Genomic DNA, 57,671 nt, shown 5'->3' with positions numbered 1-57,671 from the left:
GGCAAAAGGAACGTTAGTGCTTAACTGGGATCAATTTGCATGGGGAAAAGATTCACCTAACACGGTAGTGGCTGCAAGCCAGAAGTTCTTGGATAAAAAGGGGCTCGCTGCTTCCTATTTGAAAGCGCATGAAAAAGCGGTGAAATTTATTCAAGACAATCCTGAAGAAAGCCAAGAACTGGTTATTAAGCATTTAAAGGAACTGACTGGTAAAGAATTAAGTAAAGAAGAAGTGGCTTCAGCATTTTCACGCCTTGAAGTGACAACGGAAGTTAATGAGCAAGTCATACAAGAAATGGCAGACATTAGCAAAGAAGCTGGTTATATCCCAAGCAGTGATATAAAAGGCTTGATCGATTTATCAATTCTTGAAGAAGTGTCCAAATAAATTGAAATAAAGCGCCACAGCCATCCTGGCTTGGGCGCTTTTTTTTGTAATCAGGTAAAGCCCTACATATAAACCCGGCATGGAATGGATTGCTGTCATGGTAAAGAGATCATGTACATCCTGTTATGGACAGACTTGATCCAGTGCTTGGATAACTTGATCAACCTCTTCCCAGGAATGGATGGCTGCGCCTGAAGCCAGTGGATGTCCTCCTCCATTGAATTGACGTGCGATTGAAGCGATGGGAATATTCCGTGAACGTATCCTGACACGGATTTCAGAAGGATATTCGATGAAGAAAGCCCAGATTTTATTGCTCCTTACACTTGATAGCGTATTGACTAAATTCGAAGCTTCTAGTCGATCCACACCATACATTTTTAAAATATCCTCCGTAATAATGAAGTAAGCCACCCCTTTATCGGTTACCTTGAAGCTCATGAGAATGTCTTTTTGAAGTCGGGAAGCGTTTTTCGCCTTTACATTAAGGCTGTTGTGGATTCTTTCTGGCTGAATATTATAAGTTCTTAAGTGCGAAACCATTTTTAAAGTTCTGGGAGTGGCATTCCCATTCATGAAGTTTCCTGTATCACTAATTATCCCTGCGTAAAAGGATATAGCCGCTTCTTTATTCATGATAAAGCCTTCTGGAAATTCCAAGAATAAATCAACAAGCATTTCACTTGCAGAGCTATAAGAAGGGTCAACCCAAGAAAGATCACCAAATTGTTCATATTCGGGATGGTGGTCAATTTTGATAAGCATGTCCCCATGATCATAGCGGGAATCACTGATCCGTGAAATGTTGGCAGTATCACAAACAATCACTAAGGCACCATCGTATTTTTTATCGGAAATGACATCCATTTCACCAATGAATAGAAGCTTATCGATTTCCTCGCCTACCGCAAAGACTTCTTTAGAAGGGAAGGAGTGCTTCAATAGCTTCTTTAATCCGAGTTGTGATCCCAATGCATCCGGGTCTGGATTAACATGGCGATGAATGATGATTTTTTGGAATTTCTTAATTGCTTCGATTATTTCGTTTTTTTTATTGTCCATATCGCCATCTCCCTTTTAATCTCTCCTTGTTTTTCGACCGATGATTGAAAGTATGATAAATTCATTTTAATAGTGTCAGCTATGCATATTCAATCATCACATGCCAAAAGAATAAAGGCAATTCCGATTACTATGGATTGAGGGAGTCCTGGATGTATTTTTTCGAAATGGTTATGAAACGGGAATATGCCAAAGTATATTTGAAAGGAAGTAATAAAAACATCCAAAAAAAATATTGCAAAATTCAAACAATAGTACTATACTTAATTTACCAAACCGATGACAGCAAGTTACCTTGTTGCATGGCCGGCTTGTCATAAAACTGGAATCCATAAAAATTGACTTGGTTCACTTGATCTTCCTTTGCAGGAAGACAGTTCGTGGATAAGGGTCAGTGAAACATTCAATGTAATGACATTGTTGGTTTTACTGGCTCTTTTTGTGTATCCCGACAGTTTGAAAGGGGTGATGATATGAATGGAGCTTTGGAAGGTGTCAGGATTATCGATGTATCCCGTGTTTTGGCAGGGCCCTTTTGTTCAATGATCCTCGGTGATTTGGGTGCCGATGTAATTAAAATCGAGCATCATGAGTCAGGGGATGAAACGAGAGGATGGGGTCCGCCATTCGCCCAAGGAGAAAGCGCTTACTATCTATGTGCCAATCGAAATAAGCAAAGCATGACCTTAAATTTAAAGTCGGATCAAGGGAAAGAGATTTTCCGGAAGTTAGTGGCTTCAGGGGATATAGTGATTCAAAATTTCAAGACGGGTACATTGGAAAAAATGGGGTTAGGTTATGAAAATTTAAAGGAATGCAACCCTAAACTGATCATGGCCTCGATTACGGGATTTGGTTTAACCGGTCCTTATAAAGATTTACCGGGCTATGATTATATCATTCAAGCGATGAGTGGTTTGATGAGCGTCACAGGAGAAAAAGATGGGGGACCGGTGAAAGTCGGGGTGGCCATAGCTGACATATTGACTGGCTTGTATACGTGCATTGGCATTTTATCCGCTTTACATCATAGGGATAAAGCGGGGGATGGACAGGAAATTGATATTTCTTTAATGGATTGTCAGGTTTCTTCATTGGTGAATGTCGCCAGTAACTTTTTATTCAGTGGCTTGACCCCTGAACGGATGGGAAACCAACATCCCAATATCGTTCCATACCAGACGTTTCGGACAAGCGATGGAGAGCTTGTTGTGGCAGTAGGAAATGATGAGCAGTTCAGGAGATTTTCAGCCGTTATAGGCCGACCTGATTTAGCTGAGCTGGAACAGTTTAAGCATAATGAAAAACGTTTGCTCAACAAGGAAGAATTAATACCGATAATAGAGGATTCATTGAGCGGAAAGACAAAGAAACAATGGAAAAGGCTGTTTGATGATGCAGGGATACCCAATGGTCCGATTAATGATATCGCAGAGATGTTCGAGGATCCACAAATTATCGCAAGAGGCATGTTGGTGAACATGGAACATCCCACAATCGAAGATCTTAGAGTGACGGGATCGCCCCTGAACCTTTCGAAAACGCCAGTTACGATGAGAAAGCATCCGCCGCTGTATGGTGAGCATACCGACTTTATTTTAGCGGAAATTGGATATAGCCCGGACCAAATAAGCAAATTCAAGGAAAATAAAATTATTTAGGAGGAATTTTAATGATGAATTTCGAATTAACAGAAGAGCAGCAAAGTGTGAAGAAAGTGGTAAGAAAATTTGTGGATAAGGAAATTATCCCATATATTCAAGAGTGGGATAGGCAAGGTCAATTCCAGCCACATATTTTAAAAAGGTTAGCGGAATTGCAGTTGATGGGCGTTTGTATACCGGAAGAGTATGGCGGGGTCGGAATGGATTATAATACCCTGGCCATCGTCTGTGAAGAGCTGGAGCGAGGCGATACGGCTTACCGAACTGCTGTTTCTGTACATACAGGATTGAATAGCATGACCTTGCTGCAATGGGGGACGGAGAAACAAAAACAGAAATATTTAGTTCCGCAGGCTAAAGGGACCAAAATCGGGGCTTTTGGACTGACTGAACCGAATGCAGGATCTGACGTTGCGGCAATGAAATCAACGGCAAAACGTGTTGGGGACCATTATATCCTGAACGGATCTAAAACATGGATTTCCCTCTGTGATTATGCCGATCACTTCCTCATTTTCGCCAAGACTGATCATGATGCCGGTTCAAGGGGAATCACTGCCTTTATTGTGGAACGGACTTTTGAGGGAGTGGAGTCGAAAGCCATTAAAGGGAAATTAGGTATTCGCGCCGGGAATACCGGTGAAATCTTTTTAACGGATGTAAAAGTTCCTGTGGAGAATAGGCTAGGCGAAGAGGGTGAAGGCTTTAAAATTTCCATGTCGGCATTGGACAGCGGCCGGTTTACAGTGGCCGCAGGCGCTGTAGGGTTAATAGAAGCAAGTCTGGAAGCAAGCTTGAAGTATTGCCATGAACGAAGTACCTTCGGAAAAGAGATTGGCAGGCATCAGCTCGTTCAACAGATGATTGCCAAGATGACAGCAAATTTAGAGATTTCAAGATTGCTGGTCTTTAAAGCGGGTACCTTAAAAAATCAAGGAAAAAGGAATACGAAGGAAACATCACTTGCCAAGTGGATATCATGTAATGCTGCTAACGAAGCGGCCAATGATGCCGTTCAAATTCATGGCGCCTATGGCTACTCGGATGAATATCCAGTCGAACGTTTTCTGCGGAATTCAAAGGCACCGGTCATTTACGAAGGAACCCGTGAGATTCATACTGTAATGCAGGGTGAATACGCACTTGGCTACAGACAAGATAAAGAGCTTCGTAAGCAATTGCCTGCATGGCCCTTCGAGCAAGTTTCCGTACATTAACTATAGATAGAGGAGATCAGATGATGAACACATACTTTATTGCAGGGCATGCAAAGCTTCCACAAGGGATGGCGGCGAGAAATATATATGATTCCATCACGATCACGGTAGAGCTTGACTTTAAATATGGAGTAATAGTCGAGGCTTCCTGTACACTTGCTACAGATCATGGCAGGGAATTCATTCGTCAACTGCTGCGCGGTTATTGCGTGAAAGATGGTATCGAAGAATTGATTGATCGTGTGCAAATGTATTATCGTGGGAAGGCTGGTCAAGCCATTCAAGCAGGGCTGAAGGATGTGTATGCACAGTTCGAATTGGTCTCCGTGAAATAAGCGAAACTGGAAGGATCCTACCTTATGTATGAGGGGAAGGTCCTTTTTTATAGAATCGGGTACATGGCATATAAATGATGGAACTGCGGATTTAGTGAAAGTATTAGTGGAACTGATTTTAACCTGCAGCTGGCTTGGTTCAACAGGATTATACTACAGTTGGTCTAACAGTAGTAGGTAAGTTTGATATATTCGACCAATTGGCTAGTATTTCTCAATCGTTAGCAAATTTAATTGAACAGTAAATCATCTAGGTAATAATGTTTCCGATACTAAATTGTCCACTCTCATTATAAATGGCAATGTTTTTTATGGTTTAAGAAAGGGACATTTGGATGGATATGACCAATCGTGATAATTATAAAAACACAAAACTCGCCATCATACGGCGAGTTTTTGTGTTTTTATATAGACGTTGGACTTTAAAGCAATGCTTAATAACCAGTAAAAATATGAATTGTACATTAAAACGGATCCATGTAGCTAGAAGCACCATTTCCGTTTATTGCGAAAGTTATTGCAGCAGAGCCACCTGCAGTTGTTGGAGGAGCACCGGTTTCTGCTGGTGCGCCTTTGTCTGCTGCATGTGGATCTCCGTTTCCAGCAAGAGCCTCTTTGAATGCCGGAAGTGGATCGTTTCCAGCAAGAACCCCTATGAGTGCCGCAAGCGGACCGATTCCTGCTGGTGCGCCTTTGCGTACTGCAAGTGGACCTACTCGTGCGCCTATGAGTACCACGAGTGGACCGATTCCTGCCCATGCAACGTTTTGTGCTGGAAGTAGAGCGCTTTTTTTTGTTGCTTGAACGTGAAGATCGACCTTTTGAATGTGGGTCCTTAAACATGAAATCGCTTAATCCCATGGAATTGGCTCTATCCACTGCATTTTGTATGTCACGAATGATGTCTGACATATATAATCCCCCTTTCTATACATTAAACTATGTTGCTTGTACGTGATGTGCTAAAGATAATTCCTAATCTTTCTAAAAAAAGTGTTTTTTTGGTGACATCCTTCGCTTTTTTTCCATAATTTAATAGGAAAGTGAAAGGGAAGGATTATATGAATTCTGACAAGAAGCTACCTGTGTACCAGCTTTTTATTCCACCAGTTAATTTAATGGAACTTCGCAGGGATATATGGTGCAATGATCCTTTGCCGGCAAAGTTAACGCTTAACAGAAAAAAACTTGATATTGATATTGTTTACCGTGGCTCACATATCCGCGGTTTTCGCAAAAAATCCTATAATGTAGTCTTTTATAAACCTAATACATTTAAGAATGCCAAGGAAGTTCATTTAAATGCCGAATATAAAGATAAATCCTTGCTAAGAAATAAATTATCTTTAGACTTTTTTGCGGATATAGGCATCTTATCACCAACCTCCCAGTTCGTTTTCCTGAATCTGAATGGAAAGGACGAAGGGATATACCTGGAATTGGAATCGGTTGATGAATATTATTTGAAGAAAAGGGGGTTGCCCAAAGGGTCCATTTTCTATGCTGTAGATGGTGATGCCAATTTCTCATTGATGAGCGATCTGGATAAAGGAATCAAAAAATCATTGGAGAAGGGCTATCAAAAAAAATGCGGGGCAGCAAAGGATGAATTATATTTACAAGAGTTAATCATTCAAATCAATACTATTTCAAGGGTGGATTTTGAAAAGGAAATCGTAAAATATGTCGATGTGGAAAAGTATCTCCGCTGGCTGGCAGGTGTCATATTCACGCAAAACTACGATGGGTTCGTTCATAACTATGCCTTGTATCGAAATGGAGATACTGGACTCTTTGAAATGATTCCATGGGATTATGATGCGACATGGGGCAGGGATGTTAACGGGAAAGTGATGGAAGAGGATTATGTGGGAATCGAGGGGTTTAATACGTTGACTGCTAGAATCCTTGATGTAAGGGGATTTCGTGTTAGATACCAAGAACTTCTTAAGGAGATTTTGAACAATCATTTTAACGTTGGCTATATGAAACCTATCATTCAGGATATGCATGATCAAATAAGGCCTTATGTTTCAAAAGATCCATATATCAAGGGAAACAAGGCGGAATTTGATAATGAGCCCGAATTCATCCTGAAATTCATTGAGGCCCGTGCAGAGTATATAAATAGCCGGCTGCATAAATTGGATTGATAGTTCCCTTCGAATAGTGATGGAACATTGAAAAAATAACAGCAGGAGTGTTGAAAGAAAAGCATTCCTGGTTTTTTCTGCACGATTCCATTTGCTTTTCTATACTATTACAGCTATGTTTGATAGAAAGATATAATCTAAAGTAATGAAGGATGGGAATGGATTGACTAATCATAGCCGCATACCGGCATATATATATACGTTTACATGCAGCCCTGACGAACGCTCATTATCTAAAATGGAGATGCGCTCGTTCTTCGGCTTTGAAACTTCAGGAAATATTTTGAAAAGTGATATAGCTATTGAACCGAGCAGGAGCCCTTTTATAAAAGGACGGGTCGACGTCATGTTTGAAGGGGAAAGCGTATCCGAAATCGTTGAGCAAGTGAAGGGAATTCATTTGCCTGATTCGACATTCAAAGTATTATTCGTGAAAATTAATGATCTGAATAAAGACGCAAAAATAGATTATGATGGACAGCGTGAAATTGAACGGGAGATTGGCTGGCACATTCAGGGGAATGCTGATGTCCGTAATCCTGATCAGGTCTTTGGAATCGTGACCCTGGGCGGACGTTGGTATTTTGGGAAGTATATCAAACCTGAAGCGGTTTGGTTAAAACATATGAAGAAACCCCGTGAATATTCAACAGCGCTTAGCACAAGAGTGGCGAGGGCTATTGCCAACATAGCCGTTCCACATCCGGATGGAGTGAAGGCAATTGACCCATGTTGCGGAATTGGAACGGTATTGGTAGAAGCCCTGTCGATGGGGATCAATATTGTTGGCCGGGATATCAACCCGCTTGTTACGGACGGTTCTAGGGAGAACATTGCCTATTTCGGACTCGAAGGTGATGTAACTACAGGTCCCATTTCGGAGGTCACCAGTAAATATGATGTAGCGATTATCGATATGCCTTACAATTTATATACACATGCGACGCCGGAAGATCAGCTATCGATCCTTAAACATGCCAGGAGCTTTGCTGACAAGGTCGTCGTCGTAACGATCGACACGATGGATCATATGATTAAAGAAGCAGGATTTGAAATTGCTGATCGCTGTGTGGCCAGGAAAGGCATTTTTTCCCGAGAGGTTGTAGTATGTGTGTGAGTTAATCAGCAAGAAAAGAGGCTGGGACATAAGTATTTTAGTCAACGATAAACCCGAACGATAAGCGGAATTTCCGGCTAATAGATCGGGTCTTTCTTTGTTCTTTTCCATAGATTTTGTTGCTTTTAGCATCCTATTTTTAAAAATCTAGTGTAATGGGGCGGAAGACAATCGACTACTAAGGGAAATAGAGGAAAGACTGAGACCCCGCAGGCTTGCCGAGGAGGCTCCGCTTCCTCCCTGCAGAAAGCGAGTGTCTGTAGCGCAATGGAATGAACTTGTCCTTACAGCTTGAATGGATGAATAAAAACAATATATACGAAAATAGCATTATATTAAATAGAATGATTCGTCTTTGGGGATGTCCCAATCTCTTTTTTGATGTCATTTAGCTTGATAATGAACAACATTTTCAACGAGCTGTTTCTTGACCTTCCCCTGATATTCTAAATAATCCAAATGGCCGATGATTTCTGACATGACGAGCGGGAATTCTGCTATATACTTTTGTTTGTAAAATTCCTTTGCCAGTTCATTTCCTGTAGAAATTCCGGATCCTATCAAGGTCAGGATTTTTTGTGATTTTCTCTCTATGCTGTTGAGTCTTTTTTCAATCAGATGAAAAGGTTGTTCTATGATGTTCCCATGACCAGGGAAGAGGAGATCCACCTGTAATGCTAAACATCGTTTTAATGAATCGATATGATCTACAAGAGTCAGCATTCTATTACCGTTTTCATCTGGTTCGATCAAGGCATTGCTTGATATATGTTCAATCAATAAATCACCGGCAAGAAGCCGTTTCCCTTCTTGGTCAAGGAAAGCAATTTGATCCGGGGCATGCCCGGGAAATTCGATCACCTCAAAATTCAGCCATTGTTTTTCCGTGATCGGGATGATGTCACCATTCAATTTTTGATCTTTATTATTATCGACCGCGTTGAATAGGTAAGCCACTTGTTTATCACCAAGTTCACCACAGCCCATCTCAAGGTAAAGCTGCTTATAAAATTCAATTCTCATACTTAGGAAGCCAGGGTCCCTTTTTAAACGGGGAATGGATTTAGAATGGGCATAAACGGGAATCGGATGGAGTTCGGTAATCCGGTTGACCAAACCAACATGGTCCCCATGGTGATGGGTTAACAAAATTCCCGTGATATCTCCAACCGTAAATCCATTTTCCTTTAATGTTTGCTGCAGTGCATTCCAGCAGACGTCATCATTCATACCTGCATCGACTAATGTTAATGATCCATCCTGTTTAACTAAATAAAAGTTTATACTTTTTAAAGATAGAGCGCTTGGAGCTATAATTGGATAAATTTTAAATGTTGTATTCGTTTTCATGAACGTCCCATATCCTCCTAAATCGAGATAAACTTCATCTGCAAAATTGCGATATTACTAATGACCGAATAGAATTTAAAGGGTTATTATTCTATGATTAGGTGAATGAACTGAAACTGTCAAGCGGAAGCTTCCAACCAATCGAGAAATTTAATGGTAAGATTGAATGGAAATGGATGGTCTATTTATCTAGTTTATTTTAAAATTGAATAAAAAAGCCAGTAATTTAGCCAATATTCTTAATAATTAATTAGTATGTAATGAAATCTGAAGGCCACGAATGGTGCAAGAATGCGTTCCATGGAACGAAACGGTATAGGAGGTTATGGTTTGAAGCCGAAAATTTATATTACAAGGAAATTGCCAGAACAAATCATCGAAGGTCTTAGCCGGAAATATGATGTCAGGATGTGGGGTCAAGAGGATATACCGGTCCCTAGAGTAGTCCTTGAAGAAGAAATGAAAGAAGTCGAGGGGCTGCTTTGCTTATTGACGGAACAAATCGATGAGTCACTAATAGAACAGGCACCTAATCTGAAAATCATCGCGAATATGGCAGTGGGCCATAATAATATTGATGTTCAAAGTGCAACAAAAAGAGGCATCTTGGTAACGAACACACCAGGGGTTTTAACGGAAACGACAGCTGATTTAACCTTCGGCTTACTGCTTGCAACGGCAAGAAGGATGATGGAGGCAGAAGATTATTTAAGGAGTGGAAGGTGGGAAACATGGTCGCCGATGCAGCTGACCGGACAAGATGTACACGGTGCAACGCTGGGTATCATTGGATTAGGCCGGATTGGGGAGGCCCTTGCAAAAAGAGCTAAGGGATTTGATATGAACTTGATTTATTTTAATCGAAGCCGTAAATATGAACAGGAAAAAGAATTAGGAATCGAATATCAGCCCCTTGAAAAATTGCTCCAAATCTCGGATTTCGTTTGTGTCATGCTGCCGCTGACACCGGAAACCGCTTATATGATTGGCAAGGAGCAGCTGGAATTAATGAAGGGGACGGCTGTGCTGATAAATACCGCAAGAGGCGGGATTATCGATGAAAAGGCGTTGTACAAAGCGCTGGAAAATCGAGAGATATGGGCGGCTGGATTAGATGTATTCGAAGAAGAGCCCGTCCCTGTGGACCACCCGCTGCTAACATTGCCCAATGTGGTTACATTACCGCATATCGGAAGTGCTAGTATTGCCACAAGATTGAAAATGGCAACTCTTGCCGTACAAAACTTGATGGAGGGATTATCTGGTGACACTCCCCGTAATTTAGTATTGTTGAATAAATCAAAATGACCCTATAAGGAGGTTCGGAATGGAAAACAACTGAAACGCTTTTTTGAGGGTCTGTAAAATTTGAATGTTGCCTCCAGGCACTCACTTTTCGCGGGCGGTAGCCCCGGCGCTCTTTGCACCTGTGGGGTCCCCTACGAACATCGACTCCAATCAACTTGGTTTAGAAATTTAGATAGAAAACCCGCATTTGACAAAAGGATAATCTATTCTTGTTTTTTACTATAATCATTATTGGATTGAAGAAATTTGCGACACCCCTGCCGAATAACAGGCTAGCCGGGACCCCACAGGCGCTTGCTTTGATGAGGCTTGGCACAGTTGGCGGAAAGGGAGGGGAGTTCTAATGCAACTGGAACGTTCTTTAAAAATAAAGAAATGTAGGCAATTGGCTTTCTTCGAATTTGTCTACAGTCTGAAATGACTCCAAAATGGGGTCATTTTTTATGGGGAATTGTTCATACCTTTAAGAGTTTTTCTGTGGTTCGAAGTATCCTCAAGTATATTTCCTGTACTATGCTTTGTCCTTTATAGAAGATTTCTGAGTTTTGAAGCATTACTTACTTGCGTGCTGGAGGGAAGAATCCAATTCAAGGAAGCATACTTATCGTAAATTGTTCGGATCTTTTGTAAAATGAAGAAAGTCGAGTTTTATTTAGGAAAAACAATTAGTTGAAAGGGATCGGGATAATAATGATAGAAATGAAGGAAACGATAGCATCAGGCAACGAAATGACTAAATCCAAAAGACTGTTGATGGCTCTTATGCTGGGATCTTTTGCAGCGATTGGACCACTGTCACTTGATATGTATTTACCGGGTCTCCCTACACTGGCCGAGGATCTGAAAAGCAGTACGTCTTTAGCGCAGCTGAGCTTGACTGCCTGCTTGCTGGGATTGGCTTTAGGCCAAATTTATTTAGGGCCGCTAAGTGATGCAAAAGGAAGGCGGACGCCGTTAATCATATCTTTATCCATTTATTGCCTTTCATCTCTATTATGCGCTTTTGCTCCAACCATTGAATTGCTTTTATTATTACGTTTTATCCAAGGTATTGCGGGAGCTGGAGGCATTGTCATTTCAAGGGCGATAGTTCGTGACCTTTTTTCAGGAACGGATTTGACCAAGTTTTTCTCCATGTTAATGCTGGTGAACGGGGCGGCCCCGATATTGGCTCCGGTTTTTGGTGGTCAACTTTTGCAGTTCACTTCTTGGCGGGGAGTTTTCATCGTTATTTCAGTATTAAGTATCATTATGGTTGCAGCTGCATTTTTTGGGATAAAGGAAACGTTACCTTCTAATCTAAGGAGTGCCGGTGGGGTAAATGACACTATCAGGACATTTGGAAACTTATTGAAGGATCGTGTGTTTATGGGCTATGCTTTTTCACAAGGATTCATAAGTGCCGCTATGTTCGCTTATATTTCCGGGTCGCCTTTTGTCCTTCAGAACATTTATGGGGTTTCCCCACAGGCCTTCAGCCTGATTTTTGCAATCAATGGAATTGGGATCATCATCGCTTCACAAGTTGCCGGGAAACTGGCAGGGAAGGTTAAAGAAGAAAAATTGCTTCAAATGGGATTACTTCTAGCTTTGTTTGGGGGAATATTACTTCTTACCTCAGTCCTTCTCGAAATTGGGTTGGCAGGAATCTTGTTCGCTTTATTCCTCTCCGTCTCAAGCGTCGGTATCGTCGGTACAACGAGTTTTTCTTTAGCGATGCAAAACCAGAAAAAAACTGCAGGCAGTGCTTCGGCATTAATTGGCCTGCTTCCCTTCATATTGGGATCATTAATGGCTCCCCTGGTGGGATTAGGTTCAGGTGAGTCACCCATGCCGATGGGTATTGTGATGGTAAGTTGTCACGTCATTGCCATGTTCGCTTATTTACTCCTTGCCCGTCGTGGGTTAAGTCAAGTTGCTTAATAAGGAAAAGCTGAAATCCTGATGTGGATTTCAGCTTTTCCTTTAAGGGGGTAAGCATGAATCATAATAGTGATTCTGCTCCATCGATATAAACTTCCGTGCCCGTAACATGGGAAGACATGTCTGATGCTAGAAACAATACGAGATCACCGGCTTGTTCGGTAGTACCCGCTTTCTTCGCCAGGGGCTGAGAGCCTTGCGGATATTCAATTGGAATCCTGATTTTTTTCAAGTTTTCATCTTCTGGGAATGTGTTATCGTGAATGTTCGTATCGATGGAGCCGGGACAAATGGTATTTACCCTGATTTTATATCTTGCCAATTCGAGTGCAGCCATTTTTCCGAAAGCGACTTGACCAGCTTTGGATGAACTATAAGCGGAAAAACCAAAATTCTTAAAATATCGATTTCCATTGATGGAGCTGTTTATTACGATGCTGCCACCCGTTTCCTTCATGTAGGGAATGGCATATTTGATGGTGAGAAAGGTGCCTTTGAGGTTGATGGTATGTGTCTGATCCCAATCTTCTGGCTTTATATCTTCTATAGGGGCAATCACTCCGTTGATGCCTGCGTTTGCAAATACAAAATCAATTTTCCCAAAACGTTCATAGGCTGACTTGTAGGCATGTTCAACCTGCTCAGCCTTGGAAACATCCGTTTTAATGATTAAAGCCTCTCGACCAAGGTTTTCCACTTCTGCCTTCACTTTTTCGGCATTTTCGACTGTTCGGTCAAAAAAGATGATGTTCGCGCCGTTTTCAGCTAATTTGAGTGCTGCGCCCCGGCCAATTCCCGAACCTCCACCGGTAATGATGGCAACTTTGTTTTTCATTAATTCTGTCATAAACTTCACACGCTCCTTTTAAGTCTTCTTTTCCCATTTAGGGAGTATGTAGAAACATCATGGCAGTGGTATTATAAAAAAATTATAAACGAATATTGCCTGAAAAATCCAATTTAAACAGTTGCGAGTGTTCATTATACTTTGTTTTTTATTGAATTGTCTGTATATTGAGGACATAATTAAGTTTGCTTGAAAGGAGATAGGATGTTGATAAGATTTGGAGTGATAGGTACAAATTGGATCACGGAACGATTTTTGGAGGCTGCAAAGCATGTAGAGGAATTATCATTAACCGCCGTGTATTCACGTGCAGAAGAGAAAGCAAAAGAATTTGCCAATAAATACGAAGTACATACGATTTTTACGAATTTAGAAGCTATGGCCGCCAGCGATGAAATCGACGCTGTATATATAGCAAGCCCTAACTCTCATCATTGCAGGCAAGCGGTGTTGTTTTTAAAAAATAAAAAACATGTATTATGTGAAAAACCAATGGCATCAAATGCGGCAGAAGTCATGGAAATGATTGAGGCAGCAAAACAAAATGATGTGCTATTGATGGAAGCGATGAAATCGACCATCATGCCGAATTTCGAAAGTATAAAGGGGAATCTGGATAAAATCGGGAAGGTGCGACGTTTTTCGGGAAGCTTTTGTCAATATTCATCACGATATGATTCGTATAAACAAGGTACTGTGCTGAATGCATTCAATCCTGAATTCTCCAGCGGCTCTTTAATGGATCTGGGTATTTACGTCCTCTATCCACTTGTAGTTCTGTTCGGTAAACCCAATAAGGTGCAGGCATCTGGAACGATGCTTGAATCAGGAGTCGATGGGCAGGGGACGATTCTGCTTTCCTATGATGAAATGGAGGCAGTCGTCATGTTTTCCAAGATTACTGAATCCAATTTGCCATCGGAAATTCAAGGTGAACTTGGAAGCATCATCATTCAAAAAATTTCAGGACCGCAAGCGGTGGAAATCCAGTATCGCGATGGTACCACTGAAAATATTTCAGTTAATCAGGATAGCCCTACCATGTATTATGAAGCGAAAGAATTTGTTGAATTGATACAGCAGGGGAAAATGGAGTCTGACATAAATTCATTTTCGAACTCACTGTTGACTATGGAAATCATGGATGAAGCAAGAAAGCAAATCGGCATCGTCTTTCCTTCAGATCGGGGAATGCCCAATCATGAAGGGTGAAAATGGATGTTATTGATAGCCTTTAATTGGGTAGAATTCAGTATAGGGATAATTTTATTGTTGGGGGAATGGACATGAATTGCAAAATAAATCGTCACGCATCAAAGGTCTTACATAAAATGCTGAGCACTGAAGAAGCCAAAGGGAAAATGATTCGTGTATATATTACCCATATGCATGGCAATCATGCCCATTATGACATGAAACTAGATACACCGACGGAGCATGATGAAATCGTCAAAACAGATAAAGATATCGATATTTTGCTTGATTCACGAGAAGAATTTCTGGATGGTGTTTGGATTAAATATTTTTATGTACCTGAAGAAGGTTTTGAAATCACGAACCCTTCTAAAGAACCGCACGGACATCATCACCACTAAGAGTAAAGGGGGAGGATTGGCATGAATCAAAAATACGAAAAGATCTTTCAACCATTTATATTTCCTTCAGGGGTAGAAGTTAAAAATCGTATCATGATGGCTCCTATGACCACTTATTCTTCGGATGATCAAGGTGTTGTAACCGATGATGAACTGGCCTATTACGCTGAACGCTCGGCTGGTGTAGGTGCTGTGGTCACGGCATGTGCCTATGTATCTGCTGGTGGCAAGGGATTCCCGGGCCAACTTAGTGCAGATGACGATTTCTTTATCCCATCCTTGAGAAAACTAGCTGAAACGATTCAGTCCAACGGGTCAAAAGCGGTTCTGCAAATATATCATGGAGGCCGGCAGAGTCCGCCGGAATTATTGCCTGATAACCAACCTGTATCTGCAAGTGGCATTGCTTCCAGTGAGGAAGCACCTGTACCGCGGGAAATGAGTGAAGATGAAATACTAGATGTCATTAAGGCATTTGGCGAAGCAACAAGAAGGGCCATCGAAGCAGGCTTCGATGGTGTGGAAATCCATGGTGCCAATACGTACTTGCTTCAACAATTCTTCTCGCCACACTCCAACCGGCGTACGGATAAATGGGGTGGAACACTGGGAAAACGATTGATTTTCCCGCTTACCATTGTGAATGAAGTTGAGAAAACGGTTGCTGAACATGCGAAAAAGCCGTTTATCATCGGCTATCGCCTTTCTCCTGAAGAAGGTAGCAATCCTGGAATCACTTTAGATGAAACGATTCAATTCGTTGATAGATTGGCGAATCAAAATCTGGATTATCTACATATATCGGTAGGTCACTTCTGGAATGGCTCATTCCGTGAGAGTGATAGGACAAAGTCGCGCATCGTTAAAATTTACGATAAAGTAGGTAATCGTATCCCGGTGGTCGGTGTAGGATCACTGCATACACCCGATGAAGTTGCAGAAGCTATGGAAACGGGTGTCCCTTTTATCGCCCTTGGCCGTGAACTTCTTATGGAACCGCATTGGATTGAAAAAATCAGGTCTGGAAAAGAAGCGGAAATCCGGACTACCCTCTCAAAAAAAGATCAGGATGAATTGATCATTCCAGATCAGCTTTGGGAAAAGTTGATTCAGATAGAAGGTTGGCTCCCGGTTGTGGAGTGATTAGTAACATCTTGAATATGTGTAACCCGTCCCCCAAAGGTGGACGGGTCAGACTGTAGACAAACTCAATGGAAATCAAGTTTGTCTATTTTTATGAGTTGTACAATGTAGCCGTTGATTGGAACGAAAGGCACTCGCTTTCCGCGGTGAAGTGCACCTCCTATTGTTAGATATGTGTCCAACAAAGGGGGTGCACTTCACAATCCTGCGGGGTCTCAGCCTTTCCTCTATTTCCCTCAGAGTCGATTGTCTTCCGCTCCATTACACTAGATGTTTAAAAATAGGATTCAAAAAGCAACAAAATCTATGGAAAAGAACAAAGAAAGACCCGATCTATTCGCCGGGAAATTCCGCTTATAGATCGGGTTTATCGTTGACTAAAATTCTTATGTCCCAGCCTCTTTCTGTATATAGAGTCCTGAATTTTTATCAGAGCATGTTTTGAGCAATCCTTCCTTCTCAAAACATGCTTTTTCTATTGGTCATTAATCAAGGTTTCCGGTATGGGGAATTAGTCCAAAGTTCAAACCTCCTGATTCGTAGTCTAAATCTCCGGATTCAAATTAACCAGACTGGAAGTATGGTCCTGAATTGTAACACAAATGTAAAAAGATGCAAAAAGTTGTAAACAAATGTTAACGTTGCTAACAATGTACAGTTTTACGTTTTACTGTATAATGTTGAAGCGTGGTCGAGAACCATGTCAAATAACCTTACAAAAGGAGAGTGCATATGACGATTATTTCTCAGTTTTGAAGAGTCCCCCGAATGGTTTGTCCCATTGAAAAAAACTACAATAGTTAGATTAATTTCGATCAAGCAACTCCCTCTAAAAAGAAAGTATGTCATTTTTCCTGATGATGGTAGATTCCAATCTTACAAAACGAATAAGGATGTGAGTTTGAAAAAGATGATAAAAGATTCTAGATTTCAAGGATATAACATGAAGGGTTTTCAAAAAGACGTAACGGCAGGATTGCTTGTAGGTGTTGTAGCGATTCCATTAGGGCTGGCTTTTGCAATTGCATCAGGCGTCGAACCGATTTACGGATTATATACGACAATCATCGCTGGAATCCTCATATCGATTTTGGGTGGATCCAAGTATCAAATTGGAGGACCGACCGGCGCGTTTGTTCCTTTATTATTTGGAATCGTCATGCAATATGGGTATGAAAGTCTGCTTATTGCCGGGTTTTTAGCGGGAATGATATTAGTCTTGATGGGTCTTCTTAAGTTAGGTAATTTGATGAAGTTCATTCCCCGTCCAGTCATCATTGGATTTACAACAGGAATTGCGATAATAATCTTTTCAGGGCAAATTGCCAACTTCTTTGGTATGAAAGTGGAAAAACATGAAGCGTTCATGGATAACATGAAGGAACTGGTGATTAAAGCTGATACGATCAATATATATAGTGTGATTGTTGCAATTATATGTTTTGTCGTCATACTGCTGGCACCTAGACTTCTGCCACGAGTGCCAGGACCGCTGCTGGGCCTGTTAATATCAACAATGGCAGCTTACTTTTTATTTCCCGATAAGGTGGCTACGATTGGCTCCACGTATGGAGCGATTCCAAGAGGATTTCCGGAATTCCAAGTACCGGAGCTTTCATTGGAACTCATTATCACACTCCTTCCCGTTGCTTTTACAATTGCCTTGTTAGGCGGTGTCGAGTCATTGTTATCCGCTACCGTGGCTGATAACATGGGGGGAACCAAGCATGATAGTAATAAGGAATTGGTGGGGCAAGGAATCGCGAACATCGCGACCCCATTTTTTGGCGGGATACCTGCAACGGGGGCTATTGCCAGGACAGCTACCAATATAAAAAGCGGGGCAGTCTCCCCGATGTCCGGAGTCATTCACGGAGTTGTCGTTTTACTGGTTTTGCTAGTCCTTTCTCCATATGCAGAGCATATACCTTTGGCTAGCATGGCGCCCATACTGATGTTTGTTGCCTGGAATATGAGTGAAAGAAAGGAATTCGCACATGTATTGAAAACGAAGACGGCAGATTCTGCGGTTTTGCTAGTCACCTTCCTCGTCACTGTCTTCACTGATTTAATCATGGGAGTGGGAATCGGCTTATTGATTGCATTCATCACCTTCATTGCAAAAATGAGCCACACATTAAAGGTTAGGGAAAGAAGTCATGAGATTACTGAGATTGTCCCAATTGATAATTCGGATTCAAAGATCAATGTCTATAACTTGGAAGGTCCCCTCTTCTTTGGTTCGATAGATGTCCTGGAGTCATCGATATTGGCAAACTTGGATGATAATACGAAAGTGTTGGTATTAAGCATGCGCCGGGTAACATATATGGACACTTCAGCAGAGGCTGCACTATTGGCGATTGTTAATCGCATCGGAAACTATAAGGGGAAGTTAATCATTTCCGGAATCCAGCAGCAACCAAAGGAATTGTTACTCAGCACTGGCTTGTATCATAAGATAGAAAAACAGCACTTTTTTAAATCGAAGGAAGATGCCCTGTATTTTGCCAAGAATCAGTTGAAGGGTCATTCGGATAAAGTAGTATAATAGATTCATCTTAGAGGTCACCATAGTAGGATAGTTATGTTATAGTATCGTTAACAGTAGATTTTAAAAGAAGGTGACTATCTGGGTGAATATATATCGGATTGGCCAGCTTGCTGAACTTGCGAATGTTTCAAGAAGAACCATTGACTATTACACACAATTAGGAATGCTGAACTATGAAAAAACTGGGTCAAGATATCGATATTACACAGAAGATGCTTTAAATCGTCTTCAAGTGATTAATCGGTATAAAGAACAGAATATGCCGTTGACTGAAATCAAGGAACGGTTACAAGTCTTGTATGAAGCCACTGTTGATTCTGAGCAAGTGCTCTTGATGGTGGACAAGATATCTACAGACCTTAAAGGACTGGAAAATGAATTGCTTGAATTAAAGCCGTTACTGGAACAGCTCGATGAACAGCAATTAACATATGCTGCACAACAGCTTTCCGTTCGGGGCAGCTCTTTACTGAGCATCATTGCCATGCTCACCTAAGCTTTTTTGCCGACTTCAACAAAAAAGACCTGATTGGGTCTTTTTTTTGTTGAACTGGTCACTTGAAAATCTATATCCAATTACGATTCAAATTTAACCTGAGCTTTATATACGATAGCGGCACTTTATTTTGGCTGAACTGACCATATAGATCTTTTTTCGATAAGATGAAGGATATAAGGGAATGGAAAAAGAAGAACTTAAGTATCTACTACTATATGAAGAGGTGAAAAGGAATGATTGGATCAATAGTAACGACGGCAAAAGGACATCTCCAAGGTACAATGGAAAACGATATATGCGTTTGGCGGGGAGTCAGGTATGCGAAAGCGCCGATTGAGGCTCTGCGTTTCCGCTCACCGGAACCAGTTGATAATTGGGGCGGTGTCATGGATGCAGTGGATTTTGGTCCCATTCCCCCGCAGCCGATGGATCGGGCGGTAAGAACAGGAATGGCAGGGATTGAAAAAATGGATGAGGATTGCCTGTTCCTGAATATTTGGTCACCTAGAGCTGATGATAAAAAACGCCCGGTCATGGTCTGGATTCCTGGAGGAGCATATATAACGGGAGCTGGATCCCTTGATATGTACAATGGACATTTACTGGCTAAGAATGGTGATGTAGTCGTAGTAAGCATCAATTATAGGCTGGGGGCACTGGGGTATCTGGATTTTACCGAGTTGGCAGGTGATGGGGAGATATTTGAAACCAATTTAGGTTTACGTGATCAAGTTGCGTCTCTGAAATGGGTGAAAGAGAATATAGATGCGTTTGGAGGCGACCCTGAAAATGTTACGATATTTGGAGAATCAGCTGGAGGTAATGCGGTGACGACTTTACTTACTGTTCCTTCAGCGAGAGGTCTTTTTAAGCAGGCCATTGCAGAAAGTCCTGCTCCGACATCTGTTTACGGAAAAGGATTTGCGCGCCAATTCAGTGAAAGGTTCCTTGGCATATTGGGCATTGGAAAGAATGAAATCCACCGGTTAAAAACACTTCCAGTTCAAGAGATTGTCGCAGCCTCCTACCAACTTTTACGGGAAAATTCACAAGCACTGCCGGGCTCACTATCATTTGGGCCTGTCGTAGATGGTGACTTCCTGCCCGATTATCCACTAGATTCGATTCGATCCGGAAAAGAAAAGGGTATCTCTTTGCTTATAGGAACAAATAGGGACGAAGCGACATTATTCGACCAGATGGAACCCCCGTTAATCCCAACTAATGCGACGATGATTCATAAAATGTTCGAAAATACTGATCCAGAGGCGAAAGAGCGAATTACGAATGCTTATACAAACTTCCCAGAAAAGGAAGCAGTGCTTGGCATTGGCCGTGATGCGACTTTCCATATTCCCTCGGTCTGGTATGCGGAGGCATACAGCCGCTTTGAAAAAACTTGGATGTACCGTTTTGATTATAAAACGGTGGCAATGCGCATAAGTAAATTAGGGGCGACGCATGGTATGGAAATCCCTTTTACCTTCCAAACTTTCGACTCGGCATTTGGGAAACGGATTACTTCATATGGTTCAAGGCCAGCTGCCCTAAAGGTATCCCATAGAATGCAGGGGCATTGGGTCAACTTCGCGAAACATGGAAACCCCAATCCCCCGGAAGGTGAAATTTGGCCGAAATATGATGAAACCAACCACTACACAATGATTTTTGATAAAAAGGATTATATTGAAAAAGATCCTGACAGAATGATAAGGTTGGCATGGGAAGGGGTAGGGATTTACAAGTGAATAATAGTGGATTGGAAGAAAGCGGGGAGAACGTGGATATCAATAATTTCATGTCAACGAAAGAGTATGCGAAAACTTTGGATCAGGAAGATCCATTAGTTTCTTACAGAGAGGAGTTCTACTTGAACCACGGGATAATTTATATGGATGGAAACTCATTGGGACTTTTATCGAAGCGGGCTGAGGAAAGTTTAATGAAGTCATTGGAAGATTGGAAAAAGTATGGGATAGATGGCTGGACGAAGGGTGCCGAGCCCTGGTTTTACTTTTCTGAGAGATTGGGTGAATTGAGTGCTCCATTGGTAGGTGCTGTTGGGGATGAAGTGATAATGGGTGGGTCAACTACAGCTAATCTGCATCAGCTTGCCGCCACTTTTTTTGAACCGAGAGCTGGCAGGAATAAGATTTTGGCGGATGAACTAACCTTCCCGAGTGATATCTATGCACTTCAAAGCCAGCTCCAATTGCATGGGCTTGATCCTTCGGGACACTTGGTTCAGGTGAAAAGCCGAGATGGTAAATTCCTTGAAGAAGATGACATCATTGCTGAGATGAACGAGGAAATAGCTTTGATTGTACTTCCGACGGTTTTATATCGAAGCGGTCAGATCCTTGATATGGAGAGGTTAACAAAGGAAGCGCATGCGCGTGGAATCATGATAGGATTCGATGCCTGTCATTCCGTGGGTGCTGTTCCGCATTGGTTTGACAACTGGGAAGTGGATTTCGCATTTTGGTGTAATTATAAGCATTTGAATGGCGGACCGGGGTGTGTAGCGGGGTTGTATGTGAACCGTAAGCATTTTGCAAGGCTGCCCGGGTTGGCTGGGTGGTTTGGCTCGAGGAAAGATAAGCAGTTCGGTATGGAACATTCCTTTAAGCAGGCAAATTCGGCAGGGGCCTTCCAAATAGGAACTCCCCATATATTAAGCATGGCTCCCCTTTTAGGCTCGCTTGAAATGTTTGCGGAAGCGGGGATAGAACAAGTTCGGAAGAAATCATTGAGGCTGACTCAATACCTTATGGATTTATTAGAAACGGAATTGACGGGATATGGATTTGAAATTGGGAGCCCAAGGCATGAATCAAGAAGGGGCGGCCATATCATCCTTGAACATCCAGAAGCTGCGAGAATATGTAAAGCATTGAAACAAGAGGGCATCATACCCGATTATCGTGAACCGAATATGATTCGTTTAGCACCTGTTGCCCTTTATACCTCTTTTCAGGAAGTCTATGAAGCGGTAGAGGTACTCAAAAAGATCATGGACGGCAGATTATATGAAAACTATGAAAATAAAAGGGGAATCATTGCCTAGAAAGGGAGCAACATATGGAGAAAAATAAGCTGCATCGTGAATTATCATCGAATCAAATCACAATGATTGCCATGGGATGTGCAATTGGAACCGGATTATTTTTGGGCAGCGGCCTTGCAATTTCTACGGCAGGTCCAAGTGTACTTATCAGCTATGCAATTGGTGCATTCATTGTCCTTCTACTGATGGGTTGTTTGGCGGAAATGACTGTAGCCTATCCAACATCGGGATCCTTTGGGACCATTGCTGAAAAATATATAAGTCCATTTGCGGGTTTTGTTGTGAGGTATTCATATTGGATAGCGAATGTCCTTGCCATTGGTGTCGAAGTGAGTGCCATCGCTGTATATATGAAATATTGGTTCCCGGATGTACCTGGAAGCGTTTGGATTTTCCTTTTTGCTGCACTGCTAATCTATGTAAATGCGACGAGTGTCAATACATTCGGGAATTTTGAGTATGTATTTTCAATGATTAAAATCAGCGCCATTGTCATATTCCTTCTACTGGGCGCCTACGTGGTGATTGGCGCCGAACCTTCAAGCGGGATCGGTGTGGAGAACTATGCCAATGATGGAGGGTTTATGCCTTTCGGATTTTGGGGGCTCTGGGTCGCCATATTCATTTCGCTCTTCAGCTTTTTAGGGACTGAGTTGATTGCTGTGACGGCGGGGGAAGCGAAGGACCCGGATATAGCAGTCCCTAAAGCTTTGAAGGCTACTGTCTTCAGGCTTGCCACTTTTTATGTATTGACAATCGGGATCATGTTAATGATTGTTCCCTGGCAATCGGCTGGTATTGATAAAAGCCCATTTGTTAGGGTAATGGAAACCCTGAATATACCCGGGGCATCAGGGATAATGAATTTCATTATTCTAACCGCTGCTTTATCTGCAATGAATAGTCAATTATATGCCTCCACCAGAATGATCTATTCATTATCAGAGCAACAGCAGGCCCCAGCCCTATTTCAAAAATTGAGCAGGAAAGGAGTCCCGGTAAGAGCCCTTCTCATATCCACTTTGGGCATTTTTCTTGCTGCGGGAGTAAAGGTCCTGCTTCCTGATACTTCATATGCATTCATGATGGGAATATCGATGTTCGGAGCCATTTTAACCTGGTTCATGGTGTTCATTTCCCATTTATATTTCAGGAAGAGGTGGGAGAAATCAGGTGGCCGCAAATTACCGGTTAAAATGTATGGATTTCCATATCTAACGATTCTTGGTGCCTTTCTTTTGTTAGCTTTGACGGTATCTACCTGGTTCACTGGCCCGTTTAAAATCGTGCTCCATTTCGGTGTTCCTTGGCTGATCTTTCTTTGCATCGTTTATTTATTGATGTCGAAAATCAAAAGAATGTAAAGGGAAAGAGGGATAGTATGGATAAGGGACCAAGAGATGGACATCGTTTGGAAGAAAGTATGGTAACTGATTTTGAAAAAGATATGTCTTATGGGGACTACCTGCATTTAAATCAAATATTATCAAGTCAGCATCGGCTTTCAGGCCATCACGATGAAATGCTGTTCATAATCATTCACCAAACTAGTGAATTATGGATGAAATTGATCCTCCATGAATTGACTGCGGCAACAGATCATATTGAGGCAGGACGTTTGGAGCCTTCCTTTAAGATGCTATCCAGAGTGGCCAGGATCCAACAGCAACTTATTCAATCCTGGAATGTGCTATCGACCTTAACGCCATCCGATTATATGGAATTCCGGGAGAAACTAGGAAACTCTTCAGGGTTTCAATCATTTCAGAACAGGTTGATAGAATTTGCAATGGGTCAAAAGAATTCGCAAATATTGGCCGTTTTCCGTCATCAGCCCGTGCTTTATGAGTCGATGATGGCAGCCTTGAATAAACCTAGTATTTATGATGCGGCTATAGGGGCTATGGCTGCAAGAGGGCTTCCCATTGATCAATCGGTCTTGAACAGGGATTGGTCTGTCATTTATCAGGAAAATGCAAGTGTTGAAAACGCGTGGCTGACAGTTTACCGTGATGTGCATAAATACTGGGATTTGTATGAGTTGGCCGAAAAACTCGTTGATATTGGGAGTCAACAACAATTATGGAGATTCAATCATATGAGCGCCGTAGAACGGATCATCGGTAATAAAAAGGGAACTGGCGGATCGTCCGGTGTAAGTTATTTGAAGAAAGTGGTCGAACAGCCATTTTTTCCTGAGCTTTGGACATTAAGGACCAAACTCTAAGCTTTGACTGAAGGAGTGAATACCATGAATCAATGGTTGGATATTTCTTAGCGCATAATGAAAATGCGTCATGTTGCCCAGGAGATGCGCAATCGCTGAATTCATCAATGGCCGAGGGGTCATCTGTCCATGTAGGGAAATCCGGATGAGTACCATTTAGGAACTCATATCGATTCTCCCTATCATTTTGAAGGAAATCGAAAAAATCATCGAACTTGATCTTGATGTATATTAGGGCACTTCTACTGTAGTAAAGGTGGAAGAAGTTGGAAGGAACGGCATTAAGGTTTTTGAAGGCATCTTATTGATAGGGGTCCGGTGGCTGTTGCCGGCAACAGGTCAATGGAAGGACCTCAGTTGTTTTCCTGAATGGATTCCACCGGTTGCACCAATTTAGCACCTTCCTTGAAATAAAGGGGTGGTTGGTCCCGATTTACCTTCCGTTGACTATCTCGGCAGAAAAGAATTGCCTGACCGATAGGCACTGTCAGGCTGTGTGATTCATGTCCTCGAAGGGCTGGTTCTTGGGAGCCTCGGCTGTACGATTTGGCTGCATTGCCGCTTGCATTAGAAGATGGGGAGAGGAGTCGGACAGGGCGTTTTGAAAAAGATGGGCTGATGAGGGGGACAAAAGGATGGGCAAAATTGGAGTTTATGGATCTTCCTTCGATCCGGTCACGAATGTGCATTTATGGACAGCATCCACCATTGCACATCGTGCTAAGCTAGATAAGGTGATTTTTTTGCCTTGCGCAAATGGCCGTATCGATAAACAGATGAAAACGAGCAATGAACACCGTTGGGAAATGCTCAAGCTGGCAATTGGGGGAAACCCGTTATTCGAAGTTAGTGATTATGAAATTAATGAGCGCGCCGGAACGAGTAAACAATATACTTGGTATACGATGGAATATTTTAAAGCACGATTTCCAAGGGACGAAGTTTATTTCATAATGGGTGCAGATTTACTTGAAGATATTGATAATCAGGAGTTACCGGTACACTTGCGATGGAAATTCAGGGAAAAATTGATTGCCAATCATAAATTCATCATCATGGCACGGGATGGGATAGATATGCTGAAAATCATATCCAAAAGTCCGTTGTTAAGGAATTATGATGATGGCAATACATTTCACCTTATTGATAAAGGCCTATCCATGGAAATCAGTTCTACATATATAAGGGATGAATTCGCGATGGGCGGGGAACCAAGATATTTACTGCCTGATCAGTGTTATCAGTATATCGTGGACAAAGAGCTGTATAAAAAAGGACCAAATTCGTAAGTGTTGGGCTCGATCCCACCGTTGGATCGAGTTCTTTCGTTTAGGAAATTCTTTAATCTGCTTTTCGTGAATGAGTTTAAAAAAAGGATCTGTTTATTAACAAAACGCAGTTGACAACTTGGTATACTTTGCTTTATGTTAATGATACGTAAATTCAGAATATTTGCTGATCAGAGAACTGAAGGCATACTATCTCCTTGAAAAAAATCAAAAGGGAAGTAGTGTGCTTTTTTTGTTGAAAAAAACAGGGGGGATTCCATGAAAAAGTTGATGATCTTGACAAGTTTGACATTAGCATTCGGTTTACTCGCAGGATGCAACTCGGAAAAAACGGAAGGGGACGAAAAATCAAAATCAGTCGAGCTATTGAATGTGTCATATGACCCGACACGCGAATTGTACCAGGAATTCAATGAAGCGTTCGTGAAGCACTGGAAAGAAGAATCGGGTCAGGATGTAAAGATTCAACAATCCCATGGCGGATCTGGTAAACAGGGCAGGGCAGTCATTGATGGATTGGAGGCGGATGTCGTTACATTGGCATTGGCTTATGATATAGATGCCATATATGAAGCTAGTAACCTGTTGGCGAAGGATTGGCAGAAACGGTTACCGGAAAACTCGACACCATACACATCAACCATTGTGTTTTTGGTAAAAAAAGATAACCCTAAAGGCATTAAAGATTGGAATGATCTCATTAAAAAGGATGTATCCGTCATTACACCAAATCCAAAGACAAGCGGAGGGGCAAGGTGGAATTACCTGGCTGCCTGGGCTTATGCAGAGAAGAATTTCGATAATGATGAAACAAAAGTGAAGGATTTCATGAAAAAACTTTATCAGAATGTTGAGGTCCTGGACTCAGGGGCACGCGGTGCAACCACCACTTTTGTAGAAAGGGGAATTGGTGACGTACTTATCGCTTGGGAGAATGAAGCCTATTTAACTCTAGAAGAATTCGGTGATGACAAATATGAAATCGTCAATCCTTCAATCAGTATATTAGCAGAGCCACCAGTAGCTGTTGTCGATGAAGTGGTCGCGAAAAAAGGAACAAAGGAAGTGGCTGAAGCCTACCTGGAATACCTATATACGGATGCCGGTCAGGAAATTGCCGCGAAAAACTTCTATCGTCCAAGGGATGAAAAGGTTCTCGCTGAATATGAAGACCAATTTGCCAATATCGATATGGTGACGGTTGATGATACGTTTGGTGGATGGAAAAAAGCCCAAGAAAAGCATTTTAATGATGGTGGTACATTTGACGAAATTTATCAACCGCAATAATCATGAAAGGGAAGGTGGCTTTAACATCTTCTCCTTCATAAAACAGAAAAAGGGCTGAGGCGAAGCGATGAATACAGTGACAGAAGGTAAACAGACGAAAAAGAGGACCATACCCGGTTTTGGGTTGACGATGGGTTTTACGCTGCTGTATCTCTCCATCATCGTTTTGATCCCGTTATCCATGGTTTTTCTAAACACATTTTCAATGGGGTTCCAGGATTTTTGGGCGACCATAACTGAACCAAGGGTTCTCGCTTCTTATAAATTGAGTTTTATGACAGCGTTAACTGCGGCCTTCGTGAACGCAGTTTTTGGTGTGTTAATTGCCTGGGTGCTTACTCGTTATGAGTTTCCCGGCAAACGGGTCATCGATGGATTGGTCGATTTGCCTTTTGCCCTCCCGACTGCTGTGGCAGGTATTACTTTGACCACTTTGTACTCACCGAATGGATGGATCGGGCAATTTTTCAGCTTTAAAGTCGCTTTCACTCCTGTGGGGATCATCATCGCCCTAATATTTATAGGGCTTCCATTCGTGGTACGGATGGTTCAACCGGTACTTGAAAATATCGAAAAAGGAATGGAAGAAGCATCAGCCTCTTTAGGGGCGAATCGAATGCAGACATTCATAAAAATTATTTTCCCGGAATTGATTCCAGCGATATTGACGGGTTTTGCACTTTCTTTTGCTAGGGCACTTGGAGAGTATGGATCCGTTGTCTTCATTGCCGGGAATATGCCATTTAAAACGGAGATTTCCCCGCTGATCATCATGACAAAACTCGAACAGTATGATTATGAGGGTGCAACAGCTGTTGCAGCCGTCATGCTCATTTTTACATTTATAATTTTGTTCACCATCAATATCTTACAATGGTGGACCGGCAAAAGATATTCAGGGAAGTAGGAGGGGACATGATGGAAAATGATAATTCAGTGGTTGCTAATAAAATGAATCACCCCGTCATTCTTACGAGAAACGCAACAAAAGAGCCTAAATCCATACAGTGGGTTCTTATTTCCATTGTATTGCTATTTCTGACTTTATTTTTAGTTGTCCCATTAATCGCTATCTTTGTAAAGGCCTTTGAAAAAGGTACCGAAGCTTATTTTGCGGCCATTACACATCCTGATGCCTTGGCTGCAATTAAATTAACATTGATCGTTGTCCTCATCACTTTGCCACTTAATGCCATATTTGGGATAGTTGCTGCGTGGACCATCACTAAATATGATTTTAAGGGAAAAAACTTCTTGATAACTTTGATAGATTTGCCTTTTTCCGTTTCACCTGTCATTGCTGGATTGATTTTCGTCCTTCTGTTTGGCTTACATGGAACACTTGGTCCACTGCTGCAATCCTTTGACATTAAAGTGATTTTTTCAATACCGGGGATTGTCATCGCCTCCATTTTCATAACCTTCCCATTCATTGCGCGCGAATTGATCCCGCTCATGCAAAGCCAGGGAACGTCTGAAGAAGAGGCGTCACTCACGCTGGGTGCGGGAGGGTTTAAGACATTTTGGTATGTTACGCTTCCCAATATAAAATGGGGACTTCTATATGGGGTCATCCTTTGCAGTGCAAGGACAATCGGTGAGTTTGGAGCTGTATCGGTCGTATCTGGCCATATACGGGGCATGACCAATACGATGCCGCTTCATATTGAAATCTTATACAATGAATATCAATTTTCAGCAGCTTTTGCCGTTGCATCCCTGATGTCCATTTTTGCAATCATAACCTTGATCATTAAAAGTTTCATAGAATGGAAAACGGACTTTAAATCAGCCAAAGCGAGTTAGGAGGAATGAAATGAGTATCATCATTGAAAATGTTACAAAATATTACGGGTCTTATCAAGCACTCCAAAACATCGATTTGGAAATAAAGAGCGGTGAACTGGTAGCCCTTCTTGGCCCTTCTGGATCGGGAAAAACGTCATTATTGCGTATCATTGCGGGCCTTGAACAAGCAGAGAACGGAAAGATCCTTTTCAATGAGGAGAATTACACGCATAAGCATGTAAAAGATCGAAATGTGGGTTTCGTCTTTCAGCATTATGCCCTTTTTCGTAATATGACCATTTTTGATAATATCGCCTATGGGTTAAAGGTCCGTCCTAGAAAAATTAGGCCAAGTAAAGAAGTTATTGAACAAAAGGTTACCGAATTGCTTCAGCTCGTCAAGCTGGAAGGATATAAAGGCCGTTATCCATCCCAATTATCTGGCGGCCAGCGTCAGCGCGTCGCATTGGCAAGGGCGCTTGCCGTTGAACCGAATATCCTTTTGCTTGATGAACCATTCGGGGCATTGGATGCCAAGGTTCGCAAAGAACTTCGGCGTTGGCTAAGAAGGCTTCATGATGAATTCAATGTTACAAGTGTGTTCGTGACGCATGATCAGGAAGAGGCGATGGATGTTGCTGATCGGGTCGTAATCATGAATGAAGGGAAAATTGAACAGATTGGAACACCGGAAGAAGTATATGATCAACCGGAAAACCCCTTTGTTTATGATTTTCTTGGCAGTGTCAATCTTTTCAAAGGCAATGTTCATCAAGGTAAATTGGTAACTGGGAATGTGGAAATGAATGCCCCGGGCAGCGAAGATGGTAGGGGTACCGGTTATGTAAGGGCCCATAACTTTATCATAGAAAGAGTACCATCAGAAAAGGATTCGATTTCATCCATAATTGATCATATCCATTCAATTGGCCCTATTGTCCGAATAGAAGTCATTCGTCAGGATACAAACGAACCGCTGGAAATCGAACTGACGAAAGAACAATATTTGAATCTGAAAATAAGCAAGGGCGAAAGGGTATTCGTCCGACCAAAAGAAATGAAGGTTTTTGTCGACTATATGGCTGGAATTTAAGAATGGGTCGAATATTGACGGAAAAACCGCTGATGAGCGGTTTTTTTTGTTTTTTTATGGGGATGCCAGCAGAGCTTCCATGTAATGTAAGGGAAATAAACGGCAATTTGTTTCAAAAGGGCTTCCATGCATTCGAAATGGTCTGTTTGAATCTGCCAATGGTCTGTGGTTCCATGGTGCTAAACACTAGATAGAAAGTCTTGCATCTAAATAAGAAGGTTTTTGTGTAAAATATTGGTTGTTTTATCACAGGGAAAAGTCGAATTTTTATGTTTAATGTTAAAATTGAAATATAAATGTAATATTGTTATTACGCATTTGACAAAATCTGATGATATACTACGAATTAGATGGAAACATAGTAGAGTTAAAGAAATGTATTTAATATAATTACAATCTTAGAAAATTACATAAAGAGTAAAAAAAATAGAGAAGAGTTCCCAGCAATTTATTTTGACTAATGATTTTTCATAGAGAAAAAGAAGTGGGTCGATGGAAATGCAAGGGGAGGAAAGCAGGGGAAATGAGTTTGAAGAAAAAACTTATCGTATTGAACACGACAATTATGCTTGGATTAGGAAGCGCTTTTGCCATACCGTCTGTAAAGGCTGAATCTATCTCGGATATTCAATCGCAACGCACAGGAATACAATCAGATATTTCAGAGGCAGAACAAGTTATTCAGGAATTGAAAAAAGAACAAACGAAAATGAATTCCCAAATTGCCCAGATAGAATCGGCAATGAAAGAAAATGACCAAAAAATCAAAGAGACTAAACAAGAAATTAAAGACACCGAAAAAGATATAGATTCTTTAAAGAAAGAAATTAAAGCCTTGGAAGAAAGAATCGCAAAACGCGAGGAAGTCTTGAAAGAGCGCGCCCTTTCATTCCAAGAGAGCGGCGGGGACGTTGAGTACCTAGAAGTTGTTTTGGGTTCTAAAAGCTTTGGTGAATTCGTTAATCGTGTTGGGGCGGTAGCCGCTATCGTGGAAGCTGACCAACAGATTCTTAGCGAGCAGGAAGCGGATAAAGCTGACTTAGAAAAAAAACAAGCGACCGTTGAGAAAAAGTTGCAAAGCCTTAAGGATATGGAAGTAGAGCTTAAAGGCATGCAATCTCAAATTGAAGATCAAAAAGCTGAAACTGTCAATATGAAGGCAAAGATTGAAAAGAAAGAATCGGAAACAGAGGCACTTAAACAATCTTTAGAAAATAAAGATGCCGGTTTAGAAGCACAAATAGCTTCCATTCGTGAAAATATCAAAAAAGAGGAAGAACGTAAGGCATCAGAGAAAGCTGATCTTGACCGTGCTGCTGAAGAAGTGAATTCTTCAAATGCTTCTAGTAAAGAATCATCAAGTGAAGAATCATCAAGTTCTTCTAAAGCTGAATCGTCAGTATCTGGGTCGTCTAAAGGTGAATCATCTTCAACTTCATCTAAAAACACTTCTGCTGATAAAGCTGCAGCAGCTAGTAAACCTGAGGCTAGTAAGCCTGCAGCTAGTAAACCTGAAACTTCAAGTAAGCCAAGCAGTGCAAATACTGGCTCTGCAATTACAGCAGGTTATAAATATATCGGTAACTCCACATATAAATTTGGTGGCGGAAGAACGGCATCCGATATTGCTAACGGTTTATTCGATTGTTCAGGATTCGTTGCATGGGCTTATAAGCAAGCTGGTGTGAACCTTCCAGCCAGTACGGGTGCATTGACAAGTGCAGGACGTCAAGTTTCTAAGAGTCAAATACAACCTGGAGATTTAGTGTTTTTCAATACCTATAAAACGGATGGGCATGTCGGTATTTATGTCGGTGGCGGTAAATTTATCGGTTCCCAAAGTTCAACAGGTGTTGCAATCGCGAATATGGAAAGTGGATATTGGGCAGGTAAATTCAACGGCCGTGTGGTTCGTGTAAACTAATAGTTTTTTAATAAGCAGGGAGAAAATTCCCCCTGCTTATTTTTTTTGAAAAAAATCGAAAAAAGTGAAACTTATTTTGAAATTCAACGTAAATACTATAAGATAAAACAAGGATAGGTGATGTGGACTTTCAGTTAATCTGGGAAAAGATATAATGAAACAACATTCCATACTATTAAACGGAGGCAAAAAAACATGATGAAAAAATTTATGGCTGCATTACTTACAATTACACTAGCATTCTCGCCAGTCGGAACTTATGTATTCCAGGATCATTCGGAGTCAGTCGATGCAAGGGGTTACAAGTCTGGAAAAAGAAGTTTTAACAGCAACAACAATAATAATTCGAATTTCCAAAATAAAGAGACGAAGAAGTCCGATGCTACCACTACTAATAAAGCGAAGACTGATACAAAAAGTGGAAACTCATTCACAAAGGGCGGCTTAATGAAAGGAATTATGCTAGGTGGACTGGCAGGTTTACTTTTTGGTAGCCTATTCGCCAATATGGGAGCGCTTGGTTCTATACTAGGACTATTAATCAACGTGTTAGCAGTTGTTGCATTAATCGTTGTAATCCGTAAAATATTCACATATTTCAAAGATAAGAAGAAGAAAGAGGATCCAAACCCATGGAGAGGCTAAAGATTTCCGAACAAGATATCATTAACGCGGTTTGTGTTTATATTGGCCGTAAAAAGCAGGTTCAACCCAATGAGGTAGAAGTGGAGTTAATGTATGATGATGATTATGGCTTTTCGGCGGAAGTCTTTGTCGATGGCCGAAAACAAGTGTTAATTACCATCAACTTGATAGAAGCGCTTCGCTTATGGTTGGATGAATATATGAATAAAGATCCATACTCCGGTATTGAACTTGTTTTGGATGATGAAGAAGGTATAGTGGCTTTAGTAAGTGAGAGTAATAGATAAGTAAAAAAGGATGCCGTTTAGGCATCCTTTCAGTTTGTAGACAAAAGGGGCTCGGAATTAAAAATTCCGAACCCCTTTTGAAATCCTCTTTGAATGTTCGACTAAAGTTAGGAGATTAGGGCTGCCCACTATGTTAGGTCAGTTATGGACCTTGCCATGTCCAATTAGCCACCTTCTTTACATTCATGGCAGCGAAAGTAAGCATCGCCTGCATCGACCCTTTTTTAAGTCCCCTTAAAGGAGTCCAACGCATACCATGCTTTTCTTTTGCATCTGTGAATACACGCTCAATCGTTTCTTTACGTTTCGCATAGATAGGTTTTACATCTTGATGATGACGCAGATGATCTGCCTCTTCCACATGTGTTTGCCAGATATGCCGAGCCACCACTTTTTGATAAACTTTGCTTTCTGTACACCGTGATAAAGATGAGCAGGTTGCACAGATGTGTTTGCGAGATTTATACTCGCGATAGCCCCCTTTATTGGTTGTTGAATACGTTAATAGCTCACCCGTTGGGCAAATGAAACAATCAAAATGTTCCTCGTATACCTTATTCATGCTTGCTATAGAACCCTTCTTTTGTTTGAGGACGTGCATAGGGCAAAGCCGGTATGATTTCTTTGTTAAAAGGTAGTTTGTAATCTCTGGTGTTTTATAAGCTGCAACTGCGGCAACGGCTTCAAGTTTTCCAACTTTCTCAATCACTTGTTCAACAAGTGGCTCTTAGATTTGACTATCATGTGTATTTCCGGGTGTTACAATCGTTCCTCTTACATAATTGTTGCGTTCTCCGGCCGCGGAATGAATAGGCAAACTGTTTTTGTTCTCTCATCTTTCACCTAGTAGCCACTCTCAGAATCAGTTGTACTTTCTATTTATTTCTTTGGTTTCCTTCTTACCAAATTTATCCGGTGGAAAAGGCTTCTTGCCATGGTTTTCACGATCTTGATTTATTTCATCTCGAAGGCGTCCTCCCTCAGAATACATCTCTTTCACTAAGTCATAAATGATAGAGAAGTCCATGGCAGCCTCCATTTTTTGAACCAAATGGTTCGAGGGCACCAGTTGATCTCGCTGAATAGAATCATGTTTAGAAAGCATCATCCTCATCACCTCAAGTTTTAATACGTTTATTTTAAAACAAAAAAGGCTCTAGGCAAAAGGTTCTATCTTAAAGTTAAAACAAAGTTGATTGGAGCGGGTGTTCGAGACTACTGAGGGAAAAGCGCGTCTAAGGGAGACCCCGCACGCGAAAGCCCGAGGATGCTTCCGGACCGCCCGTGGAAAGCGAGTGCCTGGAGTTGAAATCAAGGGCCAAATTGTACAAGCCATAAAAAAATGTAGACAAGCTCGATTTTCATCGAGTTTACATTCTGAAAGGATGACGTCTAGGCATTCTTTTTTTATTTAATAAGGTTTAAGGTTAGTCGATTGATGTGAGGGAAAAGGATAATAGAAAAATAGTAAAGCAAGCTAACAAAATCTTAGATTACCAGCACTTATTTCAAACAAATAAATAATTAGAATCAAATGTATTTCCATTTGTTGCAAAAAATGGTTGGTGGAAGTAGGATGGATATATGTTCAAGCCAAAGGGGGAGAATAAGTGACAGGTTATTATATAGAAGATATCATTTTTTTAAATGAAAAGGCCATAAAGTTCGGCAATGAAAAAGTGGAAGCGATACTCGCGCCATCTTTAGGAAGCAATCTGCTTTCGTTTAGGTACAAGCATAAAGATAAAGATAAAGATATAGAGGTGCTGCGAACTCCGGATAGTGCGGGAGAGTATAAAAAAGCACCCATTTTATATGGAATGCCAATCCTTTTCCCTCCCAATCGAATTGAAGATGGTCAATTTACATATAAGGGGACTACGTATAAGTTTCCAATCAATGAAATGGGAAAATCCAATCACATTCACGGTTTTTTGCATGACAAGCCGTGGCAAGTCTGCAAAAAGGAAGTGAACGGGAAAGAAATCGTCATTAATACTGAATTTTCAAGCAGCGATTTCGATCTAAAAGGTAGCTTGCCACAAGATATCACTGTGAATATGTCTTTGTCTTTAAGAGATGAAACATTGGATATCCAATTGGAAATCACCAACAAGGGCAATGAACCCTTTCCATGGGGAGCGGGTTATCATACTGTATTCAATTTTCCATTTGGAACAGGGAGTCAATTAAAGGATTGCAGAATATCTCTTCCCGTCAATAAACAATGGGAGTTGAATGAAAGGTCATTGCCCACTGGCACAATTCATGAAACGGCCAATACTTTGGAAATCCAAAATGGGTTTAACTTGGAAGGTCGGCTGTTTGATGACTTATTTGGCTATGATGAGGAAAGAGCTCTGAGAAACGAGTGCATCCTTACTGACCAAGAGGCTGGTATACAGGTCATTTATCATGGCGATCAACATTTTAAGTTTTGGGTATTGTTCAACCAGGAGGGGTTCGTATGTCCTGAACCATATACATGGGTAACGAATGCTCCAAATTTGGATTTGTCTGCAAAATTGACTGGATTGAGGGAGTTAAGTTCAGGGGAAACAGTAAAGCTGAGAACTAGATTGGCAATAAAGGAAATATAAAAAAACACCTTGGCGAAGGCCGAGGTGTTTTAAGGTTATGATTTTTTTCTCATCCAGAGCGGGTATAAGACGATTCCGAATACATATAAGGCAATGCCAAGTATGAATGTATTCATATCAGCTGTACCTGTCTTGATGACCCAGATCGAGTAAAGTAAAGCCAGGATGGTGATGATGCCATCACGTACTCTAGAGCCTTTCATGACATCATAGGTTTCCCCAGTCATGACTAGTTTCAATTGATACAGAACGGAAGCAAGATACGGGATCAAGTAAGCAAGTGTAGCGACGATCATCGAGAATTTATAAGCTTCCAAAATCGTACCCGAGATAGTGGAGAATAAGAATATCTGTGTCATAATATTTGTTATTGTCATAGAACGGACGGGTGTTCCATTTTTGTTTGCTTTCGCAAAATAGGCCGGAAACAGATCCGATTTCGCTGCCTGGTAAGGAACCTCAGAAGCAACGACAATCCATCCGATTGTAGATCCTAATAAGGAAATGACGGCAAGAGCAGCCATAAAATATGTGCCGCTTGAACCAACTACAGCTTGCAGTGCGTCTACAAGTGGTTTTTGTGATATTTTCAAATCATCTTGTGATATGGCACCCATCGTCAATAAAGTAATGCCGATATAAATGGCAACAGCGATAAGCAATCCAAGAATCGTCGCTTTCTTTACGTCATTTTGTGACTTAGCACGGTTTGAAAGCATGACGGCAGCTTCAATACCGATGAAGGCCCATAATGTTGAAATTGCAGCTGCATTTACTTGATCACCCAAAGAGATCGCAGATCCCGTCTTATCATAAAATTCAGCTCCGTTCCCTAAATTGGAAGTATCGAAGATGAAAATCGTGATAATGATGAAAAATAAGAATCCAAGCACTTTGGTAACCGTAGCAAAAAGATTCATTTTCCCAGCACTGTTAAAACTTCTTACCAAGATTGCCTGAATCCCCCAAAGGGCAATGGAACATACCACAAACGTTAATGCTTTACCTAGCTCAAGTTGAAACGAACCCGCTGTATAAATAACTTTCGAACTATGCATCACCGGGAAAAACGTTGATAGGTAACCAGCAAATGAAATGATGACTGAAGCTGTCGCAGCCCAATTCGCAGCCCAATAGCCCCAAGCCATGCTATATCCTGAAACCCTTCCTTTAGCAGGTGATTTAAATAATGATTGAGCATAACTTTGCGGTCCAGCCTTCAAATCCGGTTTCCGGACAGCCAGGTTACCAAACACCAATGCTATTAGAAAAACTCCCAGTCCAGTAACAATCCATGCCAATGTGGCCCCTAATGGACTGGATACTTGTGCTAATTGAGCAGGGAGCATGAAAATTCCGCCGCCGACCATATTTCCAATTACGAATGTGGTCAAAATCAATAAACCCCATTTTTTATTTCCCATTTATATCGAACCTTTCTTAAATACAAAGTGTGTGTTTATCCCGACAACTTATACTAAAATAGTATATCTCAAATAGTTTAGTTTGGTAAAGTGGTAAATAAGTAAAATGTAAAACGCAGACTAATCAGAAAATTTAAATACAACATTGACAAAAGGGTGAATCTGGATTATATTAGTAATACCAAGTTAATTGGTAAGAATAATGTGGTTTGTTGCTTTGAATCGTATTTTTCTATAACATAGGCAACACCTGAATTGCCGATTAGTCAACTAAAGGCACCCTTAAATCTAATTTATTAGATGGCGGGTGCCTTTTATTTTTTATAGTGAGGGGAGGGGAATATGGAGTTCCTATTAACTGGTTATTCTTATACGGAAAGTAAAGTGATGAGGATATGATAGGTAAACCAAGTTCCTCAAGAAAATATGAAAGTGGGAAGCGAACATGCGCTTTTCGTCGATCCTTTTTAACATTAGTCATGAAACGAAGCTTTATTACCAGTAGTGAAGGGGAGATATTATGGAAAAGAAAGAAGAATTTAAAATCAGGCATATCATTTCAAGCTTGGAAGAACTGCAATATGGATCCGTGATAATAACCATACATGATGGTGAAATAACACAGGTGGATACAACCGAGAAGAAACGATTCCCGCTAGAGAAGAGCCGGACCGTAAAAGCCAGGTGAATAACAGTTGTTAAGGGAGCTTTCGATATGAAGGCTCTTTTTATATGAAAATTTATTCAATTTGAAATTTATAAGAAGATTGTACTGCTTTTAACATGGTAGAATAAGTTAGGGGATAAGTGATTTTTTTATAGGGGATTAAATGATATCCAAGGGAGGAATAGGGAAAGAGATGACCTTACAAACTATAGAACATGATATCTTGGCATTAATTGAAACATTTAATGGGAAAATCGCATATAAAATTGAAAATGGTCTTGGGGACACGATTGGATATCACAAGGATGAATCCTTTCAATCAGCGAGTTTGATCAAAATACCAATGATCATCGAAGGTTATCGTCAAAGTGAACAAAAGAAAATTTATTTGAATCAACCAGTGACCATCCCGCCTAATGAAGTGACTGGGGGATCTGGGGTCCTGCATGTTTTATCGAATAAGGTATTTTTAACCGTAGAGGATTTATTGACATTGATGATAACTGTTTCCGACAATACATCCACGAATATGATGATGAACCTGTTGGGCTTTGAGGAAATCAATCAATGCATCAAGGAACTTGGTTTGAAAAATACGGTTCTTGAACGAAAAATGCAGGATTTTAAGGCATTAAAAGAAGGGCGTGACAATACCATATCGGCAGAAGATACGATTACCTGTTTAAAAGCCATACATACAAGCAACTTTTTAACGAGGGAAAGCAAGGAAAGAATATTGCGTGTCTTTGACAACCAGCAATTAAGGGATAAACTTCCATCCCTGATGGGCAGAGGGGTCAAGGTCGCAAGCAAAACGGGCGGAATTCGGGGAGTTGCCCATGATTGTGCGATCATTCGTTCAGAAACACAAACTGTTTATGCTGCAGTTCTTACTGAAGATATGAAATCAGAGGAAGAAAGCCGTCAAGTAATCAGTAAAATAGGAAAATTGATATATGATGATATGGTCGCGGAATAAACTGTCATATTGAATAATTTAGGGGAAAGCGGGAAGTCTTTCATGATTTCCCGCTCTTTGTTCTTAGTTATATAGGGGTTATTGGAAAAAATTAAGTAATAGGAAGAAAATGAAGTGGGGAAAAACTTTGAAAAGGGCGATGAAATTTTGTGTAATAAGCGTTATCGCAGTACTGGTGTATTTTGGATTTTTGCACATGAAAATTCAAGAAAGCATTCACCAGCAAATTCCGGAAAATGCCGATTACCTCATTATTCTTGGAGCAAGAGTCAAAGGTTCGGTTCCCTCATTATCCTTACAATACCGGATTGATAAAGCTGCAGAATATTTAACTGCAAATAAACATACAGTGGTCATTGTATCTGGCGGCAAAGGACCGGGAGAAGATATATCGGAAGCAAAAGCAATGCAACAGGGACTAATCGCCCAGGGAATTGAAGAAGCACGCATCATGATGGAAGATAAATCAACAACGACGTACGAAAATATTGTTTTCTCTAAAGAACTCATTCCTGATACAGCAGCTTTAGGATTGATCGTAAGTAATGACTTTCATATCTACCGGGCGGTTGAAATAGCAAAAAAAGAAGGCTTGGACATGAAGGGAATACCGGCAAAGACACCAAAAGTGTCACTGTTGAAATCATATATCCGTGAATATCTTGCCATTACGAAATATTATTTGACTGAGTTGATTGGGAGGTAACATCCAGTGGCTCTCTTAAAGTTGAGGGCTGTCATTATTCGACTTCCACGACAACATTAGGAACTTCCCAAAAATCTTTCTCTTGATATAGCTCCTTAAGTGTCTTATAAACGGGGTAACCGGTATAGGAAATCTCGACTTGCTCATATCTATATCATCAACAAAACCAAGTTGATCATCGATTTCCATTAAATAAAGTCCGAGTGCCTCATACCCGCTATAGGCTACAATAACCTTACTGTGAAGACCGCTATTAGAAACTTTGTAATATTTCATTGATTGACCTCCTTGTTGTAAATTCTTTAAGTGGTTGCTTATTCTTATACTCTGATATACCCGTTAATCGACATCTGAATCATTTAATTGGATAATATAGGGATATAATGTAAATAGGAGGCAAACCCGTATTTTTAAAAATATTTCTAGAAATTTGCAATCTTTATCATTTCATGTTAATCTAATAAAGAATTGTTTTTGATTGTGGAAGAGGATAATAATTATTTTCCAAATGATTAAAAATAGTAATACAATGTGTGTTATGCACTAGGAGGCAACAACAATGGAACAAGGTACAGTTAAATGGTTTAATGCAGAAAAAGGTTTTGGATTTATCGAACGTGAAAATGGAGACGACGTATTCGTACATTTCTCAGCTATCCAAAGCGAAGGCTTCAAATCTTTAGACGAAGGTCAAAAAGTAACTTTCGACGTTGAGCAAGGTGCTCGTGGAGCTCAAGCTGCTAACGTTCAAAAAGCTTAATTTTAAAATTAAATCGTAACCTATATGAACAGACTTCCCGATGGGGAGTCTGTTTTTTATTGTGCTTAAAAATAAAAGCAAAAAAAATCCCACTCTGAGCTGAGTAGGGTTTTAGGGACGGGTATTAAGATTTTTTTAATTCTTCCTCAAAGAAAAAAGTAGTTGGTTGTTCTTTTACAGTATAAGAATATCTTTTCATGTTTTTTACATATGCCCATTTATTAATGGTTACTAATTCATTAGTATCTTGAATAGTTACTGTTTCACCAGTATTATACTTATTGCTTTTCAATTTAGCCACCCTCTTTACTTATAGTATAACATATTTGGGGATAAAAGATGCGTCCAAGATATTACAAGGATATATTAGATTAAAAAAATCAGGCTAAGTAAATGGCACTGAGCTCAATAATTTTGAACGATATAAAGAGGAAGATAAAGGGTAATGGTTTTGCGAATATAGAAGGTGAAAGGCGGAATGCGGAATGCGTTTTTTTTAGCTTACGAGGAATGGATCACGCAGTTTGGGTTTATGCGGAGTCCGGTTTAGGAAATCTATTCCATTTATCTATTACCGTATGAAAGCAGAGTGCTACATATATGGAGCTTTTTTATTTCCTGGAAGAATTTCTTAATGACTTTTGAGGAATGGCGAATCAATCATTTCTTTATGGAGAGGTTGCCCAGCAAACGGCATGAACTGTCATTTCGTTTGCTGGGCAACAGCTGTGATTGATTAATGGGCATGAAAAAATAGCCACAATGTTCCCTAGCAGGAAACACGTGGCTATGAAAAAAATGAAGGTTTTCAAGTGATGGACGCTTAATGACATTTAATTAAAACGCCCAATCCCCATTACGGAAGACAGGTTCTGTAGTGCCGTCCTGTTTGATGCCGTCGATGTTCATTTTATCTGATCCAATCATGAAATCGACATGTGTAAGGCTTTCATTCAGTCCATTTTCTGCAAGCTCTTCCGGACTCATGCTTTTTCCGCCTTCAATACAGAAAGCATAGGAACTGCCGATAGCGAGATGGTTTGACGCGTTTTCATCGAATAATGTATTGAAGAATAAAACATTCGATTGGGAAATTGGTGAGTTGAATGGAACCAGTGCCACTTCACCAAGATAGTGTGAACCTTCATCCGTATCAACCAATTGTTTTAGGATTTCTTCCCCTTCTTCAGCTTTTACTTCAATGATCCGTCCTTCCTTAAAGGTCACGGAAAAATTATTAATGATGTTGCCGCCGTAACTAAGGGGTTTAGTACTGGAAACTGTACCATTAACACCTGTTTTCAATGGAACCGTAAACACTTCTTCGGTCGGCATGTTAGCCATGAATTCATGACCCTGTACGTTAACGCTCCCTGCTCCGACCCAAAGATGTTTGTCAGGTAACTCAATTGTCAGGTCGGTTCCAGGAGCCGTGTAATGTAATTTTTGGTAATGCTTGTCATTTAAATAATCAACCTTTTCATGCAGGGTATCATCGTGTTTTTTCCAGGCCTTTACAGGATCCTTCACATCAACACGAACTGCTTTGAAAATGGCTTCCCAAAGCATATCAACGCGTTTTCCTTCTGCCTCCTCAGGGAATACTTTATCGGCCCAAGCTTTTGAAGGGACGGCGACTATGGACCAGCTAACTTTATCGGATTGCATGTACTGTCGCCACTTTTTCAATGCAGTCCCGGATGCTTTTTGGAAGTTCGCAATTCTTTCAGGCTTTACACCTTTCAATAAGTCTGGACTGGAGGAGATGACGGATAGATAAGCAGCTCCGTTTTCTGCAAGTTCGATCGTTTCTTCTGCACGCCACTTTGGATACTCATGGAACACCTCATCGGGAGCGAGTTCATATTTAGTGCGTGAAACGATATCGTCATTCCAATTAACAATGACATTACGTGCACCGTTTTCATATGCTTTCTTCACAATGAGACGCACAAGGTCAGCGCCTTCTAATGTTGTGTTTACGACCAGGGTTTGATCTTGTTGGATGTTTACGCCGACCTTTACGGCAAGTTCTGCATATTTTTCTAAATTCTTTTGAAAATCACTCATCTTTTCAAAACTCCTTTTCCATTTTCTACATTTATAATTGTACTTATTGTTCTATAAAAAAGAAACTTTTTACATCGTTTGTGAAAACTTATAGTTAATTAAACGAAGGAATTCTTTATTACGGGAAAGGAGCTGAAATCAATTGGATCAGGTTAGGTTCATTCACTTTAGTACAAACCCCGGCATCATACCGTTTGAGTGCATAACCTCCCCAGCCATCTCAAGCAGCAGCCGGTTTGCCAATCTTGGATTCTACCAAAATTATGGAAGGGGAGACTATTGAAAGGGTTTGAATAGTTGCATATTTTACTTATTTTGTACAAAGAACCAATGGACTGAAGAAAGAGGGCCTCTTTGAGACCCTCTTCTTCATAGTCAAAAATCACTTACCTAAATTAATCCAAACGCTTTTCACTTCAGAATAGTTGTCCAGTGCATAGGATCCCATTTCACGTCCGATTCCGGATTGTTTGTAACCCCCGAACGGGGAAGCTGCGTCGAAAGCGTTATAACAGTTCACCCACACTGTACCGGCACGAAGTTTCCCTGCAACATAATGGGCATTGGCTATATCGCTTGTCCATAAGCCGGCAGCCAATCCATATTCACTGGCATTTGCACGGTCAATGACATCATCTAAATCCTCGAAAGGCATTGCAGCTATGACGGGCCCGAAAATCTCTTCTTTAGCAATCGTCATATCCTCTTCAACACCAGCGAATATAGTAGGAGAAACAAAGTAGCCTTGTTCACCCGGTTTATTTCCGCCTACAAGAACCTCTGCACCCTCGTTTTTCCCTTTTTCAATATAGCCCATTACCCGATTTTGCTGCTCCTGGGAAACGAGCGGTCCAATTTGAGTACTTGGATCTAATCCTGCCCCTTGTTTGATGTTTTTTGCATGGCTGGCCATATCGGCAACAACATTATCATAATGTTTCTTTTGAATATAAACCCTTGAACCTGCACAGCATACCTGCCCTTGGTTGAACATGACCCCATTCAAGGCTCCAGGGATGGCTTTTGAGAAATCGGCATCAGGTAGGATGATGTTTGGCGATTTCCCTCCAAGTTCCAATGTGACCCGTTTCAATGTATAGGAAGCGGAACGCATGATCAATTTTCCGACTTCGGTCGAACCGGTAAAGGCAATTTTATTTACTTGCGGATGGTCGACAAGTGCTTGTCCAGCGGTTTCTCCAAAACCGGGAACGATATTGACGACTCCATCAGGGAAACCTGCTTCAGCCAGTAAATCAGCCAGGTAAAGAGCGGATAGGGGTGTTTGCTCAGCAGGCTTTAATATGACCGTACAACCTGTAGCAAGTGCCGCTCCCAGTTTCCACATCGCCATAAGAAGCGGAAAGTTCCATGGGATGATTTGACCGACAACACCAACAGCCTCGTGTTTCGTGTAGTTAAAGTAATTTCCGCTTACCGGAATGGTCTGTCCAACAATCTTGGTGGACCATCCAGCAAAATATCTCATATGCTCAATAGCTAAAGGAATGTCGGCATTGGTAGTTTCACTGATTGGTTTACCATTATCCAACGTTTCCAATTGCGCAAGTTCAGTTTTATTTTCTTCCATTAAATCGGCAAGTTTATACATAAGTCTACTGCGTGCGGCTGCGCTCATTCTTGACCAAGGCCCCTCATCGAATGCTTTGCGTGCAGCTTTGACGGCTAAGTCGATATCTTCTTTATCAGCTTCATAAACATCAGCAAGTTTTTGTCCTGTTGCGGGATTAGGAGTGGAAAAGGTTTTTTTTGAAGCACTTTCTACAAACTGACCATTAATATAGAGCTTTTTTGGCCCTGTTAAAAATTTTTGCAGCTTTCCACTTACTTCTAACGTTAGATTGGTCATAATTACCCTCCTGAATAAAATGATTATCTTGGGCAAAACATGATGACTTATTGTTAACGCTATGATTTATGCCAATTTTTATGATAAATGAAAAAAAGGGAATATTCAATCAATATCATTCGACAGTATATCCAAGATTTCTTCATTATTTTAAAAAAGAGATATTTTTTGTCATGACATGTGTAATTACTGTAGCAAAAATGAAAGTTAATAGTTAAAATGAATAAGGATAAAATAACTAGAAGGTCTAAAGTTCTTCAGGAGGAATATATGGAAAATAATGCGAAAATGATTTCGCAGCGTAAGTTACTTGGTGTTGCGGGTCTTGGTTGGATGTTCGATGCACTTGATGTCGGTATGCTTTCTTTCATCATTGTTGCATTAAAACAGGAATGGAATTTAACCAGTGAACAAGTTGGCTGGATTGGGAGCATAAACTCTATAGGAATGGCAGTTGGAGCCGTTTTCTTTGGTGCGATGGCCGACAGGGTAGGACGAAAGAATGTTTTTATCATTACATTATTATTGTTTTCAATCGCAAGTGGCCTGTCTGCAGCTGTCAGTACACTCAGTTTGTTCTTGATACTGCGATTTTTGATTGGAATGGGACTTGGAGGAGAACTTCCGGTTGCATCGACATTGGTCTCTGAGAGCGTTGAAGCGAGCAAAAGGGGAAGGGTCGTCGTCCTTCTTGAAAGTTTTTGGGCTGTCGGCTGGATTTTGGCAGCACTCATATCCTACTTCATCATTCCAGCTTATGGTTGGCGGGTTGCGTTGTTATTGAGCGCAGTTCCAGCATTTTATGCGCTTTATCTGCGCTTGAAACTGCCGGATTCACCGAAATATACGGAACTTGAAAAAAGGCAGCGACCATCTGTATTAAGCAATATGAAAAGTGTCTGGAAAAAGGAATACTCCCGTCAGACCCTTGTATTGTGGATTCTATGGTTTTGCGTGGTCTTTTCTTATTATGGGATGTTTTTATGGCTGCCAAGTGTGATGGTCATAAAAGGCTTCAGCATGATTCAAAGCTTTGAATATGTTCTGATCATGACGCTTGCACAGCTTCCGGGCTATTTTTCAGCTGCATGGCTGATAGAGAAGATGGGGCGTAAATTCGTTTTGATCACATACTTAATTGGAACGGCCGTCAGTGCCTTTTTCTTTGGATCGGCAGAGGGGTTAGCACTGCTGATAATTTCCGGGATGTTCCTATCTTTCTTCAACCTAGGGGCTTGGGGTGCACTTTACGCGTATACACCTGAGCAATATCCAACAGCAGTTCGTGGTACAGGAGCTGGGTTAGCTGCAGGGATCGGGAGGATTGGCGGTGTGCTGGGACCGTTGCTTGTAGGGTATTTAGTTGCAGCTGACACTCCGATTTCATCGATTTTCACCCTATTTACAATTGCTATTCTAGTGGGAGCAGTTGCCGTAGCTTTTGGGAAGGAAACAAAGAATACCGTTTTGACATAAACAAGAGTGTGTTCGGAATGGTCTCACCCCGAACCATGAAAAACAAGACTCGGTTATCCTTCATGTTTTTTCCAGTATTATATAGAGGAAACCCTCATTTAAATTGAAGAAATTCGACACTCCTGCCGAATACGTGTCTAGCCAGGACCCCTTAGACGCTTGCGGCGAGAAGGCTTGGCAGACAGTCGGGGGAAAGGGCGCGGATTTCTGAAAACAACTGAATGTTTTTTTGGAAAAACCTGTAGGCAAACTCGCTTTCCTGAATTTGTCTACAGACTAAGGGGACTGTAGACAGTCCCCTCTTTTCGTTATTTAAAGTCTTTTATTATTTTTAAAAGGGATTCGGAGGCAGTCTTGGGATTTTCGGCATTCATGATGGCCGATACGACTGCGGTACCGGATAGCCCGCTATTAGAAAGAGCGGAAATGTTATCGGCAGTGATACCCCCGATGGCTACGGAGGGTATTGATACGTTTCGGCAAATCTCCTCCAAATCCCCAATTGCCATAAGAGTTGCATCTTGTTTGGTCCTGGTAGGGAAAACGGAACCCACTCCGATATAGTCTGCCCCATTTCGTTCGGCTTCGAGAGCTTCTTCAAGAGTGGAGACAGATACACCGACAATCATATCTTCAGGAACCATTTGTTTGACGACAGGAAGTGGAAGGTCATCTTGCCCCATATGAATTCCGTCCGCTTCTACCGCAAGTGCTATATCCACCCGGTCATTGATGATAAGCGGAATGGACAGCTCGTTCAATAACTGTTTTAATGCAGAAGCCTTTTTATAAAAGGAGAGTGAGGAATTATTTTTCTCTCTAAGTTGTACGATCGAGACTCCCCCTGAAACCGATTCTGCAATGATTTTGGTCAATTTTTCTAATGCTATGGATTCTTCCGTAACTAAATACAGGCTTAAATCAATTTGGGACTTCTTCATTTATTTTCACCTCGTGCATCCAGATTTCCTTATCCATTCTTGATATTGCATCGATTAATCGCACACGAAATGTTCCTGTTCCTTCATCTTTTTGAAGGTTTGCAGCAGCTAGTTCCCCTGAAATGCTCATGGTTGAGATACCGGCAATTGCCGCAGAATAGAAATCGTCAGTGACTCCGGAAAAAGTGCCGATAAGAGCAGTGGACATGCAACCGGTACCTGTAACATTAGTTAATAAGAGGTTCCCGTTGTCGATGATGGACGTATGTTTTCCATCGCTGACCGCATCCTTAGCCCCGCTGACCACGACGATACTATTCAATTTATTTGCCGCTCGTACAGCCAGCTCTGCATTGCTAATGGCAAGTTCCCCTGAATCCACCCCACGTGTAACGGTATCCCCACCCATCAATGAAAGGATCTCACTCGCATTTCCGCGAATGATTTGGAAAGTAATCTTACTTAGGAGCTCTTTGACCTGCTCTGTACGATAGGAGGTGGCGCCGACGCCCACCGGGTCCAAGATGACCGGGATACCCAGGGCATTTGCCGTCTTACCGGCAATCTCCATTGCTTCCAAGGCTTTATCATCGATCGTACCGAAATTCAGGACCAATGCGTCTGCTAATTTGACCATATCAGCCACTTCTCTTGGGCTCGAGGTCATTACTGGAGAACCACCGATGGCAAGGGTGGCATTTGCACAATCGTTGACCGTAACAAAGTTGGTGATTTGGTGAACGAGTGGTTTACTTTCTTTTACCTTCACGAATAAATCGGCTGCAGAAACCTTCATATTAAGTCACTCCGTTCTTTTTTTGCAAATGAATGAAAATGATGGACAGGTCCATGACCTTTACCAATTGAAAAGCTATTGCGTATCGCTTCAGAAATATAGGTCTTTGCCTGTTCGATCGACACTTGCAATGGCATTCCATTTGCCAGGTTTGATGTAATGGCGGATGATAGGGTACAGCCTGTACCATGAGTGTTTTTTGTCTGAATGCGCTCTCCCTTGATCCAATGGAAGTCAGTCCCATCATAAAAAAGATCATTTGGATTTCCTGCTGCATGGCCTCCTTTAAGGAGAACGGCTTTGGGGCCCATTTCTTGTATCGACATGCAAGCCCGGTAGAAATCTTGTTCCGTCCGAATCGACAAGCCTGTCAGTACTTCCGCTTCCGGTACATTTGGGGTTACAAGTGTTGCAAGTGGAAGCAATTCCCTTTTTAAGGCAGAGACAGCCTTTTCGTCGAGCAAATGGTGGCCGCTTTTGGAAATCATGACAGGGTCAAGGATAACGATGGCAGGCAAGAAGGTTTTAAGGGACGCGGCGACAGTTTCCACTACTTCTTTTGATCCAAGCATGCCAATTTTTACTGCATCGACAGGAATGTCTTCAAAGATAGCAGCAATTTGATCTGTTATAATAGTTGTTTCAATTGGCTGTACTGAACGGACTTCCATTGTATTTTGTGCGGTTACGGCTGTGATGGCAGACATTCCAAAGACCCCATGCGCAGAAAATGTTTTTAAGTCCGCTTGTATTCCAGCACCGCCCCCTGAATCAGAGCCTGCGATGGTTAATGCTGTTTTCATAAAAAAACCCCTTCATATAATTATTTTTTAACAGTATTTTAAGTAATATGAAAGCTAAAATGGCACCTGCGAATGAACTGAGCATAAATGCTGGTAAAAAACCAAAAAGAGCAGCTTTTTCTCCCAGTAGGAGGATGGCTAGTGGATAACAGGCTAGGGAACCGAGAATGCCAGTCCCAATCACTTCCCCAAAACAAGCGAATTTTAAGCTTTGTGTTTTTCGATAAAGGATGGCAGCCAAAAGTGCACCGATCATACTGCCGGGAAAGGCGAAAATTGAACCGGTACCAGACATGTTTCTAATGATCGAAACTAAAAAAGCTTGTGCCACAGCATAAGCAGGCCCCAATAGGACTGCCGTCAGGACATTTGCCAAATGCTGAATAGGAAAGACCTTTGCAAATCCTGCAGGGATGAAAATAATTGAACTGGTCAGTGTCGTTATAGCGGTGATCATGGCAGTCAACGTCAGTTTCTTTATAGGATTCATCATCATGTCAACGACTTACAGCGGCCAATCCTGCTCATTTTGAACCATATCCCAGAATAAATATTCATATCGGGAAGTAACCAAAAAGTGCTTTTCTAATCTAAGAAGTTCCTTTTCTGGCATGCCTGCCGCCAATTCTTCCAACAAAGCGATCAGCCATTTGTGTGCTTCCCCGAATTCAGGGGATGAATAGGACCTTATCCAATCTGCATAGCGATTGTTTTCCAATGTTACTCCATTTTGTTCTTTTAATAGCAAACCGATTTCATAATAATCCCAAGCGCAGGGCAGGAGACAGGCGATCAAGTCTGCCAAAGTCCCATGCTGAGCTGCATTTAGCATGTAACCTGTATAGGCTAGGGTGGTTGGCGTAGGTTCTGTATCTTCTAATTCCTTGGAACTGATCCCGAATTCGGAAGCATAATGCCGATGAATATCCATTTCCACTTGAAGGGTTTCATTTAAAATACTCGCAAACTTTGCCATGGTTTCGATATCATGAGCTTTGATGACACCTAAAGCAAAAAGCTTGGAATAATCCATGAGATAGATATAGTCCTGCTTCAGGTAATAGGCAAATTTCTTTTCAGGAAGCGTGCCGTTTCCGATTGCCTGGACAAAGGGATGTGAATGGTTCCTTTTCCAAATCTCCTTTGCCCGTGCGTGTAGTCTTCCACTGAATGTTTCTAATTTAGTATTCTCCATTGTTCATCCTCCTTTAGAATGGATTCCCATGTAAATAAAAAACCCCGTTCCTGAATACGGAACGGAGTAGATGGATATAGCCTGTAAATGGACGATATCATCCACTTCCCTCCGCCGGTATGAGCCGGTTCAGGTTCAAAGGGTCCGGAACTAATTCCATCTCAGTCAAAAAAAGACTCCCCTAGTGGTGTGAATTGTATGTAATTACTGACATCATATCAGAAAGACAAGAAAATGCAACCCGTAATTGAAAGAGGGATCACTTTATGTCCAGGGAAAAAGGAAGAACCAGGTAATTGACTTTTGATGATTATTAGGATAAAATCATAGCTACATCATTTATATATCGAATTCTTATCCAGAGAGGTGGAGGGACTTGGCCCAAAGAAACCTCGGCAGCGGACCCGTTTTGGGAACTGTGCTAAATCCAACAAGCGTATGCTTGGAAGATAAGAAGAGCCGTACGGATACTGTCAGCCTCTTCTTGAATTAGAAGGGGCTTTTATTTTTGGGGAATAACGTTTAGTGACATAATAGAAAAGGTATATATAATTTGGTGAAAATCAAACAAGTTGATAAAGTTTAGCTAACTAGAAGCTGGCTCTAGGATGACTAGGAAAGGAGCCATTTACATGGCAGAATTATTTAAGAGGATTGAACAGAGGAAGGCAATGCTTATTGAAGAGTTATTAGCCAATGGAGTATACAAAACCTCTGATGAAAGGCACCTTTATGATGCCCCATTAAAAGTACTTGAAGATGAATATAAGATTGTTATAAATAGACCTAATAACGAATCACCTTCTGAATGGATGACATAGTAAGCGATGGACTATATTTGGGGTTCTTGGATAAGGGATAGGATGTAAGCATTCACAGTCTACACTAGTGGGTGCTTTTTTTGCATTTAATAGAAAATGACACAAAATATACATAATTGAAGGATAAAATAGGTGTTTTGTCACATTTACCCTTTAAATTAACACATTTAATTTCTGGAAAATAGTTGATTTTAACTAGTGGTTTCATTATGATGAAAGTGTAAAAATATTGAATAATTGGGAGGTTTGATATGGTGTTTTGCGGGAAGGTAACTATAGAAAAAGTAGAAGAGAAGAGACAAGAGATGATCAAATTGGCAGCGATTTACGGCTTAACAGGTCTGCTAACTGTTCAAGCCAGTCAAGAATTGGATACGCTATTAAACGCGTTAACAAGTAAAAGAGATTCTGAATATTTTTCACTCCAAAAAGCATATAGGTATTTTTAAATTAGCCAATTTGACCTCATTTAATCTGAAAAAGCTACTGCTCAAGGCAATAGCTCTAAAGAATTATATTAAATATCGACACGTTTACCAAGAATGATCAAATCCCGCTCAATGCCATCCAGCTCGGCAACTTGAGGTAAATGTGCCCATTCTTCAAAAGCGAATTTGGAAAAAAGCTTAAGGCTTGGTTTATTGTGGGCGAAAATAAAACCTAATAGAGTCTTAATACCTAATTTCGGACTCAATTCAATTGCCTTTTGAATCGAAATTTGTCCGATTCCTTTTCCCCGGAAATAATCATCAATATAAATGCTGATTTCAGCAGTGGAATTATATGCCGGTCGGCCATAGAAGGATTGAAAGCTCATCCATCCAGCCGTTTTCCCTTCTATAAGAATGATATATAGCGGTCGGCTTTCTGAATGATGTTCCTCAAACCATTTAACCCTCGATTGGACGGATACAGGTTCCGTATCTGCAGTGACCATTCTTGAAGCAATTGTCGAATTATATATTTCAACAATTCTGGGCAGATCAGATAGTTCTGCCTCTCTAAACTCTATGTGCTCTTCCATGATATAAACTCCTAACTATCATTTATTCAATCTCCAGAATGAAGGGTAATCCCGTTTTTTGTTAAGGAACGGTGAATGACACCCAATCCATTGAAAGTTTTATATTATCATACACTCTTTACTCTTTATCTGACAATTCTTTTTTGTATGTTAAGACTGTAGAATTTTTGGGTATGTAAGATTAAATACTTCTAGTAAAAAGACAAGAGGAGAACAAAATGAAAAAATTGGCAGGGTCATTGATTATTGTACTAGTTATATGTTTTGCTGCATATGAATTTCAGGCTTCGGAGTCGGAAGATGTGCAAAGGGTGATGGCTTTTGGAGATTCGTTAACATATGGAAAAGGGGATAAGGATGGGGAAGGTTATATAGAAGGCCTGGAGGATGAATTGAATAATCCGGAATCGGAACAAAAAGTGAGTTTTTGGAATTACGGTATAAAAGGCCAGGAAACGGATGGGGTGATGAAACAGCTTGATGATTACCGCATTAAAACGAAACTTGATGAAGCCGATACTTTCATCGTTTATATTGGAACGAATGACTTGATCAATAGTAACGGAGGGAACTTGGAGAAAATAAGTGATCGAAAAATCAATGAAGGTAAACGAGAGTATATCAGCCATCTGAATAAAATTACATCAAAGCTGATAGAGGCGAACGGTAAAGCGAATATTCTGGTAGTAGGGCTATATAACCCAATTAAAGGCAATCAGAAACTAGAAAAGCACATTCGCGATTATAACCAGTCTATAAAGGAAATAGCGGATAAAGATAAAAGGATGTTATACATTCCTACGAATGATCTTTTTGAAGGTAAAAAGAAAAAAGAGTATTTCAGTGATACGTTACATCCGAATGAAAAAGGGTATCAGCTCATTGCTAATCGGGTTTTGGAAAGTTATGATTTCAAATGAAAGCAAAAATGCACTGGAAAGCTTTCCTGTGCATTTTTGCCTGCTAAGTCGCTAGGAATTTGATAGGGCTTTTAGTTGAGGGAACTGCAAGTCATGAAGCTGCTTGTATCTGCCGTTGTTTTGCAGTAACTGTTCATGTGTTCCTTTTTCATGAACCTGACCTTTTTCCAGAACGATAATTTGATCGGCATCCTGAATGGTGGATAAACGATGTGCAATGACTATTGAAGTGCGGTTTATCAATAAACGCGACAATGCTTCCTGGATCAAATGTTCGGATTCTGTATCCAATGCCGCCGTTGCTTCATCGAGAATGATGATTTGCGGATTTTTCAAAAGTGCCCTAGCAATGGCGATGCGCTGTTTTTGTCCACCTGAAAGCTTGACTCCGCGCTCTCCGATTTGAGAATCATAACCATCATGAAAAGCACTGATAAAGTCGTGAGCATTTGCCGCTTTGGCGGATTCGATGATTTCATCATCTGTAGCATCAAGTTTGCCATATACGATGTTATCACGGATGGAACCGTTGAATAAAATGATATCCTGGGAAACAGTTCCTATTTGTTCCCGTAGTGATTTCAGTGACGCATCTTTAATATCATGACCATCCATTATAACTGTGCCACCTTGCGGATCATAAAGTCGGATCAAAAGGCTCGTGATGGTCGATTTTCCTGCGCCAGAGGAGCCGACCAGGGCGGTTACTTGACCAGCTTTCATGGTCAGGTTTAGATTGATGAGTACAGGAACACTCTCATCATAAGTGAAATTAACGCATTGAAATTCAATTTGCTTTTTTATGGGAGGGAGTTCAATGGCATTTCCCTTGTCAATTATTTCAGGTTTAGTTTCCAATATTTCAGTTATCCTTTCAAAGGCTGCCGCTGATTGCTGGACAATGCTGATGACCCGGCTGAAATTGCGAACTGGACTCTGCAGTAACCTCAAATAGGCGAGGAAGGCCACGATTAATCCTATTGTGAATTCACCTTCCATCACTTGCCAAGCCCCGAACACAATGACTGCTACAAGCCCGATATTGTTCAATAAATCGATAATCGGACCGAACATGGAACGTAGCCGAACGGACTTAATGTTTGCAACCATATTTTCCTGATTACGCTCCGTAAACTGCCTTGATTCGAATTCTTCATTTGTAAAAGATTGAATGAGCCGCATTCCTGAAATGGAATCCTGTAACTGGTTGCTGATATCTCCTGCTGAACTTTGCACAGACCTAAATGACATCCTGATGCGTTTCCCGAATACCCTTGTGATATAGAACATGAAAGGGAATGTAAAAAGAAGGACAATGGTCATCTTCCAGTTAATGAAAAGCATATATACTGCCACGGCAATGAAAGTCACCGCATCAGTCACGACTTGAAGCATGCTCGAAGAGACGAGCTGCTGCAGCAAATTGACATCATTGGTCAACCGGGACATTAAGTCACCAGTACGGTTCTTATCAAAGAATTTCATATCCAGTGATTGAATATGGTCATACATGCTATTCCGTATATCCATAATAGCTGTTTGACCGACCTTGGAAACGATATAGCTGTTAAAGTAGTTCAGTAATGCCAATGAGATGGCAGCACAAAGAATTCCTGCGCCAATCCAGATTAACAAGTCATATCTTTTTTCGGGAATGATTTTATCAATCGTAAACTGCGTCAACTGGGGGATGGAGAACTCAAGCAATGAAATGAAAAGCATGATACATAAAACCAAAGTGCAAAACTTCCATTTGGATGGGACCCGATTGAACATTTGTTTGAGCATCAACCATATGCTTCCTTTTGAAGGCATTGCATGCATGGCACTGCGGCCTTTGTGGCTGAATGGAATATGTCCTCCACTCATAGCGATCACTCCTATTTAGACTGTCCTTGATGAACTTTGAAAGTCATTTGAATTAGGTGAATTTTACCTTAATGACTATCATAGAGCTTTTTAAAAAATAGACAACTTTTAATCGGTTTGTTTCTGTCAAAAGGTATAATTATTTTACACTTTCCTATAGGACATGGAATAATTATAGGAGATTAGCGAGGCTTATAAGAGGAGATGCTAAAAATGAATGAAAATGAAAAAATCAGGGAAGAACTTTTACATGCAGTCAACGGACTATCGGATGAACAGCTGAACGCCCATCCTGAAACAGGACGATGGAGCATCATCCAGGTATTGGATCATTTATATTTGATGGAGAGGGCCATTACAAAGAGCATTTCCGATAAATTGAAAAGCGACGATAGCTTTCCTGCTGTGGATAAACCGATCGAGCTTACATTAAATCGTGAAGTGAAGGTCCTGGCCCCTCCATTTGTCATTCCGTCAGAATCATTCCAAACTTTGAGTGAAGTTAAGGATAAATTGTCCGAATCGCGAAAAGCTTTTGTACAGGTCGTTGACGATGCAAAAGAAATGGATCTCGAACAAAAGTCTTTTCCACACCCTTTGTTTAAAGATTTAAGCTTGAAGCAATGGATAACGTTCGTGGGACTACATGAAAAACGGCATTTATTGCAAATGGAAGAATTGAAAACAAAGTTATAATAGAAGAAAAACTCATCCGTTTTTGGTTGAGTTTTTCACTTTCATACAGTTATTCGTAAAGGAAGGATTTTTCAGTGAAAGCCACTTGGGTAAGGACATGTTTGGTATTGGGCTTTTTCGGATTGTTGCTTGGGCTCTTGTTCAAATATATGATTCCGCCGGATCTAGATGAAATCGAACTGACTGACGAGCTGAATCCGATCGTCGCCGAAAAAAAAGACGAGCTCATTCAACAGGCTAATGACAAAGGCATCCCGGTAATCATTACGGCAGGGTTCCGGTCTTTAGCCGAGCAAAATGAACTCTATGAAAAGGGCCGAACAGGCTCGGGGAACATCGTGACGAATGCAAGAGGAGGCGAGTCCCTGCATAATTTCGGTTTGGCCATAGATTTTGCCCTCCTTAACAAACAAGGTGAGGCCATTTGGGATATGCGTTATGATGGCAACAATAATGGCAAGTCGGATTGGATGGAAGTCGTAGCCATGGCTAAAGGGTTAGGTTTTGATTGGGGAGGGGATTGGGCAGGGTTCAAGGATTATCCGCATTTACAAATGACATTTGGCTTGAGTCTGCGTGAGCTGCAACAAGGCAAGCGGCCAAAAGGGCAGTGAAGTGGGTGCCTTCATCATAAGCCGCATAATTTTGACTAAAAGCAGGAAAATAAGCATGTGAATTGCTTTACAGGTAAGAATTCGTTAAAGTGAACTAGTGAGAAGTCAGACATTAAGGAGTGCAGTCACCATGGAAGAAATAAAACATTGCCGGGACTCTTTGGTCATAAAAACAAGCCTTGTCCTCCCGCCGGATACAAATAATATTGGTACGATGTTCGGAGGCAAATTAATGGCATACATTGATGATGTAGCGGCTATATCAGCCATGCGTCATGCGCGAAGCAACGTCGTTACTGCATCAACTGATTCTGTCGATTTCCTGCATCCTATTCACGAAGGAAATGCAGTTTGCCTTGAAAGCTTCGTGACTTATACAGGCAGAACATCAATGGAAATCATCGTAAAGGTGATTGCAGAGGATTTAGTTACAGGAGATCGGAATTTATGCGTCATATCCTTCTTGACATTTGTTGCCATCAATGAAGAAGGTAAACCAATTCCGGTTCCGCGTTTGGTTCCAGAAACAGAGATGGAAATGAATTTAAATGAATCAGCAAAACAACGGGCCCAAATAAGGAAAAAAAGAAGGGAAGAAACACAGTTCATTGCAAGTACTTTCGGTGTGAAACTGCCATGGACCGATCAATCAAATCCAGGATTATATAAATAAGATAAGTATCCCTTCAGATGTTCTTATTAATGGTAGAGATCAAATTCATTGTAATTTGGTCTCTTATTCATTGCCAGGGGTTTTGGGAAAAACAGTACCTTCATAAATTGGATTTTCACAGTGAGGAAGATATGTGAAAAGACGCTTGGATAAGTCCAAGCGTCTTTCTTATGATACATTGTTGGTTGATGGTTTAGCTTATAGTCACCGCTTGCTAAAATACCAAAGAAGCGCAAAATGTTAATGAATAGGTTAATGAAATCAAGAAATAGATTCAAGGCAATGAGCGGTACTTCTTTGGTTGTTACCCCGTAATGCTTCATTCTATTGAAATCATATAAAATATATCCACTGAAAATCAAAATCCCAATAAATGAAAAGACCAGCATGGCGGTAGAGCTTAATGGAGAGAAAATGTTGAAAATGCTAATGACCACTAAAGCTAATAAGGCCGCAAATAACATTCCTCCCAAGAAAGAAAGGTCCCTTTTGGTGGTTGTGGCATAAACCGCCAGTCCTCCAAATACGACTGTCGTCGTAACACCTGCCAGGATCACCACATTAGCCCCTGCAGTGGCTAGGTAGTGTGCGATGATTGGATAGGTCGTAATTCCAGAAATCAACGTGAAACTATACAAGAATGTGTAACTGATGGCTTTTTTCCTCCGTAATATGAATGCTCCAATCAGCATGACGATCTTAAGTATCGCTAGGGGAAGAAACATGGGGGACGGAACAAGAGCGCCGAGAGCCATCCCTAAAACGGAAACGGAAAGTGATAAAGCGAACGTCCGCATGACGGACGGCATATATGTTTGTACAGTTTGTGAGTACATTCAATCACTCCATCGTTTATTTTCTACCCTTTTCTTCGACTCTGTTTTAAAAGGTAAAAGGTTTCAGTGCATTCAGTGAAAATTAGGTGTTTTTTTAGAAATATTGAAATATATATGAAAAAATTCCCTTTTTTTATGATATCCTTGCGAATATACTGATTTTTCCGAAATATTAAAATACTTTAATCTGAACCATTCTTCGGTACGTAAAATGACAAGGTCAAAAAATGGGTATGAACGTTTAAATAGTTATCTCGAAATAATAAATGTGAAATTATTTGTTCTACGTAATTAAGCGGACTTCAAAACTTTACTGTATAACAGTTATAAAGGAAACGTTTTTTTATTGCAGAAAATTATTCCTAAAGTTATAAAATATGAAAAAAATGTGATTATTTTCTATAAAAACTATTGTATAATTGTAAAAAAGTGATTAAAATTTTAAATAATTATCAGAAGATTAATTATTTTCCCGATAAAATAATTTAGGGGGGGCAAGGATGAAGAAAGCTATTTTGCAAATAGAAAACCTAACTACCTCATTTAGAATCGGTAACAAATATCATGCAGCAGTGGATGATGTTTCGTTCACGGTGAATGAAAATGAAATTGTAGCAGTTGTTGGAGAATCAGGTTGTGGAAAGAGCGCATTGGCCTTATCTATCATGCAATTACATAATAAGCTGAGAACGAAATCCGAAGGAAACATCAATTATAAAGGTCAAAATCTACTAAAGTTGAATGATGTGCAAATGAATAAAGTCCGTGGCAAGGAATTGGGTATGATATTCCAGGAACCTTTATCGGCTCTGAACCCGCTCATGACCATTGGAAAACAGATCGAGGAGAATCTTGATTATCATACTGGACTTTCCAGTGCTGAAAAAAAGAACAGGACGATCGAACTATTGACTCAAGTGGGAATTCCATACCCTGAACGGACGTACAAGCAATATCCCCATGAACTCTCGGGCGGAATGCGGCAAAGGGCAATGATCTCGATTGCCATTGCTTGCAACCCGGCATTGGTCATTGCCGATGAACCCACGACGGCACTGGATGTTACGATTCAAGCGCAAATACTTGATCTGCTGAAAGATATCCAAAGCAGGACAAAAATGGGCATCATCTTAATTACACATGATCTGAGTGTCGTAGCAGAGGTC

The 57,671-nt window shown here is 40.9% G+C and carries 55 protein-coding genes, 3 pseudogenes and 2 riboswitches (2 of these 60 cut by a window edge); of the genes and pseudogenes, 39 read left to right on the top strand and 19 right to left on the bottom strand.

What is annotated here, in order from left to right; translation table 11 throughout:
* On the top strand, positions 1–388 hold the 3' end of the coding sequence (locus IOC57_RS05355; protein WP_207437736.1) for an aliphatic sulfonate ABC transporter substrate-binding protein. 629 nt of this gene lie to the left of the window's left edge; only the last 388 of its 1,017 coding nucleotides appear in the window; the start codon falls outside the window, past its left edge; it ends in the stop codon at positions 386–388.
* A 123-nt stretch (positions 389–511) separates the two neighbouring features.
* On the opposite strand, the gene IOC57_RS05350 is transcribed toward IOC57_RS05355, so the two are convergent.
* Complete coding sequence (locus IOC57_RS05350; protein ID WP_207437735.1) at positions 512–1,450, bottom strand: DHH family phosphoesterase; 939 nt, start codon at positions 1,448–1,450, stop codon at positions 512–514.
* A gap of 473 nt (positions 1,451–1,923) precedes the next feature.
* Here IOC57_RS05350 and IOC57_RS05345 point away from each other — a divergent pair, with 473 nt between their 5' ends.
* Genes IOC57_RS05345 through IOC57_RS05335 form a run of 3 tightly spaced genes read left to right on the top strand, consistent with a single transcriptional unit; the run spans position 1,924 to position 4,666 of the window.
* Positions 1,924–3,111, top strand: a complete 1,188-nt coding sequence (locus tag IOC57_RS05345) for a CaiB/BaiF CoA transferase family protein (protein ID WP_207437734.1) — start codon at positions 1,924–1,926, stop codon at positions 3,109–3,111.
* A 14-nt stretch (positions 3,112–3,125) separates the two neighbouring features.
* Complete coding sequence (locus tag IOC57_RS05340; RefSeq protein ID WP_207437792.1) at positions 3,126–4,331, top strand: acyl-CoA dehydrogenase family protein; 1,206 nt, start codon at positions 3,126–3,128, stop codon at positions 4,329–4,331.
* A gap of 23 nt (positions 4,332–4,354) precedes the next feature.
* Positions 4,355–4,666, top strand: coding sequence for a DUF3870 domain-containing protein (locus IOC57_RS05335; protein WP_207437733.1), 312 nt, complete (start codon positions 4,355–4,357; stop codon positions 4,664–4,666).
* 464 nt (positions 4,667–5,130) lie between these two features.
* Here the strand turns inward: IOC57_RS05335 and IOC57_RS05330 are convergent, their stop codons facing one another.
* Together IOC57_RS05330 and IOC57_RS26450 are read right to left on the bottom strand one after the other, a co-directional pair.
* A complete protein-coding gene (locus tag IOC57_RS05330; RefSeq protein ID WP_207437732.1) occupies positions 5,131–5,403 on the bottom strand; it encodes a hypothetical protein in 273 nt (90 codons plus the stop codon).
* A 97-nt stretch (positions 5,404–5,500) separates the two neighbouring features.
* Positions 5,501–5,578, bottom strand: a pseudogene (locus IOC57_RS26450) (CotG/ExsB N-terminal domain-containing protein); the annotation flags it as partial.
* Positions 5,579–5,727: 149 nt separating this feature from the next.
* Here IOC57_RS26450 and IOC57_RS05325 point away from each other — a divergent pair.
* A complete protein-coding gene (locus IOC57_RS05325; protein WP_207437731.1) occupies positions 5,728–6,819 on the top strand; it encodes a CotH kinase family protein in 1,092 nt (363 codons plus the stop codon).
* A 145-nt stretch (positions 6,820–6,964) separates the two neighbouring features.
* A complete protein-coding gene (locus IOC57_RS05320) occupies positions 6,965–7,936 on the top strand; it encodes a TRM11 family SAM-dependent methyltransferase (RefSeq protein WP_207437730.1) in 972 nt (323 codons plus the stop codon).
* Between the two features lie 384 nt (positions 7,937–8,320).
* On the opposite strand, the gene IOC57_RS05315 is transcribed toward IOC57_RS05320, so the two are convergent.
* Positions 8,321–9,286: an MBL fold metallo-hydrolase gene (locus IOC57_RS05315; RefSeq protein WP_207437729.1), complete on the bottom strand. Its 966-nt coding sequence runs from the start codon at positions 9,284–9,286 to the stop codon at positions 8,321–8,323.
* A gap of 330 nt (positions 9,287–9,616) precedes the next feature.
* On the opposite strand from IOC57_RS05315, the gene IOC57_RS05310 reads away from it, so the two are divergent.
* The 3 genes from IOC57_RS05310 (at position 9,617) to IOC57_RS05305 (ending at position 12,517) form a co-directional block, all read left to right on the top strand.
* Positions 9,617–10,594: a 2-hydroxyacid dehydrogenase gene (locus IOC57_RS05310; RefSeq protein ID WP_207437728.1), complete on the top strand. Its 978-nt coding sequence runs from the start codon at positions 9,617–9,619 to the stop codon at positions 10,592–10,594.
* Between the two features lie 209 nt (positions 10,595–10,803).
* Positions 10,804–10,938: a hypothetical protein gene (locus IOC57_RS25700; RefSeq protein WP_286184544.1), complete on the top strand. Its 135-nt coding sequence runs from the start codon at positions 10,804–10,806 to the stop codon at positions 10,936–10,938.
* A 346-nt stretch (positions 10,939–11,284) separates the two neighbouring features.
* The gene (locus tag IOC57_RS05305) at positions 11,285–12,517 is read left to right on the top strand and encodes a multidrug effflux MFS transporter (RefSeq protein WP_396020768.1); all 1,233 of its coding nucleotides are present in this window, start codon (positions 11,285–11,287) and stop codon (positions 12,515–12,517) included.
* A 61-nt stretch (positions 12,518–12,578) separates the two neighbouring features.
* Here IOC57_RS05305 and IOC57_RS05300 read toward each other — a convergent pair whose 3' ends face one another.
* Complete coding sequence (locus tag IOC57_RS05300; RefSeq protein WP_207437727.1) at positions 12,579–13,364, bottom strand: SDR family oxidoreductase; 786 nt, start codon at positions 13,362–13,364, stop codon at positions 12,579–12,581.
* Positions 13,365–13,571: 207 nt separating this feature from the next.
* On the opposite strand from IOC57_RS05300, the gene IOC57_RS05295 reads away from it, so the two are divergent.
* The 17 genes from IOC57_RS05295 (at position 13,572) to IOC57_RS05215 (ending at position 32,765) form a co-directional block, all read left to right on the top strand.
* Positions 13,572–14,576, top strand: coding sequence for a Gfo/Idh/MocA family protein (locus IOC57_RS05295; RefSeq protein WP_207437726.1), 1,005 nt, complete (start codon positions 13,572–13,574; stop codon positions 14,574–14,576).
* A gap of 74 nt (positions 14,577–14,650) precedes the next feature.
* Positions 14,651–14,959, top strand: a complete 309-nt coding sequence (locus IOC57_RS05290) for an iron-sulfur cluster assembly accessory protein (RefSeq protein WP_207437725.1) — start codon at positions 14,651–14,653, stop codon at positions 14,957–14,959.
* A gap of 21 nt (positions 14,960–14,980) precedes the next feature.
* Positions 14,981–16,102 (top strand): NADH-dependent flavin oxidoreductase, encoded by a 1,122-nt coding sequence (locus IOC57_RS05285; RefSeq protein ID WP_207437724.1) that lies wholly within the window; start codon positions 14,981–14,983, stop codon positions 16,100–16,102.
* 910 nt (positions 16,103–17,012) lie between these two features.
* A complete protein-coding gene (locus tag IOC57_RS05280) occupies positions 17,013–18,653 on the top strand; it encodes a SulP family inorganic anion transporter (protein ID WP_207437790.1) in 1,641 nt (546 codons plus the stop codon).
* An 85-nt stretch (positions 18,654–18,738) separates the two neighbouring features.
* On the top strand, positions 18,739–19,152 hold the full coding sequence (locus IOC57_RS05275) for a MerR family transcriptional regulator (RefSeq protein ID WP_207437723.1): 414 nt from the start codon (positions 18,739–18,741) through the stop codon (positions 19,150–19,152).
* Between the two features lie 236 nt (positions 19,153–19,388).
* Positions 19,389–20,903, top strand: coding sequence for a carboxylesterase/lipase family protein (locus IOC57_RS05270; RefSeq protein ID WP_207437722.1), 1,515 nt, complete (start codon positions 19,389–19,391; stop codon positions 20,901–20,903).
* A 50-nt stretch (positions 20,904–20,953) separates the two neighbouring features.
* Positions 20,954–22,222 carry a kynureninase gene (kynU, locus tag IOC57_RS05265; protein WP_207437789.1) on the top strand — a complete coding sequence of 423 codons (1,269 nt, stop codon included), beginning with the start codon at positions 20,954–20,956 and terminating at the stop codon, positions 22,220–22,222.
* Positions 22,223–22,236: 14 nt separating this feature from the next.
* Complete coding sequence (locus IOC57_RS05260; RefSeq protein ID WP_207437721.1) at positions 22,237–23,586, top strand: amino acid permease; 1,350 nt, start codon at positions 22,237–22,239, stop codon at positions 23,584–23,586.
* 17 nt (positions 23,587–23,603) lie between these two features.
* Positions 23,604–24,449 (top strand): tryptophan 2,3-dioxygenase, encoded by an 846-nt coding sequence (gene kynA / locus IOC57_RS05255; RefSeq protein WP_207437720.1) that lies wholly within the window; start codon positions 23,604–23,606, stop codon positions 24,447–24,449.
* A gap of 635 nt (positions 24,450–25,084) precedes the next feature.
* Positions 25,085–25,738 carry a nicotinate (nicotinamide) nucleotide adenylyltransferase gene (gene nadD / locus IOC57_RS05250; RefSeq protein WP_207437719.1) on the top strand — a complete coding sequence of 218 codons (654 nt, stop codon included), beginning with the start codon at positions 25,085–25,087 and terminating at the stop codon, positions 25,736–25,738.
* Between the two features lie 258 nt (positions 25,739–25,996).
* Positions 25,997–27,028 (top strand): sulfate ABC transporter substrate-binding protein, encoded by a 1,032-nt coding sequence (locus IOC57_RS05245; protein WP_207437718.1) that lies wholly within the window; start codon positions 25,997–25,999, stop codon positions 27,026–27,028.
* Between the two features lie 67 nt (positions 27,029–27,095).
* Positions 27,096–27,935 (top strand): sulfate ABC transporter permease subunit CysT, encoded by an 840-nt coding sequence (gene cysT / locus IOC57_RS05240; RefSeq protein ID WP_207437717.1) that lies wholly within the window; start codon positions 27,096–27,098, stop codon positions 27,933–27,935.
* A 44-nt stretch (positions 27,936–27,979) separates the two neighbouring features.
* Positions 27,980–28,834, top strand: coding sequence for a sulfate ABC transporter permease subunit CysW (cysW, locus tag IOC57_RS05235; protein WP_286184553.1), 855 nt, complete (start codon positions 27,980–27,982; stop codon positions 28,832–28,834).
* Between the two features lie 10 nt (positions 28,835–28,844).
* Entirely contained in the window at positions 28,845–29,909 is a 1,065-nt protein-coding gene (locus tag IOC57_RS05230; RefSeq protein ID WP_207437715.1) for a sulfate/molybdate ABC transporter ATP-binding protein, read from the top strand.
* A gap of 523 nt (positions 29,910–30,432) precedes the next feature.
* Entirely contained in the window at positions 30,433–31,833 is a 1,401-nt protein-coding gene (locus IOC57_RS05225; protein WP_309487666.1) for a C40 family peptidase, read from the top strand.
* A gap of 198 nt (positions 31,834–32,031) precedes the next feature.
* Positions 32,032–32,478 (top strand): hypothetical protein, encoded by a 447-nt coding sequence (locus IOC57_RS05220; RefSeq protein ID WP_207437788.1) that lies wholly within the window; start codon positions 32,032–32,034, stop codon positions 32,476–32,478.
* Complete coding sequence (locus tag IOC57_RS05215; RefSeq protein WP_207437713.1) at positions 32,466–32,765, top strand: YxcD family protein; 300 nt, start codon at positions 32,466–32,468, stop codon at positions 32,763–32,765. The genes IOC57_RS05220 and IOC57_RS05215 overlap by 13 nt, the downstream gene beginning before the upstream one ends.
* Positions 32,766–32,907: 142 nt before the next feature.
* Here IOC57_RS05215 and IOC57_RS05210 read toward each other — a convergent pair.
* Positions 32,908–33,729: pseudogene (locus IOC57_RS05210) on the bottom strand (transposase); the annotation flags it as partial.
* 646 nt (positions 33,730–34,375) lie between these two features.
* On the opposite strand from IOC57_RS05210, the gene IOC57_RS05205 reads away from it, so the two are divergent.
* Complete coding sequence (locus IOC57_RS05205) at positions 34,376–35,365, top strand: aldose 1-epimerase (protein ID WP_207437712.1); 990 nt, start codon at positions 34,376–34,378, stop codon at positions 35,363–35,365.
* A gap of 35 nt (positions 35,366–35,400) precedes the next feature.
* Here IOC57_RS05205 and IOC57_RS05200 read toward each other — a convergent pair whose 3' ends face one another.
* The gene (locus IOC57_RS05200; protein WP_207437711.1) at positions 35,401–36,789 is read right to left on the bottom strand and encodes an amino acid permease; all 1,389 of its coding nucleotides are present in this window, start codon (positions 36,787–36,789) and stop codon (positions 35,401–35,403) included.
* 520 nt (positions 36,790–37,309) lie between these two features.
* Between IOC57_RS05200 and IOC57_RS05195 the strand changes: the two genes are divergently transcribed.
* From IOC57_RS05195 to IOC57_RS05185, 3 genes are all read left to right on the top strand, one after another.
* A complete protein-coding gene (locus IOC57_RS05195) occupies positions 37,310–37,477 on the top strand; it encodes a YezD family protein (protein ID WP_207437710.1) in 168 nt (55 codons plus the stop codon).
* 172 nt (positions 37,478–37,649) lie between these two features.
* Positions 37,650–38,435, top strand: coding sequence for a serine hydrolase (locus IOC57_RS05190; protein ID WP_207437709.1), 786 nt, complete (start codon positions 37,650–37,652; stop codon positions 38,433–38,435).
* Positions 38,436–38,544: 109 nt separating this feature from the next.
* The gene (locus tag IOC57_RS05185) at positions 38,545–39,141 is read left to right on the top strand and encodes a YdcF family protein (protein ID WP_207437708.1); all 597 of its coding nucleotides are present in this window, start codon (positions 38,545–38,547) and stop codon (positions 39,139–39,141) included.
* 15 nt (positions 39,142–39,156) lie between these two features.
* Here the strand turns inward: IOC57_RS05185 and IOC57_RS05180 are convergent, their stop codons facing one another.
* Positions 39,157–39,417 carry a hypothetical protein gene (locus IOC57_RS05180; protein ID WP_207437707.1) on the bottom strand — a complete coding sequence of 87 codons (261 nt, stop codon included), beginning with the start codon at positions 39,415–39,417 and terminating at the stop codon, positions 39,157–39,159.
* Between the two features lie 283 nt (positions 39,418–39,700).
* Here IOC57_RS05180 and cspC point away from each other — a divergent pair, with 283 nt between their 5' ends.
* The gene (gene cspC / locus IOC57_RS05175) at positions 39,701–39,901 is read left to right on the top strand and encodes a cold shock protein CspC (protein WP_010331195.1); all 201 of its coding nucleotides are present in this window, start codon (positions 39,701–39,703) and stop codon (positions 39,899–39,901) included.
* Positions 39,902–40,025: 124 nt separating this feature from the next.
* Here cspC and IOC57_RS05170 read toward each other — a convergent pair whose 3' ends face one another.
* The 3 genes from IOC57_RS05170 to IOC57_RS05160 all read right to left on the bottom strand — a co-directional run bounded on the left by IOC57_RS05170 (position 40,026) and on the right by IOC57_RS05160 (position 43,841).
* The gene (locus IOC57_RS05170; RefSeq protein WP_207437706.1) at positions 40,026–40,193 is read right to left on the bottom strand and encodes a hypothetical protein; all 168 of its coding nucleotides are present in this window, start codon (positions 40,191–40,193) and stop codon (positions 40,026–40,028) included.
* Between the two features lie 545 nt (positions 40,194–40,738).
* Positions 40,739–41,971 (bottom strand): aminopeptidase, encoded by a 1,233-nt coding sequence (locus IOC57_RS05165; RefSeq protein WP_207437705.1) that lies wholly within the window; start codon positions 41,969–41,971, stop codon positions 40,739–40,741.
* Between the two features lie 382 nt (positions 41,972–42,353).
* Positions 42,354–43,841 carry an aldehyde dehydrogenase family protein gene (locus tag IOC57_RS05160; protein ID WP_207437704.1) on the bottom strand — a complete coding sequence of 496 codons (1,488 nt, stop codon included), beginning with the start codon at positions 43,839–43,841 and terminating at the stop codon, positions 42,354–42,356.
* Between the two features lie 270 nt (positions 43,842–44,111).
* Between IOC57_RS05160 and IOC57_RS05155 the strand changes: the two genes are divergently transcribed.
* Entirely contained in the window at positions 44,112–45,317 is a 1,206-nt protein-coding gene (locus IOC57_RS05155; protein WP_207437703.1) for an MFS transporter, read from the top strand.
* 308 nt (positions 45,318–45,625) lie between these two features.
* On the opposite strand, the gene thiE is transcribed toward IOC57_RS05155, so the two are convergent.
* From thiE to tenA, 5 genes are read right to left on the bottom strand one after another with little or no spacing between them, the layout of a single operon-like run.
* A complete protein-coding gene (gene thiE, locus IOC57_RS05150; protein WP_207437702.1) occupies positions 45,626–46,258 on the bottom strand; it encodes a thiamine phosphate synthase in 633 nt (210 codons plus the stop codon).
* Positions 46,239–47,054: a hydroxyethylthiazole kinase gene (gene thiM, locus IOC57_RS05145; RefSeq protein WP_207437701.1), complete on the bottom strand. Its 816-nt coding sequence runs from the start codon at positions 47,052–47,054 to the stop codon at positions 46,239–46,241. Before thiM ends, thiE begins: the two co-directional genes overlap by 20 nt.
* A complete protein-coding gene (gene thiD, locus IOC57_RS05140) occupies positions 47,051–47,857 on the bottom strand; it encodes a bifunctional hydroxymethylpyrimidine kinase/phosphomethylpyrimidine kinase (RefSeq protein ID WP_207437700.1) in 807 nt (268 codons plus the stop codon). Before thiD ends, thiM begins: the two co-directional genes overlap by 4 nt.
* Complete coding sequence (gene thiW / locus IOC57_RS05135; protein WP_207437787.1) at positions 47,826–48,347, bottom strand: energy coupling factor transporter S component ThiW; 522 nt, start codon at positions 48,345–48,347, stop codon at positions 47,826–47,828. Before thiW ends, thiD begins: the two co-directional genes overlap by 32 nt.
* 15 nt (positions 48,348–48,362) lie before the next feature.
* A complete protein-coding gene (tenA, locus tag IOC57_RS05130) occupies positions 48,363–49,052 on the bottom strand; it encodes a thiaminase II (RefSeq protein WP_207437699.1) in 690 nt (229 codons plus the stop codon).
* A gap of 89 nt (positions 49,053–49,141) precedes the next feature.
* Positions 49,142–49,245, bottom strand: a riboswitch (TPP riboswitch).
* A gap of 158 nt (positions 49,246–49,403) precedes the next feature.
* Positions 49,404–49,508: riboswitch (SAM riboswitch) on the top strand.
* A 176-nt stretch (positions 49,509–49,684) separates the two neighbouring features.
* Between tenA and IOC57_RS05125 the strand changes: the two genes are divergently transcribed.
* Both IOC57_RS05125 and IOC57_RS05120 read left to right on the top strand, forming a co-directional pair.
* A complete protein-coding gene (locus tag IOC57_RS05125) occupies positions 49,685–49,873 on the top strand; it encodes a Fur-regulated basic protein FbpA (protein WP_207437698.1) in 189 nt (62 codons plus the stop codon).
* A 251-nt stretch (positions 49,874–50,124) separates the two neighbouring features.
* Complete coding sequence (locus IOC57_RS05120) at positions 50,125–50,322, top strand: aspartyl-phosphate phosphatase Spo0E family protein (RefSeq protein ID WP_207437697.1); 198 nt, start codon at positions 50,125–50,127, stop codon at positions 50,320–50,322.
* A 68-nt stretch (positions 50,323–50,390) separates the two neighbouring features.
* On the opposite strand, the gene IOC57_RS05115 is transcribed toward IOC57_RS05120, so the two are convergent.
* The gene (locus IOC57_RS05115; RefSeq protein WP_207437696.1) at positions 50,391–50,897 is read right to left on the bottom strand and encodes a GNAT family N-acetyltransferase; all 507 of its coding nucleotides are present in this window, start codon (positions 50,895–50,897) and stop codon (positions 50,391–50,393) included.
* 218 nt (positions 50,898–51,115) lie between these two features.
* On the opposite strand from IOC57_RS05115, the gene IOC57_RS05110 reads away from it, so the two are divergent.
* Positions 51,116–51,817, top strand: coding sequence for a DUF459 domain-containing protein (locus IOC57_RS05110; RefSeq protein ID WP_207437695.1), 702 nt, complete (start codon positions 51,116–51,118; stop codon positions 51,815–51,817).
* A 51-nt stretch (positions 51,818–51,868) separates the two neighbouring features.
* On the opposite strand, the gene IOC57_RS05105 is transcribed toward IOC57_RS05110, so the two are convergent.
* The gene (locus IOC57_RS05105) at positions 51,869–53,686 is read right to left on the bottom strand and encodes an ABC transporter ATP-binding protein (RefSeq protein ID WP_286184543.1); all 1,818 of its coding nucleotides are present in this window, start codon (positions 53,684–53,686) and stop codon (positions 51,869–51,871) included.
* A gap of 213 nt (positions 53,687–53,899) precedes the next feature.
* On the opposite strand from IOC57_RS05105, the gene IOC57_RS05100 reads away from it, so the two are divergent.
* The 3 genes from IOC57_RS05100 to IOC57_RS05090 all read left to right on the top strand — a co-directional run bounded on the left by IOC57_RS05100 (position 53,900) and on the right by IOC57_RS05090 (position 55,669).
* The gene (locus IOC57_RS05100) at positions 53,900–54,382 is read left to right on the top strand and encodes a DinB family protein (RefSeq protein WP_207437694.1); all 483 of its coding nucleotides are present in this window, start codon (positions 53,900–53,902) and stop codon (positions 54,380–54,382) included.
* Between the two features lie 74 nt (positions 54,383–54,456).
* Positions 54,457–54,996 (top strand): M15 family metallopeptidase, encoded by a 540-nt coding sequence (locus tag IOC57_RS05095; protein WP_396020766.1) that lies wholly within the window; start codon positions 54,457–54,459, stop codon positions 54,994–54,996.
* A gap of 130 nt (positions 54,997–55,126) precedes the next feature.
* On the top strand, positions 55,127–55,669 hold the full coding sequence (locus tag IOC57_RS05090; RefSeq protein ID WP_207437693.1) for an acyl-CoA thioesterase: 543 nt from the start codon (positions 55,127–55,129) through the stop codon (positions 55,667–55,669).
* A 203-nt stretch (positions 55,670–55,872) separates the two neighbouring features.
* On the opposite strand, the pseudogene IOC57_RS05085 reads toward IOC57_RS05090, so the two are convergent.
* Positions 55,873–56,505 (bottom strand): annotated as a pseudogene (locus IOC57_RS05085) (Bax inhibitor-1/YccA family protein); the annotation flags it as partial.
* A gap of 500 nt (positions 56,506–57,005) precedes the next feature.
* Between IOC57_RS05085 and IOC57_RS05080 the strand changes: the two are divergent.
* Positions 57,006–57,671 carry the 5' portion of an ABC transporter ATP-binding protein gene (locus IOC57_RS05080; RefSeq protein WP_207437691.1) on the top strand. Its footprint extends 360 nt past the window's final position, so 666 of the gene's 1,026 nt are visible here — the first part of the coding sequence; it begins with the start codon at positions 57,006–57,008; its stop codon lies beyond the right edge, outside the window.

The organism is Bacillus sp. SD075, from assembly GCF_017355165.1.
GTDB lineage: Bacteria > Bacillota > Bacilli > Bacillales > DSM-1321 > Peribacillus.
The sequence above is the reverse complement of the archived record's forward strand: the minus strand, read 5'-3'. Positions and strand labels throughout refer to the sequence as shown.

Coding starts and splice junctions, on each gene's coding strand:
- IOC57_RS05350 (WP_207437735.1), bottom strand. CDS start 1,450: ATGGACAATAAAAAAAACGAAATAATCGAAGCAATTAAGAAATTCCAA.
- IOC57_RS05345 (WP_207437734.1), top strand. CDS start 1,924: ATGAATGGAGCTTTGGAAGGTGTCAGGATTATCGATGTATCCCGTGTT.
- IOC57_RS05340 (WP_207437792.1), top strand. CDS start 3,126: ATGAATTTCGAATTAACAGAAGAGCAGCAAAGTGTGAAGAAAGTGGTA.
- IOC57_RS05335 (WP_207437733.1), top strand. CDS start 4,355: ATGAACACATACTTTATTGCAGGGCATGCAAAGCTTCCACAAGGGATG.
- IOC57_RS05325 (WP_207437731.1), top strand. CDS start 5,728: ATGAATTCTGACAAGAAGCTACCTGTGTACCAGCTTTTTATTCCACCA.
- IOC57_RS05320 (WP_207437730.1), top strand. CDS start 6,965: ATGAAGGATGGGAATGGATTGACTAATCATAGCCGCATACCGGCATAT.
- IOC57_RS05315 (WP_207437729.1), bottom strand. CDS start 9,286: ATGAAAACGAATACAACATTTAAAATTTATCCAATTATAGCTCCAAGC.
- IOC57_RS05305 (WP_396020768.1), top strand. CDS start 11,285: ATGATAGAAATGAAGGAAACGATAGCATCAGGCAACGAAATGACTAAA.
- IOC57_RS05300 (WP_207437727.1), bottom strand. CDS start 13,364: ATGACAGAATTAATGAAAAACAAAGTTGCCATCATTACCGGTGGAGGT.
- IOC57_RS05290 (WP_207437725.1), top strand. CDS start 14,651: ATGAATTGCAAAATAAATCGTCACGCATCAAAGGTCTTACATAAAATG.
- IOC57_RS05285 (WP_207437724.1), top strand. CDS start 14,981: ATGAATCAAAAATACGAAAAGATCTTTCAACCATTTATATTTCCTTCA.
- IOC57_RS05280 (WP_207437790.1), top strand. CDS start 17,013: ATGATAAAAGATTCTAGATTTCAAGGATATAACATGAAGGGTTTTCAA.
- IOC57_RS05270 (WP_207437722.1), top strand. CDS start 19,389: ATGATTGGATCAATAGTAACGACGGCAAAAGGACATCTCCAAGGTACA.
- kynU (WP_207437789.1), top strand. CDS start 20,954: ATGTCAACGAAAGAGTATGCGAAAACTTTGGATCAGGAAGATCCATTA.
- IOC57_RS05260 (WP_207437721.1), top strand. CDS start 22,237: ATGGAGAAAAATAAGCTGCATCGTGAATTATCATCGAATCAAATCACA.
- kynA (WP_207437720.1), top strand. CDS start 23,604: ATGGATAAGGGACCAAGAGATGGACATCGTTTGGAAGAAAGTATGGTA.
- nadD (WP_207437719.1), top strand. CDS start 25,085: ATGGGCAAAATTGGAGTTTATGGATCTTCCTTCGATCCGGTCACGAAT.
- IOC57_RS05245 (WP_207437718.1), top strand. CDS start 25,997: ATGAAAAAGTTGATGATCTTGACAAGTTTGACATTAGCATTCGGTTTA.
- cysT (WP_207437717.1), top strand. CDS start 27,096: ATGAATACAGTGACAGAAGGTAAACAGACGAAAAAGAGGACCATACCC.
- cysW (WP_286184553.1), top strand. CDS start 27,980: ATGAATCACCCCGTCATTCTTACGAGAAACGCAACAAAAGAGCCTAAA.
- IOC57_RS05230 (WP_207437715.1), top strand. CDS start 28,845: ATGAGTATCATCATTGAAAATGTTACAAAATATTACGGGTCTTATCAA.
- IOC57_RS05225 (WP_309487666.1), top strand. CDS start 30,433: ATGAGTTTGAAGAAAAAACTTATCGTATTGAACACGACAATTATGCTT.
- IOC57_RS05220 (WP_207437788.1), top strand. CDS start 32,032: ATGAAAAAATTTATGGCTGCATTACTTACAATTACACTAGCATTCTCG.
- IOC57_RS05215 (WP_207437713.1), top strand. CDS start 32,466: ATGGAGAGGCTAAAGATTTCCGAACAAGATATCATTAACGCGGTTTGT.
- IOC57_RS05200 (WP_207437711.1), bottom strand. CDS start 36,789: ATGGGAAATAAAAAATGGGGTTTATTGATTTTGACCACATTCGTAATT.
- IOC57_RS05195 (WP_207437710.1), top strand. CDS start 37,310: ATGGAAAAGAAAGAAGAATTTAAAATCAGGCATATCATTTCAAGCTTG.
- IOC57_RS05190 (WP_207437709.1), top strand. CDS start 37,650: ATGACCTTACAAACTATAGAACATGATATCTTGGCATTAATTGAAACA.
- IOC57_RS05185 (WP_207437708.1), top strand. CDS start 38,545: ATGAAGTGGGGAAAAACTTTGAAAAGGGCGATGAAATTTTGTGTAATA.
- IOC57_RS05180 (WP_207437707.1), bottom strand. CDS start 39,417: ATGAAATATTACAAAGTTTCTAATAGCGGTCTTCACAGTAAGGTTATT.
- cspC (WP_010331195.1), top strand. CDS start 39,701: ATGGAACAAGGTACAGTTAAATGGTTTAATGCAGAAAAAGGTTTTGGA.
- IOC57_RS05165 (WP_207437705.1), bottom strand. CDS start 41,971: ATGAGTGATTTTCAAAAGAATTTAGAAAAATATGCAGAACTTGCCGTA.
- IOC57_RS05160 (WP_207437704.1), bottom strand. CDS start 43,841: ATGACCAATCTAACGTTAGAAGTAAGTGGAAAGCTGCAAAAATTTTTA.
- IOC57_RS05155 (WP_207437703.1), top strand. CDS start 44,112: ATGGAAAATAATGCGAAAATGATTTCGCAGCGTAAGTTACTTGGTGTT.
- thiE (WP_207437702.1), bottom strand. CDS start 46,258: ATGAAGAAGTCCCAAATTGATTTAAGCCTGTATTTAGTTACGGAAGAA.
- thiM (WP_207437701.1), bottom strand. CDS start 47,054: ATGAAGGTTTCTGCAGCCGATTTATTCGTGAAGGTAAAAGAAAGTAAA.
- thiD (WP_207437700.1), bottom strand. CDS start 47,857: ATGAAAACAGCATTAACCATCGCAGGCTCTGATTCAGGGGGCGGTGCT.
- thiW (WP_207437787.1), bottom strand. CDS start 48,347: ATGAATCCTATAAAGAAACTGACGTTGACTGCCATGATCACCGCTATA.
- tenA (WP_207437699.1), bottom strand. CDS start 49,052: ATGGAGAATACTAAATTAGAAACATTCAGTGGAAGACTACACGCACGG.
- IOC57_RS05125 (WP_207437698.1), top strand. CDS start 49,685: ATGGCAGAATTATTTAAGAGGATTGAACAGAGGAAGGCAATGCTTATT.
- IOC57_RS05120 (WP_207437697.1), top strand. CDS start 50,125: ATGGTGTTTTGCGGGAAGGTAACTATAGAAAAAGTAGAAGAGAAGAGA.
- IOC57_RS05115 (WP_207437696.1), bottom strand. CDS start 50,897: ATGGAAGAGCACATAGAGTTTAGAGAGGCAGAACTATCTGATCTGCCC.
- IOC57_RS05110 (WP_207437695.1), top strand. CDS start 51,116: ATGAAAAAATTGGCAGGGTCATTGATTATTGTACTAGTTATATGTTTT.
- IOC57_RS05105 (WP_286184543.1), bottom strand. CDS start 53,686: ATGAGTGGAGGACATATTCCATTCAGCCACAAAGGCCGCAGTGCCATG.
- IOC57_RS05100 (WP_207437694.1), top strand. CDS start 53,900: ATGAATGAAAATGAAAAAATCAGGGAAGAACTTTTACATGCAGTCAAC.
- IOC57_RS05090 (WP_207437693.1), top strand. CDS start 55,127: ATGGAAGAAATAAAACATTGCCGGGACTCTTTGGTCATAAAAACAAGC.